This is a genomic window from Pseudoalteromonas sp. SG43-6 (genome assembly GCF_014164365.1).
GTDB lineage: Bacteria > Pseudomonadota > Gammaproteobacteria > Enterobacterales > Alteromonadaceae > Pseudoalteromonas > Pseudoalteromonas rhizosphaerae.
In genome coordinates, this window is record NZ_JACJEZ010000020.1 from 1 (window position 1) to 57,671 (window position 57,671).

Genomic DNA, 57,671 nt, shown 5'->3' on the forward strand with positions numbered 1-57,671 from the left:
TCAGCCGTAAAATAGCATGTAATTTACTCATAGATATAGGTCTTGTTGACATTATTGTTATCCTCATCAAATGATTTAGATAACGGTTTAACATACCTACAAAAATGATAAAACGTGAACTCGGTAACGAGTGGCATTAAGCTTTGATCGGCAAAATCATTAAGAACACAAAAGTGATCATTATCGAGTGATTTTCGTGATCAAAGCTTAATGAGAATAAGTGATCAAAGTTAATGCCATTGGGTGATCAAAGCTGGGGAGAATATGCAAGCGGCCTAGAGTATCACTAGTTGGTTCGGGCGTTTGGTAGTAGATCTTGATATTCCTAGTATGAATGAGCTAGATGAATTGCGTAGCGATCACCGCTTTAGACATCTGTTTATTAGTAACATCCGTAATAACCACGCGTTTGATCTTTCATTATTACAACAAATTGTTGGTCATGAAATTTCAAAAGGTGGGATAGCTGATAATTACATCATAAGAATGCTGGTTAGATTACACTGGGAAGTGTGGTGACGCTTCTTTCAAGCACTACTTAATTAAATTAGCAGTGCTTGAATGTTATTAAATATACTCAAAATGAATGAATTATTTTAACCAAAATTTGTGCCAAATAGCCACGCGCTAGGATCTTTATCATAAAGCTCTAAAATAATACTCTCTTTAATATAAGATTTTTCATCATCAGACAATACATTGTACTTTTTATCTATATCTATAATTTCGTCTAGAGATGATTGCCCTATATTTATAAAGTATTGCAGTCCACTGTCATTTATTGTTTCAATCGCTATCTTAAAGATCATAGACTTTTGTCTAGGATCCATCTCACTGAAAATGCAACCATCATGAGCCATGAAATTAAGTAACTCAGGTCTTAATTGATACAATAAAAAGTCATAGCAAAATATTTTCACTTCATTAATACCTTGAGAGCCATCTCTAGGTATCTCAATATCAATATTAAATAGGTACTTAGCATCAACAGTTTCGGTTAACTGTAAAGAACCCCCATGATTGGTGTAAAATTTCTTTACTATAGTCCTAAATTTATTTTCAACTTTCTCCAAGTAGTCTTGGTTTTGATTTCGGTATTGAAGAGCTCTAGCTTGTAAGTTTGCATTATCCAAATCTAATTGAGTTTTATCGGCTTTAAAGCTATTTAATATTTCTCGATACTTATCTAAGTCTCTGACTTCGCTTTCTATAGTTCTGATACGTTCACTAATAGAGTTGTATTCTTCTAGCGCCCCTTTAGAGTCCAAATCTTTTAAAATCAAGTCTCTTTTTCGCTCGAAATCAGCTAAATCTTTTTCTAACTCCTTAAGTTGAATTGTTAAATCAGATATTTCACTATTGATTCTTTTTGTTCTGGAGCGGACTAAGTTAGTATGGAACTCATTTGCTTGATCCAGTCTTACGGATACTTTTTCATCGAAAAATAGGTTGGCTTCATCATAAATTCTTTTTACTTTGTTCAAGTCAACGTCAATTAAGTTAGACTCTTCGAGGCTACTCTTCTTTCTTGCTATACTTTTTGTAATATCAAAAATATCATTACGAGCTTTATTTGATAAATTAGTTAGGAAGTCGGCTTCTTTTTTAAATTTGTCGTAGTTTTCAGCAATAATAAAATCATTTTTTTCTTGAATTAATTGCTGAAGTTCATCTTTTAGGTCTTTCACATTTGAATCATCTAACAGCTCTTCATAGCTTTCTACGACACTCCTAGCTTTTTCAAGTTTGTTTATCTTTTCTTTTATTTCAGCCTTTTCAATAACTAGTTCTGTATTTATCCCTAGTAAAGCTAAGTTAGCATACATTTGGTAGTAATCTTGAAGGGGTCGCCCTTGTTGGCTCAAAGCATCGGAGTAATAGGTACTACCGTACCGTCTAGAAAAACAATTTAGTATTTGTTTAAAACTTACATTTGAGTCAAAACTATTTCCGATAAATATACGTCGAAGCTCACTTGGGTAGTGAGTTTGAGTTATTTTGTCTTCATTAACGATAAAGTGAGTTTCAGCAAAGTTTTTTTCTATTTTATATGTTTTATTTTCATGTACTAAGTCTAGAAAAAAAGTACCAAAGGATGAAAGGAAGTCTAGTATCTTCTTATCCTTTGGCTTGTTTCTATCAAGGCGAGAGCCCAGCATTAAATGTATTAAGTGAAGTGAAAAGCTTTTGCCAATACCATTATAAGTTTTTTTATCAGCATCGCTAAGTTGAAAGCCTGCGAGAATGTTGAGGCCACTTTTGAAATTTAATGTCTTGAACTTTGGATTATCAGAGCTTAGCTTTAATAGTTTCATTTTCCATTTCTACTTTTCCAAGAATGTACAAAAAGTTGATACAAGAGATTACAGTTTCTACGCTAACCGATTTAGGGTAGCTCTTTTGTAGTTCATAATGGATACTATCAACACATAAATTATTTTTACTAAGCAATTCAACTATAAATGAAGAAATGCAAAAGAGTGAGTCTACAGGCCTTATTGATTTATTTGGTAATATCATTACTTCTTCATTCCAACATCGCAAACTTCAAAAAAGTGAGCTATTAATATCCATGAAACTGCCATGCTATTAAAGTCGCTTATAATCATCTTAGACTCTAGCTGATGATGAAGGCTATTAATTACTTTATTAAAATTGATATCAAATTTCTTTGAAAGTAAATGCAAGTCAGCAACTTTAAGTTTAACTAAATCACCCATAGGTACTTTAGCTCTTAGACTTTGGATTAAAATATCTCTGTATAGTTCATCAACAACAAACTCTTTTAGTTCTTCGGCTAACGCCCCATCATCAATAAAGCTAACCAGGGTAGTATATTCTAAGCTTTTATTTATTTCTGAAGAAATTGATTGTCTAATACTATTCACTTTAAATTTATCATCGGTTTCTATAGTGCCCCAATCATCGTCATGGGAAGGTAGTGGTTTCGTTGACTTTTCTTTGAGTAGCTTCTTATAAACGAGGTCTAACACTATTTTGTCAGTATATTTTACTTGATTTTTTTTAAAGTATTTATCACATAAATCAATCAGTTTTTTGCTTTCTAGTGCTTCGATATCTCTAATTATATCTCTATAATCTTTTAAAGTATCTTTGAGGTTTATATTGTATCCATTTTCAATCTGGTTAGTTGTTTCGGCATTGGGCATTGCTTTATCTAACAAGTAATAAATTGAAATTTTGTAACCAGCGTATTGTCTATTTTTACAAGCGTTTAATGTATGAAGGATTTTATCTTTTGTTCTTGTAGTTGTTATTTGAACAATTTCTTTCGATGAATGCTCAATAAGATCAATGAAAGGGGCGTTAAAGTCACCGAGATTTGCATTTACAAAGTTTCTATCGTAAATGAAATTAAAAATGTCTCTAAAGTAGTTTTCCCCATGTATGTTTAGTGAAAGATCATTGATTGCCTGATGATGCTCAATATCTAAACGCATAATAGCAAATACCCTACTTATCACATCGAAAGCAGCCTTTCTATCATTAAGCATATTTAAATCCCTCTAAACATAATTCTTAATACAAACTGTACTATAGTGCTAATGCGATGATACACCACAGGTTAAAAATTTTCACCTTTTATAGAGATGCTCAAGTCTAACGTTAGTTGATTTTCTGCGTAGGGCTAAGTCTTGTTACTATTAATCGCTTTAAACACTGAGTAGCTAACGGCTAATACTAGGCAGATGGTGGCGGGGATAAAGAGGGCATTAAATTTATAAAACTGGAATGCATAAGCACCTAACGTGCCACCGCAAATGAATCCTGAGATTATCAGTAAAAACAACAGTGCTTTGCGTTTATCAAAGGGTTCGCCTCTTAATTTAGCGCCAAGCATTAGCCCTAGATCAGTAAAGATACCGGTAACATGGGTGGTGCGAATAACTGCGCCGCTGTAAGTGGTGGCTAACGCGTTTTGTAAGCCGCAGGCTGCGGATGCTAAATAGTGCCCGTTTACAGAGTCATTCGATAAAAAATACACTGAGCTTGCTAACAGAGTGGCTTCAAATAACAGCAAGCTACTGTAGTTATGGCCGAGTTTTAATGCACCACTTTGCAAAAAAGCGCCGGAGATCGCTGCACCAACTAAAAAACTCAGTAGGATAAGAGCTAAGTGTAATACATCAGTAACGGGGGAGGTAACAATGCTTGTGCCAAGGAGTGTTGCAGTGCCTGATAGATGTGAAATTGATTGATGTTTGAACCCTAGTAACCCTATCGAATTAACAAGCCCAGCAACAAGCGCAAGTAAAAACGATCCATATTCTACCCAACGAGGCAATTTTGAAATCACGGCTAACAGTTAATTTAATAAAATCTGTTTGGTAACCTATCAGTTCGTTATTTATTAAACAATAGCTAGCTAAGTTTTCAATGCATAGTGTGTGCTGGATCAGCAATATTTAGGTAGCGGTTGTGGATTGGTTGCTTACCAGTGCTAAAAATTCCTGTTCGGGTAATGGCTTTGCAAACAAATAGCCTTGGCCATAATCACACCCTATATCAAGTAATAATTGCTGCTGCTCTGGTGTTTCAATGCCTTCGGCAATCACTTTTAAACCAAATTGATGTGCCATAGTGATAATTGCTTTGCATAACGCCAGATCTTGATTGTCGGCTTGAATGTTATCAACAAAACATTTATCAATTTTTAAATAATCTGCGTCCATTTGTTGCAAGTAGGCAAGCGATGAATAGCCGGTGCCAAAGTCATCTAAAGCGAGTTCCATACCGGATTTTACCAGCGCTTTCAGGCGTTGTTGGGTGAGTTGCTCTGGTGCGATCATTAACCCTTCGGTGATCTCGCTAACAATTGCACTCGGTGGTAAATTGGCGGCTTTTAGCAAGGCTGGCCACTGATCAATACCGCTATCAAGGCAACTAAATTGCACTGGCGAGACATTAATACTAAGTTGAAAGTTGGCATCAACCTGGGCTCGTAAAACCGTTAGCGTTTGTAATGCGCGAGTAAATACAAATTGTCCTAATGGGTTGATATATCTAGACTCTTCGGCCAAAGGTATAAACTCTGCGGGACTAATTACGCCGCGTGTAGGGTGGCGCCAGCGCAATAGTGCTTCTGCTTTATGAATGTGCCCAGAATCTAGGTTAACGATTGCTTGGTAATAAAGATCAAATTGTTTTTGTTCAATGCCATAGCGCATATTTTTGAGTAAATCCATACGCGCTTGTGCTTGCTCGCGTAAGTTGTGATTGAAAAACTCAAAACAGTTACGACCACTTTGTTTAGCTTTATACATGGCTTGGTCTGCGGCTTTTAATAACAGCTCTGAGCTATCGCCATCGATTGGTGCAATAGCGATGCCGATGCTGGTTGCTATGTGTAGTTCTTCGCCTTCGAGTATAAATGCTTTTGTCATGGCATTGAGGATATCGTTGGCTACTTTTTTAATGTGTTCTTCAGTGACTAGCTTGGCATGTACAATGACAAATTCGTCGCCACCAATACGTGCAATAAACTCAATATCAACAATTTCTTGTTGCAAACGAATTGCGATCAACTTAAGTAATTCGTCACCATAAAAATGGCCTAAGGTGTCATTTATGTCTTTGAAATGATCAAGATCAAGTAGCATGATCACCAATGGCTCATTAGGATTTAAGGCGTTGTTGAGGCGCTGATTTAAGCGCTCTTTAAGCTCAATTCGATTAGGTAGATTGGTTAAATGATCAAAGTGAGTTTGATGCCATATCAGATCTTCGGCTGCTTTCTTAGCGGTAATATCGGTAAAAATCGCGACTCTGCGCTGCGCTTCAGAATGCTCATTGTATACAGTATCGATAGTAAGCCACTCTGTGAATAACTCGCCATCTTTACGACGGTTAATTATTTCACCTTGCCAACGGCCAGTCTCTTGTAATTGCAGCCACATTTCTTGATAGAACACCTTACTGTGCTTGCCTGAAGCTAAGATAGCGGTGGTATTGCCCAGGATTTCATTTTTACTGTATTGGGTTACTTCACAAAAAGCCGGGTTAACATCTAAGATAATGCCGTTTGGATCGGTAATGGCCATTCCTTCACTGCTATTTGAGTAGACCAATGAGGCCAGATGAGACGCTTTTTCAGCGTTTTTTCGCTGGCTGATATCTTGCAATACAATAGTGTACTCGTTGCTATTATGCTTGGCACTGATCCGCGCTTCAAATACTTGCTCGACTTCGCTGTTATTGATTGTTAATTCAAATTGGCTAGTTTTATTTTTGCAGGGCAAATGCTGAAGTAACTGTTTACTTTTTTCTTCACCAAGTAGCTCGCGAAGGTGTAACTTTGAACGTGTATACACAGGTAAATTTAACTGTGAAATTTGCCCACCTAAGTTCAGTACATCACCGTGAACATTGATCCGAATGTAGGTATCAGGCAAAGCGTTTAATAAACTACTTAATTCGTCATGTTGGCGTTTGACACTCGCTTCTGCCGTCAGACGTGTTTGCGCCATCGCTTTAAAATGTTGATAGAGAGTATTCAGCTCTGGGCTATTTAAAGAAAACTGTTTTGGTAATAACCCTTGCGCAAGCTCTTTAATCGTCAGAGTGAGTTGTGCTATGGGCGTTAATACGTTGCGCTTTAATTGGTTATGAGCAAATATAGACAGGCCAATAATCATCAATGTAAATGCAGCTAATGTGATAAAAAATAGTTGGTTGGCAGCTTGAATTGCGTTATTAAATGGCATGACAACATAGACATTTAGGCTATTTTTAGTTTCATCGGTATACATGGTTTTACTGTGTAAAATGTGATTAATACCTTGCAATTCAATTGTGCTATTGAGCATAGGTAGTTCAGAGCTAAATCCATAGGCGTTAATATTTTCGCCAAACAGCGATGGATCGTTAGGGTAATTTGCAATAATGCGACCGTTGTTGTCGGTTATAACAGCAATGGCATCTTCGGGTAAGTGAGAGTTGGCAAGTATCTGGCTCCACCAATCTAATGTGACAACCGTTACTACTGCCCCATATACTTGTTGCTGCTGATCAATAAGTGGATAAGCAAAATTGAAACTGAGGGAATTGATACTGCGATCTTTTTGAAAATAGCCAATGGCAAAGCTTTTAGTTGCCACAGCATTTTTAAAGTATTCACGATCGGCAATATTAATATTTTCTTTGCGTCCTTGCGATAAACACACCGCGTCGCCTTGCATGTTGACGATACCAATATTTGCAATTTCAGGTTGAAGTTTTTGTATTTTAGCTAAGTAATAAGGGCAGCCGGTTTGTAGTGGCGCGGCAAAATCTTTTAAGTCAGCAAGTTGAGTGGTAAATGTCTTAATTTTTTTGAGTAGCTCAGTCTGCTGCTCAACAAGCTGTTCGGCAACCGTTAATGCCTGCAGCCGACTTTCTTGGCGTGCGGTTTCTTTGGCATGCCAAAGGCTAAATAAGATCACCAAAATGCCGGGTAAACTCAGTAATATAAATAACCGATAAAGTCGATGTTGTAACGATGAGGAAAAAATAACAATACTCTTCATACTGGGCTTTGGCATAAAATTGTAGCCAATTAAGTTGAAAATAACCATATATAATATAAGGTTAATTGCGGTTTATCTAATAAAGACCAAAGTAATAGCTCTGAAGAGTAAGATTGTGCTGAGCAAAGCTCAGTATCTATGAGGATTTATAGCAAACGTAACAACCAGCTAAATTGACTTAGCTTTATTTTATTGGCTGAATTTTGGCTATGACCATTTAGCGCTTGATAGCCTGCACCTGCCGTAAAGGCACTGGCAATACCGACATTCGATACTGCAAAGCGTTTAAGTCGGTAGTTGAAAGCTTGATGATGTTGCTGTTTTAACGCATTGATGCTATTCATTTTTTGACTTAAGTGACGAACTTTATGATTTGGTTTCTTAATAAAATAATCAATTAGCATTATTCACCCCTATTTATATTGAGTAATTGTTTAATGCTGTGCGCAGTTTTATCAAAGCCAATTTTGCTGCTGATATAACCAATGTTTTTCCACAGCCACATTAAACAAAGCAATTGTAAGCCAATTAGACATACAGCACTGAGCCATATTGATTGACTAAAGGCAAAAACCGCAAAGCCAAGTGTGATCAGCAAACCGGCCCACAACAATACTAAACCACCGGCAAAACTTACCAGCAAAATAATAGTCAATGCCAAAGAGCGAGTTGATAGTCGCCACTCGGCACTCGCTAATTCTTTGCAAATACCAGCCTGTTGGCGATAGTCTTGATAAAGTTGCTCACCATATTGAGATAATTTAGCAAGATGATCTTGCCACTGATCAGCACTTTGCGGTGCAGGATCAGCGGCTTGATGCTGTTTATCTTTAGGATCGGTATGTGGTTGCATAATTGCTTACTTGCTACGGCGAAATAGTGCTGTCACTAGCATACCAGCAGCAAACGCAAGACCAGCTGTAGCAAGCGGGTTTTCAGAGGCTAATTGACGAGTTTTACCACTGTATTCAGACAGTTTTTCACGCGCAATTTTTTGCTTTTCAGTGAGTGTTTCAGCTGAACTTGAAGCACCATGACGAATACTTTGTTCTGCTGTTGCAGCCTTTGAAGACAGCGAATCAACAGCAAGATGAGCCGCTGAGGTTGCTTTGTCTGTTAATGGTGATTCAGTGTGAGCAGCAATATCATCAACTTTTTTACTGGTTTTTGCAGCTGAATTTGAACTTGATGTTGAAGTAGTCATAGTAATCGTTCCTTAAATATAAAACTAGATTGTGTAATACTTGTTGCAGCCTTCGTACCACTTCTACGATCTTATTTAAATTCTTAAAAATCAATGGTTTGTTTTTTATCTTGTGAATCACTTTGTTTGAAATAACAGCGTTTAAAGTAACTATTGCAAAAAGATCGCGTAAATTTTACAAGATCTATTAAGCAGCAATTCGCTACTAATATTTTGTAACTGTTCATTGATTATTCATTAATCATTTAAGTCTATTTATTTTGTTTTATCTCAGAATAAAATATTTTTTTTGATGTTATCCACTTTTTCCCACGTAATTCAGTAGCTTCGCGCTAGGCCTTATTTTTTCTGGCTTTAACACACCATTATAGGTTTCTGCTGACTTGACAAAATAGCTTGTCAAGCCCTAAACTGGAGCACTGTGGTAAAAAGTGGTATTTAGTGGATCAAATTGGATCAAATTAATCAAAACAGATTAATTACAAACTTTTAAAGTAGGCTTTTTATGTTCCGTGGTGCGAGTTCACTGAGTTTGGATGACAAAGGACGATTTGCGGTACCGACTAAGTACCGAGACTCGCTGTTGTCTGAAGATCAGGGGACGGTGATCTGTACTGTCGCACTGAACGAGCCTTGCTTGTGGTTGTATCCACTGGCGCAATGGCAGGATATAGAAGATCGCTTAGCTAAAATTTCCAATATGAATCCACGCGCTCGACGCATGCAACGGATGTTGTTAGGTAATGCAACAGAATACCAATTAGATAAAAATGGCCGAATATTGCTGGCACCGTCGTTACGGTCTCATGCTGATTTAGGCAAAAAAATCATGTTGGTCGGTTTGATGAATAAATTTGAGATCTGGGATGAAGAACGTTGGCATGAACAAATGCGCCAAGATACCGAAATTGAACGACTCGGTGAGTTTGAATCAACCCCAGACTTAGATAATTTTTCGCTCTGATCACACAATAAAAAGGCAAACAATAGCTAATGACAGCGCAATTTGAACATATTTCCGTACTAATGGACGAAACCATCGAAGGTCTAGCAATTAAGCCAGACGGTATTTATATGGATGGTACATTTGGCCGAGGCGGACATTCTGGACAAATCTTGGCGCGCCTTGGTGAACATGGTCGATTACAGGCCATTGATCAAGATCCACAAGCGATCAAGTCTGCCGAAAAGTTTGCCGACGATAGCCGTTTTGCCATTGCCCATACTCGCTTTTCTAACCTATACGAAGTAGCAGAGCAAAACGATCTATTAGGAAAAGTAGATGGTATTTTATTAGATATCGGTGTGTCATCACCACAACTAGACGATGCTGAACGTGGTTTTAGTTTTATGAAAGATGGCCCGCTTGATATGCGTATGGATCCTACTAGCGGCCGCAGTGCTGCGCAGTGGTTAGCCGAAGCTGAGCTGGAAGACATTGTTCATGTGATCAAAACTTATGGTGAAGAAAAGTTTGGTCGTCGTATTGCACATAAAGTACTTGAAGTGCGCGCTCATACGCCGATTACAACAACTAAGCAACTTGCTGATTTAGTTGACGAAGCAGTGCCAGTAAAGGATAAGTTCAAACACCCTGCGACGCGTACTTTCCAAGCTATTCGTATTTATATCAACAGTGAATTGGAAGAGATTCAAACGGCATTACAAGCTGCGTTGGGTGTATTAAAGCCCGGTGGCCGATTAGTGGTGATTTCGTTTCATTCACTAGAAGACCGTATTGTTAAACAGTTTATTAAAAAACAGAGTAAGGGAGCGGCGTTACCCAGAGGTCTGCCTTTAACTGATGCACAAATAAATCAAAATCTGACGTTAAAAGCAGTGGGTAAAGCTATTAAGCCAAGCCAAGCTGAAGTTGACCGTAACCCACGTTCACGCAGTTCAGTACTTAGGGTGGCACAGAGATTGGGATGAAGCCAAAAGCGAATCATCGACAACCCAATTTATTTTTAGAAATAATCAAAGGCCTAGGAGCAAACAAGTTAACCTCGGCCTTACTGGTTGTGATATTCGCATCTAGTTTGAGTGTGGTGCAGGTCACTCACTTTGCTCGCCAAGAGCTGATTGAACAAGATCAGCTGTTACAACAGCGAGATGAACTCGATTTAGAATGGCGTTATCTATTAGTTGAAGAAGAGTTTTATTCGCAACATGCGCGCATTGAAGAAATTGCTATTGAGCAACTGCAAATGAAACGGTCCACAAGCCAAGACGAACAGGTGATAGTACTGCCATGAGAAGTAGAGGAAAAAAACCAGTAAATAGTTTGATCACATGGCGTTTTATGCTGGTGTGCTCTGTGGTGCTGCTGGTTTTTGTGACTTTAGTATCTCGTGCTGCTTATTTGCAAGTTATCGAGCCTGATAAAGCCCGTTCAGAAAGTAATAAACGTACCGTGCGCGTGGAAAAGTTGCATGTGCAACGCGGGATGATTTTTGACCGTAATGGCAAAGAACTTGCTGTTAGTGTGCCCGTTGTAAGTGTATATGCGGATCCTAAAGCATTACATAAATCACTGCGTGCTAAAGTGCTCAAACAGGCGCGCAAAAATGGCGAAGATGAGAATGCCCTTGCAGAAAATACCGCGCTACTTGAACAACGTATTGCGCTGTACTACAAAAATGATTTACGTTGGCGTGAGCTTGCCGATGTACTGCGTATTGAAGCGAAAAAAATTAATGGTCGCTTGCGGGATGATGCCAGTCGCCGCTTTGTTTATCTAAAACGCCAAGTAACCCCTGCCGTTGCCAATTATATTGGCGATTTACGTCTGCCTGGTATTCATTTATTAGATGAATCAAAACGCTATTACCCTGCCGGAGAAGTCACCGCACATGTGCTTGGTTTTACCAATATTGATGGTAAAGGTATCGAAGGCATAGAGAAGCTTTACGAAAACGCATTAACTGGCGTTGAAGGTCGTCGCACAATTCGTAAAGATGCACAGGGGCGTGAAGTTGAAGTGCTTGATGAACGTGAACGGATTGAACCCGAAAACATCCAGCTTAGTATTGATCAGCGTATTCAAGCGATAGCCTATAAAGCGGTTAAATCAGCCGTGCTGACCTACAAAGCAACGTCTGGCTCTGCGATGGTGGTCGATGTGAGAACTGGTGAAGTGTTAGCGATGGTTAACAGCCCGTCTTTTAATCCAAATAATTTAAATGATGCAGCGCCGCATAAACGCCGTAACCGAGCGATCACGGATTTGTTCGAACCAGGTTCAACCGTTAAGCCTCTAGCCATATTAGCTGGGTTAGACTACGGCTCAATCCAACCGGATGATAAAATTGATACTTACCCAGGCTGGATGCGCATCGGTGGTACGTTAGTTACAGACTCGCGTAACCATGGTGAAATGACCTTACGTGAGATTTTAAAGTACTCCAGTAACATGGGTGTGACAAAAATAACGCAAGATGTACCGAAGGATTACTTTGTTGGCTTGTTCCAAAAAGTTGGCTTTGGTTCTGATACAGGCACCGGCATGGTTGGTGAAAGTAGTGGCTTGTTTTATCCGAATCGACGTTGGTCTGACCATGAAATTGCAGCACTTTCTTTTGGCTATAACGTTGCTGTAAGCACCGCACAAATGGCGCGTTTTTATGCCATGTTAGGTGCCGGCGGGATCAATAGACCATTGACCATCCTCAAGCAAGATTCAATCCCTGAAGGCGAGCGTATTTTTCAACAAAAAGATGTTGAAGCGGTTGTGCATATGATGGAAAGCGTTTTTGAAGAAGGTGGTACAGCGAGCCGCATAAAAGTTGATGGTTATCGTGCTGCGGGTAAAACGGGTACCTCTAAAAAAGCCGCTGCAGGTGGTTATGGTGATGAGTATGTTGGTTACTTTACAGGTATAGCACCTGCGAGTAATCCACGTTTAGCTGTTGTTGTAATGATCAATGAGCCCGGTGGAGATGTTTATTATGGCGGTGCAACTGCAGGACCAGTGTTTGCAGAAATAATCTCCAATGCGTTAAGAATTTTAAACGTGGCACCAGACAAAGGCTCGGTTGCCTACGTGAAGGGCATAGATGATGATGCGTGATTTAAAAATAATTTTACAACAAATAGAAGTAGCAGCAACAAGCTTACTAGTAAAGCACTTGCGTTTGGATAGTCGAGATGTCACCCCTGGGGATGTCTTTGTAGCAATTAAAGGTCATCAATTAGATGGCGGACAATTTATTGATAAAGCGATTGCAAATGGTGCAGTTGCAGTGATTGCTGATCGTTTATGTGAGTTTGAATGTGATTTTGAACCGCTTTATTTAATTTCCGATTTGAATAAGAAATTGCCCGCATTAGCGAGTCATTTTTATCAACAACCAAGTAAACAATTAGATGTGGTGGGTGTTACTGGCACCAATGGTAAATCAACTACCACTGCGATGATTGCTCATTTAGCTAAGTTTTGCGACACCCAATCAGCGATTATCGGTACGCTTGGGTATGGGCAACCAGAAAGTTTAACTGAGTTAATCAATACCACACCGTCTTGTGTTGATTTACAAAGAATATTAGCGCAACTTGCCACTGACAATAACAAACTGGTGGCGATGGAAGTGTCATCACATGGTTTGGTACAGCAGCGTGTTGCGAAAACGCACTTTAAAGCTGCTGTGTTTACCAATTTATCGCGCGATCATTTAGATTACCACGGTGATATGGCCAGTTATGCCGATGCAAAGTTAATGCTAATGCGAGATTTTGACGCGCAGCTGGTGGTACTAAATCAAGATGATAACCAAGTAGAGCAATGGTTAGAACAATACGATTTTAATAACTTAGTGTGTTATGGCCATAAAAACTTGCAGCCAAAAGGTGCTAAGTTTGTATACTTCACTGATGTTTCTTACCATAAAACCGGTATATCGGCACAGTTGACGACAAGTTGGGGTGATATTGCTATTACCTGTCCGCTGTTTGGCGAATTTAATTTATATAATTTAGCGGCTGCAATCGCAACTTTACTTGGTTTAGGTTACCCATTAGATCAACTGGCAGCGGGTTGTGCAAGCTTGCAACCAGTTGCTGGACGCATGCAAGCATTTAGCGCGCCAAACCAACCAACCTGTATTGTTGATTATGCTCACACGCCAGATGCGTTAGCTTTAGCATTGCAAGCATTGCAACAACATGTGCCCGGTGGCGTAAGTTGTGTATTTGGTTGCGGTGGAGACCGTGATAAAGGCAAGCGACCAATGATGGCCCAAGCGGCTGAGCAAAATGCTGATAAAGTAATTATTACCAGTGATAACCCGCGTAGCGAAGATCCATGGCAGATCATTAAAGATGTTGCTGCTGGTTTAAGCCAGCCTGACCGTGCGCACTTAGAAGCTGACCGTGCTCATGCTATTGCCTTTGCAATAGATAACGCAAATGCCAATGACGTAGTGCTTATTGCAGGTAAAGGCCATGAAGATTATCAAATAATTGGTACGCAACGGATAGATTTTTGCGATCGTAAATTTGTCCAGCAGCACTTACAACAAAAGCAAAAGCTAGACCCACAAGAACAACAAATAAGAGGATCGCAGTTATGATCCCAATGGATTTTGATTGGCTAGCAAATGTGCTAGCAACTGATTATCAAGGTGATAATCAAACAGTAAAAAATATTAATACAGATACTCGCACCGTATGCGAAGGAGAAGTATTTTTAGCGCTACAAGGCCCTAATTTTGATGGCCATCAGTTTTTACAACAAGCGAAAGACAAAGGCGCAATAGCCGCTATTGTTAGTCAAAAAGTTGCCGTTGATATTCCACAGTTTTTAGTTACGGATACGCGTATTGCGCTAGGCGAAATTGGTGCTGCGGTAATGGCCAGTGTGGCACCAAAAACTATCGCAATTACAGGCAGTGTCGGTAAAACCACAGTAAAAGAAATGTGCGCAGCTATTTTAGCTCCTCACGGTGAAGTACTGTCGACTAAAGGTAATTTTAATAATGACATTGGCGTGCCATTAACCTTGTTACGCCTAGAACCGCAGCACAAATATGCGGTGATTGAGCTTGGCGCTAACCATATTGGTGAAATTGCCTATACCACGGCGATGACTAAGCCAGATGTTGCCGTTGTTTGTAATGTGGCAGCTGCGCATATTGAGGGTTTTGGCTCTCTTGCGGGTGTGGCAACGGCTAAAAGTGAAATTTACGATGGTTTGAAAGAGCATGGCATTGCGCTAGTTAACTGTGACAGCGAATTTAGTGATGGTTGGCTTACTAAGTTACAAGGGCGCAATGTAAAACGTTTTTCAAGCACTGAAAAACTAGATATTTGGGCAGAAGAAGTCAGCCTCGATGAGCAAGCTCAGGCGTCTTTTTATATTTGTACCAAGCAGCATCGAGTACCCGTTAAGCTTGCATTGCCAGGTCGTCACAATGTTACAAACGCCCTTATAGCAGCTGCATTAACCTGTGAATTTGGCGTTAGTCTTGAGGCTGTGGCAACGGCACTCGCAACCATGGCTGAAGTAAAAGGCCGAGTAAACATTATTCAAGTCAATGAAACACTAACCGTGATTGATGACACTTATAATGCCAATGTGCAATCGGTTAAGGCTGCAATTGATTTATTACGCGACCTCCAAGGTCAGCGTATTTTAGCGTTAGGTGATATGGGAGAACTTGGTGAAGAAGCCGCGCTTTATCACCAACAAGTTGGCGCCTATGCCAAACAACAAGGTATTGATGAGTTGTATAGCTTAGGTGTACTGAGTCAATACGCCAGTGATGAATTTGCTAAACCACAGCGGCATTTTTCAAGCCGCGAGGAACTGTTGCAACAATTACAAGCACAGTTAACTGACTCAGCACAAAAAACCACCATAGTCGTGAAGGGATCGCGCAGTTCTCGCATGGAATTATTAGTACAAGATTTAGTTAACAGCCAGCAAACTGGCCGCAATGGAGTATCTCAATGTTAGTTTGGCTGGCCGAGTATTTAACACAATATTACAGTGCATTTAATGTGTTCTCGTATTTAACCGTTCGCGCTGTATTTGGTATTTTAACGGCACTATTAATTTCTTTATATTTTGGCCCTAAGTTGATCCGAGCATTGCAAAGAATGCAAATTGGTCAAGTGGTTCGTAACGATGGCCCGGAGTCGCATTTATCGAAAAAAGGCACCCCAACCATGGGAGGCTTGTTAATTTTAGCGTCTATTTTTACCAGTACTTTGCTGTGGGCTGATTTAGCGAATAAATATGTATGGGCTACCTTGTTTGTGATCGGCTCATTGGGAATTGTGGGCTTTGTTGATGATTACCGTAAAGTGATCCGCAAAGATCCAAAAGGGTTGATTGCGAAATGGAAGTATTTTTGGCAGTCAGTGATTGCCTTAGTGGTTGCCTGCGCATTATTTTTTACTGCTAATCATGCCAACGAAACATCATTAGTAGTGCCGTTTTTTAAAGATGTATTACCGCAGCTAGGTTTGTTTTACATAGTTATGACTTACTTTGTCGTGGTGGGGACGTCAAATGCTGTGAATCTGACCGATGGCTTGGATGGTTTGGCCATTGTACCGACTATTTTAGTGGCAGCAGCACTGGCTATTATTGCTTACTTAACAGGTAACGTGAATTTCTCTGCTTACTTGCATATTCCACATTTACCATTGGCCAGTGAGTTGGTTGTAGTATGTACCGCCATTGTTGGTGCCGGATTAGGCTTTTTATGGTTTAACACTTACCCAGCACAAGTATTTATGGGTGATGTTGGTTCATTAGCGCTTGGTGGAGCATTGGGTATTATTGCTGTATTAGTTCGCCAAGAGTTAATTTTAATCATTATGGGCGGTGTATTTGTGATGGAAGCACTGTCGGTTATCTTGCAAGTTGGCTCTTATAAATTACGTGGCCAACGGATTTTTAGAATGGCACCAATCCACCATCATTACGAGTTAAAAGGCTGGCCTGAGCCACGAGTTATCGTGCGTTTTTGGATAATTTCTATCGTGCTAGTGTTAGCTGGCCTAGTAACATTAAAGATCAGGTAAATGACGTATTTAAACGAGATGAAAAACAAACATATTACAGTGCTCGGACTCGGTGTAACCGGTCTGGGCATTGTGCGTTTTTTATTATCTCAAGGTTTAACGCCTAATGTAGTTGATAGTCGCCAATCACCGCCCGGTTGTGATTGGTTGCAACAACATGCGCCAAATTTAACGACGCAGTTTGGTGATTTAGCAACTGCACAGCTTGAAAGCGCCGATATGATCATCATCAGCCCTGGTTTAAGTTTAACACTTCCAGCAGTTGCACAAGCAATGCAAGCGGGTGTTGAAGTGATTGGTGATATTGAGTTATTTGCCCGTTTAACAGACAAGCCGGTGGTGGCTGTAACAGGCTCTAACGGTAAATCGACTGTCGTTACGTTGGCTTATGAAGTATTGAAAATGGCTGGTTATAAGGTCGGACTTGGCGGAAATATTGGTACTGCCGCACTGGATTTATTAGCTGATGATTTTGATGTTTACGTATTAGAGCTATCGAGTTTTCAGCTCGATACGATGCACAGCTTAAAGCCGGTTAGCGCTACGGTACTTAATGTGTCGGAAGATCATTTAGATCGTTACCCGAGCTACCAAGCCTATATTGATTCAAAACAAACGATTTATGCTAATGCCGCGCTGGCTGTAGTAAATAAGACTGACCCAGCAACGTATACACAAACAATGCCGCAATTAAGCTTTGGCTTAGAAAATGCGGATTATTGTTTAATGACGTATCAAGGTGACAGTTACTTTAGTTATCAAGGCAAAGCTCTATTGCCTGTTAGTAGCTTGGCCGTAGTTGGTCGTCATAATCAGCTAAATGCGTTAGCGGTTATGGCATTATTGAGCCCATTTGATATCAGTGCTAGTCAGTTTGCACAAGCTTTTAGCCAATTTACTGGCTTGGCGCATCGTTGTCAGTTTGTTGCCGAGCAAGCGGGGGTTAAATATTTTAATGACTCTAAAGCTACGAATGTCGGGGCCACCATTGCGGCGATAGAAAGTTTAGCCGATCAGGCCAAGCAACTAGTAGTGATTGCCGGAGGCGATGCCAAAGGCGCCGATCTCGATAGCTTAAAGCCGTATTTACAACAGCAAGTTAAAGCGCTTATTTGTTTTGGTAAAGATGCCAAAGCACTGGTTGCGTTGACTGACAAAGGCCACTTAACAGAAAATATGCAGCAAGCGGTGATGCTTGCCAAGCAACTTGCCACTGCGGGCGATATTGTGTTGCTTGCACCTGCATGTGCCAGTATCGATATGTATAACAATTATATGCAACGTGGTGAGCACTTTAGTCAATGCGTATTAGCGGAGGCAGTATGATTGCTTTAGCTAATATTCGTGACACCCTGACTCCTAAGCCTTCGGCGCAGTTATACGATGTGCCACTGTTATATTGTGTGATCATGCTAATTGGCTTGGGGTTTGTGATGGTGACGAGTGCGTCGATGCCGACCGCTGATCGCTTATTTAACAATCCCTATCATATTATTATTCGCCACAGCATGTTTTTGGCGATGGGCTTTGTGCTGTTTTGGATCACCTGTTGTGTACCAATGACTTGGTGGAAACGCTCGAATCCTTACTTATTACTGTTTGGCATGGCGCTACTGATAGTGGTGTTAATCGTTGGACGTGAAGTGAATGGCGCAAAACGTTGGATCCCAGTAGGTCCGGTGGGCTTTCAGGTTGCTGAAGCGGCTAAATTATTCTTTTTCAGTTATATCGCCGGTTACTTAGTGCGTAAACGTGAGGAAGTTCAAGAAAACATCAAAGGCTTTGCTAAGCCAATCGCGGTGTTTGCAGTTTACGCATTGTTGATTTTATTACAGCCCGATTTAGGCACTGTGGTGGTGATGTTTGTAACTACCGTAGGCTTATTGTTCTTAGCTGGGGCTAAGTTATGGCAGTTTTTTGCCTTGATATTAACAGGCGTAGGCTTAGTCGTATTGCTCATTATTGTTGAGCCATATCGGATGGCGCGGGTGGTCGGTTTTCTAGAGCCATGGGATGACCCATTTGGTAAAGGCTACCAGTTAGTACAATCGCTGATGGCATATAGCCAAGGTGGTTGGTTTGGCCAAGGTTTAGGTAATAGTGTGCAAAAATTGCAATATTTACCTGAAGCCCATAATGACTTTATTTTTGCGGTGATTGGCGAAGAGTTAGGTTTTATCGGTATCGTCAGTATTTTAATGGTGTTTGGTACTTTGGTGTTTAGAGCACTGTTAATTGGTCAGCAAGCACTTAAATGTGGCAAAGAATATGAAGGTTACTTTGCATTCGCAATAGGTATTTGGTTTGCATTTCAAACCATGGTTAATGTGGGGGCGAGTGCCGGTATTTTGCCAACCAAAGGTTTAACCTTGCCGTTTGTATCTTATGGTGGCTCAAGTTTACTTATCATGACTATTGCGGCAGGTATTTTATTGCGCGTGGATTTTGAAACCAAAATGGCCACTAAACAAGCAACATCCGGTGGAGGCAAGCGATGAATAAAAAATTAGTCGTTGTTGCTGGTGGTACTGGCGGGCATATTTTTCCCGGCATAGCTGTGGCTGATCACTTAAGGCAACAAGGTTGGCAAGTGAGTTGGATTGGCACTGCTGATCGAATGGAAGCGCAGGTTGTACCAAAGCATAATATTGAGATTGATTTTATTAATGTTAAAGGTGTACGTGGCAATGGCCTTGCACGTTTAGTAAAAGCCCCTTTTATGGTGATTAATGCCATATTACAAGCACGCAAAGTATTGAAAAAACAACAACCTGATGTTGTGTTAGCAATGGGCGGCTATGTTACTGGGCCGACTGGCATTGCCGCAAAAAGCTTAGGTATACCACTGGTGATCCATGAGCAAAATGCGGTTGCCGGTATGAGTAATAAGTACCTAGCCAAGTTTGCCAATAAAGTGTTGGCTGCATTTCCGCAAGCATTTGCCTCTGGATACAGTGACGTGGTTGGTAATCCGGTACGAGCCAGCGTAGCAAATGTGGCAATGCGGGAAGTATCAAGTCCGGTTAACGTGTTGGTCGTTGGTGGCTCGTTAGGTGCGCAGGTGCTAAACCAAACTTTGCCAGCAGCATTTAAACAGCTCAGTGAAGAGTTTCAGATCAATACATGGCATCAAACCGGTAAAGGTCATTTAGGCTCAGTAACACAGGCATATCAGCAGCAAGGTTTTAGTGCTGAACAAGCTAAGGTGGCTGAGTTTATTGATGATATGGATACCGCTTATAGCTGGGCAGATATTGTAATTTGCCGCGCGGGGGCGTTAACCGTAAGTGAGATTGCTGCTGCAGGAAAAATGGCCGTGTTTGTGCCGTTTCCGCATGCGGTTGACGATCATCAAACTGCGAATGCAAAATTTTTAGTTGATGGCAATGCGGCATTATTAATGCCACAGGGGCAGTTCAATCAACACAGTATTGTTGAACTATTACGCCCGTATTTAGCCAAACCAGCATTAATCAGTGAACTTGCAAGCAATGCTAAGCAATTGGCGACACTAGAAGCTACTGCCAATGTCGCATGGCATTGTATGGATGCCGCAGGTGTCCCCTTGTCAGCGCTGCAAGTAACAGAAAAAAGAGATAATTAAGTGAAACAAATGTCAACACACAAGAGCACTCGCCCGGCAATGCGCCGAATTAGCACTATCCACTTTATTGGTATTGGTGGCGCAGGAATGGGCGGTATTGCCGAAGTACTCGCATTTGAAGGATATCGTATTACTGGCTCTGATATTGCCCATAGTGCAATGACCGAACGTTTGATCCAAGCTGGCGCTGAAGTGTTTATTGGCCATCATCAAAGTAATGTTAAAGATGCCAATGTAGTGGTGGTTTCAAGTGCAATTGATGAAACTAACCCTGAGATAATTGCAGCTAAGGCGGCACGTATTCCGGTTGTGCGCCGTGCCGAGATGTTGGCCGAGCTAATGCGCTTTCGCCACGGTATTGCTATCGCTGGTACTCATGGTAAAACCACCACCACTAGTTTGATCGCGAGTATTTATGCTCAAGCAGGGCTGGATCCAACCTTTATTATTGGTGGTTTACTTAATAGTGCGGGTAGTAACGCAAAAGTCGGTAAAAGTGATTTTTTAATTGCTGAAGCTGATGAGAGTGATGCGTCATTCTTGCATTTGCAACCTATGGTATCGGTGATCACTAATATTGAAGAAGATCACATGGATACCTACGGCGGTAGCTTAGAAAAAATGAAAGACACTTATGTAGATTTCATTCATAACCTGCCTTTTTATGGCCTTGCTGTGGTGTGTATCGATTCAGAAGTGGCAGCTGAGCTTATTCCGCGATTTGGCCGTCCTGTGATCACTTATGGTGAATCGAGCGACGCCGATTACCGCATGACTGATTTTAGCCAAACGGCAAATACCAGTCAGTTTAAAGTGCGCACTAAGCAAGGTGATGAATTAACTGTGCATTTAAATATGCCAGGTAAACATAATGCATTGAACGCCACTGCAGCGATTGCTGTTGCAAAAGATCAACAAATAGCTGATCACGCGATTTTAGAAGCATTGCAACAGTTTGAAGGTATCGGACGTCGTTTTCAGCATTATGGCGATTTTGAAAACGAACGTGGCAAAGTAATGCTGGTGGATGATTATGGTCATCACCCTTCAGAAGTTGCAGCGACTATAGCGGCAATTCGCCAAGGCTGGCCTGATAAACGCTTAGTAATGATTTATCAACCACATCGCTTTACTCGTACTCGTGATTTATATGAAGACTTTGTAAAAGTGTTAGCCGATGTTGATCAGTTATTATTGCTTGATGTATACGGCGCTGGTGAAGAGCCAATTATTGGCGCAGACAGTAAAAGTTTATGTCGCAGCTTACGTCAACGCGGTAAAGAACCACTGCATGTTGCAAGTAGCTCTGAACTAGCTGGAGTATTAGCTGATACGTTACAAGATAATGATTTAGTTATAACCCAAGGTGCTGGTAATATTGGTCAATTAGTAAAAACACTCGCGGCGACATCGCTGTCGATTGAGCAACTTAAGCAGGTAAAGGTATGACGCAATTAAACACACAGTTTGGCAAAGTGGCAGTGTTGTTTGGTGGACACTCAGCTGAGCGCGAAGTATCACTAAAATCAGGCCAAGCGGTATTGAACGCATTACAAAATGCGGGCATTGATGCCATTGGCTTTGATCCAAAAGAGCAACCGTTATGGCAATTAAAAGAACTCGGCATTGAACGAGTATTTATCGCCCTGCATGGTCGCGGTGGTGAAGACGGTACTATTCAAGGTGCACTTGAGTTTATGGGGTTGCCATACACTGGCAGTAACGTATTAGGCTCAGCATTGGCGATGGATAAAATACGTTGTAAGCATTTATTTAAATCTGCGGGCTTGAGCACTGCGCCTTATGCGGTGGTGGATAGCAAGCGTGGTTTTGATGCGACAGCGATAATGAATGAACTGAAAAAAGTGATGGTAAAACCGTCGCACGAAGGTTCTAGCATTGGTATGGCGCAAGCAAATAATGCGCAAGAGCTTGAAGCTGCTTTAGCTGAAGCGTTTAAGTTTGACAGCCAAGTACTGGTTGAGCAGTGGATAACAGGGCGCGAATTTACAATCACTGTACTAGGCGATGAGGTACAGCCAGTAATTGAAATGACCACCCCAAATGGTTTTTATGATTACCAAGCAAAGTATCAGTCAAATACCACGCAATATCATTGCCCAGCAGGCTTATCAGCTAGCGATACCACGCATTTACAAGCAATGGCTTTAGCGGCATTTGAGCTAGTGGGTGCCAGTGGTTGGGGTCGTGTTGATGCAATGCAAGATGCAGACGGTAACTTTTATTTGTTAGAAGTAAACACAGTACCAGGAATGACTGAAAAATCGTTAGTGCCAATGGCTGCTAAAGCAAATGGTGCAAGCTTTGAGCAATTAGTTGTTCGCATTTTGGAGCAAACGCTTTAATATGCATCCCTTTTTGGAAAAAGCGCAACAATTAAAACAGCAACTAAATTGGTCGCTAATTTTAGGTGTGAGCTTTTTTTTAATCGTGGTTTTCAGTTTGGTGCAAATCACCAGCGGCGTTAGACAGTGGTTGGTAGAAAATAAAGATGCGCAAATAAAGCATTTAGCGGTGTTGGGGAAACCTCAATACACAGATGAAAAAGCGATTATTAGCGCGATTAAAAAAGCCGACTTATCGAGTTTTTTTGATTTAGACGTGAAAAACATACAACGTCTAGTGCAAGACTTACCTTGGGTGGCTACTGCATCGGTACGTAAGCAGTGGCCAGATACATTACAAGTGTATGTGGTAGAGCATCAGGCTGTCGCAGTGTGGAACAGTGATTTATTACTTAACCAAAGCGGTGAAGTGTTTCAAGCTAGCAGTGCGAAGCTCAGTGACGAGCTGCCACAACTTTATGGCCCTGAGGGCAGTGAATTTGAAGCATGGGGAGCTTTCAAGCAGTTTGATGAAATGCTTAAGGTTAATAATTTAAAGTTAACCAGCCTGGCATTGTCAGAGCGATTTTCATGGCAGTTATGGCTCGATAACGGTATTCGCCTTAAATTAGGGCGTAAAGAAAAAGCTAAACGGGTACAACGGTTTATAGATGTTTACCCGCGGATGGAAAAACGTGCAGATGCACAAGTAGATGTAGTGGATTTACGGTATGATACCGGCCTTGCGGTGAGCTGGAAGCTCCTGGAAGAAGCGCAATTACAAAATAAGAGTAAGGCATGACTAAGTCAGCAGAAAGAAACCTAGTGATTGGATTAGACGTTGGCACCTCAAAAGTGGTGGCCACGGTTGGTGAAATCACCGCAGATAACAAACTCAGCATTGTTGGGGTTGGCAGCCAAGTGTCCCATGGTATGGATAAAGGCGGCGTAAACGACCTTAACTTGGTGTCGGAGTCTATTCGTCGTGCAATCGATGAAGCTGAACTTATGGCTGATTGCCGTATTAGCTCCGTGTATTTGGGGATCTCAGGTAAACATATTCAGTGCCAAAACGAAAGTGGTGTTGTGGCAATTAATAATACTGAAGTGACTGATGAAGACATTGAAAATGTTATTCATATTGCGCGCTCTGTGCCTATTTCAGCCGAACGTAAAATGCTGCATGCACTGCCGCAAGAATATAGTATTGATATGCAAGAAGGGATTAAAAACCCGCGTGGTATGAGTGGTGTACGAATGGAAGCCCGTGCTCACATCATAACTTGCTCAAATGATATGGCGAAAAATATTGAAAAATGTGTTGAGCGTTGTGGTCTTGAAGTTGACCAACTGATTTTCACCGCATTAGCGTCGTGTTATTCGGTATTAACCGATGACGAAAAAGAGCTTGGTGTTGCGGTACTTGATATCGGTGGCGGTACGATGGATATCACTATTTATATCAATGGTGCGTTGCGCCACTCTGCAGTTATTCCTGTAGCGGGCAACCAAGTTACTGGCGATATTGCAAAAATATTTCGTACACCGATATCCCATGCTGAATCACTCAAGGTACAATATGCCTGCGCAAGTAGCCAAATGGCCAGCAGCGAAGAAACTATTGAAGTGCCTAGTGTAGGCGGGCGACCAGCGCGGTTAATGTCGCGTCATACCTTATCTGAGGTGGTTGAGCCACGTTTTAGAGAATTATTTGAATTAGCGATGGAAGAAATTCATCGTTCAGGATTAGCAGACCAAATTGCAGCAGGACTCGTCATTACTGGCGGTAGTGCTAAAATGGCTGGCGCGATGGAAGTGGCTGAAGACATTTTCCAGATGCCAGTGAGAATAGGCAAACCTATAGGGATAGTTGGTTTGACAGATTATGTAGATGACCCTTCATATGCAACGGCGGTTGGCTTATTACAATATGGCCGCACAATGCAATCGATGAATGCACAAAAATCGAAACCTGAAGGCGATAATAATTGGTGGAACCGCATAACGAAGTGGTTTCAAGGCGAGTTTTAATACTCAAGTCGGAGAGTAAACATGTTTGATATAATGGAACAACACAGCGAAGAAGCTGTTATAAAAGTAATAGGCGTGGGCGGCGGCGGCGGTAACGCTGTTGAGCACATGGTTAAGCAACAAATTGAAGGCGTGCGTTTTATTGCCGCTAATACGGATGCTCAGGCATTACGTAACTCATCAGCAGATATTACTGTGCAACTAGGTACTCAGATCACGTCTGGGCTAGGTGCGGGTGCAAACCCTGATGTAGGTCGTAAATCAGCAGAAGAAGACGCCGATACTATTCGTGCCAGCCTTGAAGGTGCTGATATGGTATTTATCGCAGCGGGTATGGGCGGTGGTACTGGCACAGGTGCTGCGCCTGTGGTTGCCAAAATTGCTAAAGAGTTAGGTATTTTAACGGTTGCTGTAGTGACACGTCCGTTTGACTTTGAAGGTAAAAAGCGCGCAGCAGCGGCTGAACAAGGTATTAACGAATTGTCAGAAATTGTAGATTCACTTATTACAATTCCTAACAATAAATTGCTTAAAGTTTTAGGTAAAGGGACTACACTGTTAGACGCATTCGCTAAAGCAAATGATGTATTATTTGGTGCCGTGCAAGGTATTGCGGAACTAATTACTCGTTCTGGTTTGATTAACGTGGATTTCGCCGACGTACGTACAGTAATGTCAGCCATGGGTACTGCGATGATGGGCACAGCGTCTGCATCGGGTCCTGATCGTGCGCAAGAAGCTGCAGAGGCTGCAATCTCAAGCCCACTACTTGAAGACGTTGATTTAACTGGCGCGAAAGGCATCCTAGTTAACATCACTGCAGGTATGGATATCGCAATTGAAGAGTTTGAAATTGTTGGTAATCACGTTAAAGCATTAGCATCTGAAAATGCGACTGTGGTGGTTGGTGCGGTTATTGACCCTGAAATGACTGATGAACTACGTGTAACTGTAGTCGCTACAGGTTTAGGCGGCGATCGTCGTCCACAGTTTGGTATTGTCGATAACGGCTTTAAAAAAGCGTCAGGTTCTGATGTTAGCAGTTCAACAAACCAAACTAGCAGTATGTATGTACCAAGCTTTGCAAGCCAAGGTAGTGGCGATGAAATGACTGCTGCTCCAGCGATTGAAAAGCATGAATCGAGCAAGACAACGCAAAGCAATAGTGGTTTATCTAAAACTAATGATAGCGGTAAAAAGTCTGATAAATCAGAAGGTGGCGATTATTTCGACATCCCTGCATTTTTAAGAAAACAAGCAGATTAAGCAAAAAGGTAATTGTTTTTGTTTAAAAAGCGAACGAATTTGGCAGCTGGTCGTATATGTGATATAATCGGCGGTCTAACTGTAACTATAAGTGAGCGAAGCTATGATTAAACAGCGTACCATTGCAGAGATAGTCAAAGCCATAGGAATTGGACTTCACAAAGGTGAGAAGGTCACTATTACTCTCCGACCTGCGAGCGCAAATACTGGGATAGTATTTCGTCGTGTCGACCTTGATCCGGTTGTTGATTTTGAAACAACACCTGAAGCCGTTGGCGATACGCAATTATGTACCTGTTTAACCAATAAAGATGGCGTTCGCTTATCTACGACTGAGCACCTTATTGCTGCGGTAGCGGCAATGGGTATCGATAATTTGATCGTTGAATTAGATAGCTCAGAAGTACCAATAATGGATGGTAGTGCATTACCATTCATTTATTTGTTACAAAAAGGCGGCATTGCAGAGCAGAATGCGGCTAAGCGCTTTATTCGTATTAAAGAAAAAGTACGTATTGAAGAAGGTGATAAATGGGCCGAGATTGAACCATATGATGGTTTTCATATCGACTTTGAAATTGCTTTCGATCATCCGGCAATCAATGAAAGCCGCCAACGTATCGGTTTAGATATTACTACGCAAAGCTTTACAGAAGAAATCAGCCGTGCACGTACTTTTGGCTTTATGAAAGACATTGAATATATGCATGCTAATAACCTAGCTTTAGGTGGCAGCATGGATAACGCCGTGGTATTGGATGAGTTTAAAGTACTTAATCCTAACGGCCTGCGTTATAGCGATGAGTTTGTTAAGCATAAGATTCTAGACTGTGTTGGTGACATGTTTATGACAGGCCACAACATTTTAGGAAAAATTACAGCTTATAAATCAGGCCATGACCTGAACAATAAGTTACTTCGTAAAATTATGGCGACTGAGTCAGCATGGGAATGGGCAACATTTGATACCCCAGTATACATGCCAGCACCAGGTTTAGAAGTAGCCACAGCTTAATCGCAAACGCTTAAAACAGTTATAAAAAATGACGCTATCTAGCGTCATTTTTTGTTTAAATAATGCAGTTTAGTTTTTTAATGTTATACCAATCGTGTTAAGTTACTGACCATTTATAGCGACAGATAAATGGAGTGATAACAAGGCGTAAATTTTGACATGTAGTTGTTCTACTTAAAAAAATTATAACGCAGTTAGCGCTTTATTTAGCTCGCTAGAATGGTTAAATATTTAAGTCGATTGGTATTAAGCCTTTTTACAATCCTAACAACTGTTGTAACTGTACCAGCTCAGTCACTTGGTATGTTGGTTCAATGCCTTCTGGCAGAACTGTGTTGGGATGCTGTAGCCAGCAGGTATCAATCCCGGCATTTTGGCCACCTAAGATATCACTGCTTGCGGTATCACCGACCATTAAGATCTGTTCTTTTGGTGGATTACCTAACAGTTCAAAAGTGTGATAAAAAATTTCTGCGGCTGGTTTTGCAATTCCCACTTGCTCAGAGATAACTAAACAATCAAACATCTCTTTTAATCCGGTATGCTCTAAGCGACGTGCTTGCAGCTGGGTAAAACCATTAGTGATAATGCCTAATTTAGCATGCGGTTTTAGTTTATTTAGCAGTTCAATAGCGCCAGGTAATGGTTCGCAGATCTCAGCCATGGCAGTTAAAAAATCATCATTAAGCTGTTGAGCTGGAACATTGAGCTTATTAGCCCACTCACTAAATCGAGTGACTTGTAGGTGAGTAGCGGAAATAGTATTGTTTTGATACTCAAGCCACAACGGTTTATTTGTTGCTTGATAATGACTGTAATCAGCGTCATTAAAATCTACGCCATAAACTGCAAACATTCTTTTTAAGCCTGCATAGGCATTAAAGCTAAATAAGGTTTCGTCGGCATCAAATAAAACATGGGTGTACTTCATTAAACTTCCTTAGAGTAAAGCGCGGGATGAAGAAAAGGCGCCATAGCGAGTGTCAGCGCTTGCGTATAGGTACTTTCGCGGGTGGCATGATGATTAGTTAATAAACCAATAGCACCGCCTTGCTGTTTGATATTGGTAGTATTAAATGCGTTATCCATTACATCGCCAAGTTCTTTGCCTTGCAATAACGCATTATACAGGCTTGGGGGTAAAGGAAGGTTACTACTACGACCGATAGCACGTTGTTGGTTATCAGCAACGACTACAAATGCAAAGGTAGCGGGGCCGTAGCTAAATTGCTCAGCACCACCTTCCATTGCAACATAAAAATCAGCTTGGTAATGCTGTTGGCAATACAAGACACGATTTTGTGCGCCTATTCGTGTTTCATCTTCACCTATTGGCTGATCAGGTACTTGTGAAGGTGCATCAACTCCTTGACAATCAATCGTCATATTAGGGTAATAGAGAGAGAAAATACTGCGGGCAGCATTTATTTTTACCGGATTTTTGGAACCGACGAGAATGCGTAATGGCTCTGTCATGCTGACATCTCCTTTTATGATGAAGTCAGCAGTTTACATAAGCTATATATTTCAGCAAGCGTATTTCTTAAATAGGCAAATCAACGGGGGCTAATTCGGCAAGCGCACGCTTTTTAAGGATAATATCTTTGATAAGTGGGGTTAATACTAACTCCATAGCGAGTCCCATTTTTCCACCAGGGACCACTAAGGTGTTGATCCTCGACATAAAGCTACCTTCGATCATACGTAGGTAATACGGAAAATCAACATCATCAATTCCTCTAAAACGAATAACTACAAAGCTTTCATCAAGGGACGGAATATCTTTTGCGCTAAATGGGTTTGAGGTGTCAACGGTTGGCACGCGCTGAAAGTTTATGTGAGTTCGTGAGAACTGTGGCGTAATGTGATTAATGTAATCATCCATACTGCGGACAATTGAGCCCATAACAGCTTCGCGAGAGTGACCACGTTCAGAGGTGTCGCGGATTAACTTTTGGATCCACTCAAGGTTAATGATAGGCACCATACCAATTAGTAAATCAACATGCTTAGCTACATCATGATCTTCATCGACAACACCGCCATGCAGTCCTTCGTAGAATAAAATATCGGTGCTACTTTCCAGTTCTTGCCACGGAGTAAAGGTACCTGGTAGTTGATTGTATGGCACGGCTTCGTCAAAGGTATGCAAATAACGACGTAATTTACCTGCTCCAGTATCGCCATAGGTGCTGAACAAACCTTCTAGGGCTGCAAAGTCATTAGCTTCACGACCAAAGTAACTAATGTGTTTACCTTCTTGCTGCGCTTCGCGAACTTTTTTATCCATCTCAGGACGAGTATAGCGATGAAAACTGTCGCCCTCTATAAATGCGGCCTCAATATTAAGACTACGAAATATATGCTTAATAGCACTTGTCGTGGTGGTAGTACCCGCACCAGATGAACCAGTGATCGCAATAATAGGATGTTTAGCTGACATAATTTTTCTCGTTTTAAGTAGCTCTGTAGTTATAAGGCGTAGTAAGGGGGTAGGTCAAGTGACATATCAATAACAGACTTGGGAATAACTATAAAATAGCGCTATTATAAGGGCGATAAAAATAATTAGAGAATGATATGAAATTGACTTTACCTTGGCTAAGTTTTGTTGCCACCCTTGCAGTTACCCCTAATAGCGTTTTAGCTGCGATGCCAAAAAGCGAAATTTTACTTGCTAAACTTAACACAGAATATGGGTTACAAGTAAGCCGTATCACTAATAATGATGTTTATAATAATCAGCCTTTACTTACCAAAGGTGGTATTTATTTTACCCAAGAAGTGCAAAGTGAAGGGCAAAGTCAAACAGATCTAGCTTTTTATGATTTTACCAATAAGCAAGTAACTAATTTAACAAATACTGCTGTGAGTGAATACTCGCCGACTTTAACACCTAATGGTAAGGCACTGTCAGCTATCGTAGTCGAGGCGGATGGTAAGCAAAAGTTATGGCAATATCCGTTTGACGATAATGTTAAACCAAGTCGTATTTTTGAGTGGATAGAGCCAGTTGGTTATCATGCCTGGGGCGCCAAAGATGATATGGTGATGTTTATTTTAGGCGAACCACATACTTTACAATATACTCAGGTTGCTGCAGCGAAGCCAAAAGTGGTTGCTGAGCATATTGGCCGTACGTTGACATTTAACCATGCATTAGCTGCCTATACATTTAGTTATAGCAAAGCGCAGCAGCACTGGTTAGCAAGTTATGATCCGCAAGAAAATACCGTCACTGACCTCTTTCGTTTACCGCAGACGGTACAAGATTACGCATTTAAAGACGCTAATACGGTCATTTATGCGGTCGATAATCGTGTTTACCAGCGCCAGCTAAATAGCCCTGAACAGGTCTCTCTATGGCTTGATTTAACGCCTTTCTGTGACACCAATATTACCCGTATTAGCTACTTAAATGATCAACTCGCTTTTGTATGCGTTAAATAACTATAATATAAAACTTTGCAGGTTCTTGGCTGTGCTGTAGTTTACAGCTAAGAGCTTAATGAAAATCAAGGATATCCATGTCAGCTAGTCCAGAGCAAATCAACGAGCAACTTATTGCATTAGAGTGCCGTAGTAATTTTAGAATTAAGAATATCACTGAATATATGTTACCTAAGTCCAAAGAAGCAATTTATCTGCATATAGAAGGTGGCCAAGCTAAGCTTGTGCTTCGTCCTGCACTGGAAGTCTTTAGTGATGATTTTAATAAAATAGCAGGCGTTAACCGCATTAGCGGTTTTTTTCATAGTAGTGAAATGACACGGTTTCCAACGCGTATTTTTAAAAGCACGAATCCAATCCATTATGGAATTGGTTTTAAAATGACCAGCGTTGAAGGAGCAAAAGAGTTTATTTCTCAGCTAGTAAAAATTATCAATGGATAAATAACGCTGTTGATAAAAAACGGCAAGCCAATGGCTTGCCGTACAAATTAACGTTTTAAGAAACTATTAACTGAAGCTAGTTCACGTTCTTTGAGTGCAATACAATTATTTACGCTTTCTTCAAGCTTGCTTAAGGTACGGGCATAACCTGGCTCATCAGCAATTTTGCTCATAAAGAAAGTTTGCGTTTTTGCTAAGCTGCTGGCGCTACAACCTGAGGTGGTAAAGTTAGGCAGGTTAGGTACGAAGAAAGGTGGCAAGTTTGCAACTACCTTATCGTAATTCGCGTATATCCATTCAATAAACAAAGCTTCACGGGCTTTCGTGTAAGCCTGTCCTGACATAATCGTACGCATGTCAGATGCAGTGACATCGTCAGTTAAGCTGTAATTTAATACCTTAGTTTGTAGCTCTGGCGTGCCAAAGTAACTCATAGCCGCTAGCATTTTTGTACGCACTTGCGGATCTTTGGTAGTTTTAAAGGTATTTATATACGCATCGAGTAGGTTTTTATCACCATGGAATGCGGCTAAGTTTAAGTAGATTGACGCAAGGTACGGATCAACTTTTTCTGGGTTATTTAAGTAAACACGGGCTTGTGCCTTGGCGGTATTGATCACACTTTGATCTTCACCATCAAAACCTAAACGTGCAACTACTTGAGTACGTAATTGCGAGATTGCAGCATCTTCATTTACTTTTGCAGTTAAACCATACTGTTTAGCTGCAGGCATGATGCTTTTACGAATAAATTCAGGCCACAGGTCTTGGTTGCTTTCATCTTCAAAGGTACGCTTTTGTGCGGCTAAATAACCCAAAGCGGTATTAGCAACGCGTGGGTGTTTATCGCTTACAAAAACTTCTAGTGTTTGCATTAAATGTGCAGCAGAAATAACACCAGCATCTAGTAATGCATCAGCGGCAGACAATAACGCTAAACGTTCTCGTACTGTCAATGACTGCGCGGCGTTATCAATCAATGCAGCAAATTGTTTGTCATCCATCACCCAGCGGTAATAACCTAAAGCGCCTTGATCAGGATAAATCCACTCAGGTTCAAATTCAAGTTCAACAGTTTGATTGGCTTTAGTTAGTAATATATTGGCAGTTTTAACTTTATCGCCAGCACCGTATTTTATTGCAACTGGCACATTCCAAAGCTGTGCAGGAGCATCAACGCCCGCGTTAGTAAAGCGGCTTTGATTAATGGTAATCGTTTTACCTTGCTGAGTTACTTTGATCAGTGGGAATGAAGATTGTTCGATAAACGATTTTAAAACCGCTGCCACATCTTTATTTGATGCTTTACCAAGGGCTTGCCATAAGTCGGCTGCTTCGGCGTTTTTATACGAGAACTCTTTTAAATAAGCGCGAATACCCTGCTGGAAAGCCTCTTCGCCAATCCAGTTTTCAACCATAGCTAATACCGAGCTGCCTTTGCTATAAGCTAAGCCTAGGCCGTCCATAATATCGGCTTCGGTTTTGATTGGTTTACGAATTGGCTTAGTACTTAAACGAGCATCTAACGCCATAACGTTATTTTGCGGCAGGTCTAAATGTGATTCAAATTCAGGGTTAAGCTGGGCTGTGATTTTAGCAGCCATCCAGCTTGCAAACGCTTCATTTAGCCATAAGTCATTCCACCATTTCATGGTTACTAAGTTACCGTACCACTGGTGAGCAAGTTCATGAGCGATGATAGATACATTACGTTGTTTTTTATTGCGAGTCGCTGTAGCCAAATCAAGCAGCAAAATATCTTCACGGTAGGTAACTAAGCCTGCGTTTTCCATGGCACCGAATGGAAACTCAGGAACAGCGACTGAATCTAGTTTTTTATAAACATAAGGAATACCAAAGTAGCCTTCAAGCGCGGCCAATACTTTTGGCATTGCTTGCTCGGCATATTCACCTAAGTGAATTTTACCTTGTGGCGTGATCACACGGCCTGGAATTGGCATGCCTTTGACTTCACGCTCCTCAAATGGACCGACAGCCATAGCCACTAAGTATGAAGGAATTGGCGGTGTTTTATCAAAAAAGTGAGTGGTCATATCGCCATTAACGGTCGTTTTTAACTCAGGTGTATTGGCATACACTTTTTGAGAGCTAGGTGCTGTAATCGTTAATTGGAATGGAATTTTATAACTTGGTTCATCAAATACAGGGAATGCGCGGCGGGCATCGCTCATTTCAAATTGGGTAAATAAATACGGCACACCCTGATCTAAGGTTTTATACAGGCCAACACTTTGGCGATTATAGGGGGCAGTGAAGTCGACTTTAAGCGTGTATTTACCTGGTTGAATTTGCTCATCGCAGCTAAATTTTACTTTACCTGTTTTTAGCATTTCAGCACTTAAGTCACAGTTTTCTGCCCCAAGCAGTTTGGCCATTTGCGTTGCGTAAGCAACACCATTAAGCTCGATATAGTTAGTTGGCTTAAGTACTTCAAGGGCGATTTCGGTCATGCCGCTAAAGGTTTCTTGAGCTGGATCAAGCGTTAAAGATACGTGTTGAGAACTTGGTTTTGCGAGCTTTTCTAGGACAAACTCATTAGCATGAGCTGAACTTACTGCAACGGCCACACTGAGTGTGAGTAGGCTTTTAATAAACATAGATATCCCTGATATTTTCTTGTTAGAGTTTTGTGCACAGTTATCCTAACAGTTTTTAAGCAGTGAGTAATGAGCTAGTTGGTAACAAAGTTTGTCAAATGGTGTGGCGCTGATTAAAGCGGTGCCAATCAATGTGCTGGTTGATCACGCGTATTTGTTGGCAGATCTGATTAAGGGTGGTTACATCGCTAAATTCAGTCAATTCATATTCATTAAAGCCAAGCAGATAATTAAAAGCATCTTTATTGCCTGCTTGAATTGCATAAATGCGGATTTGCTGCTCAAAATTGAGCCTGAGACTGCTGACAGCGGTTTTCATACCAAGTTGATCGATATTGGGAATATCACACTTTTGTAAGTAGCCGGCACGCTCTCCTTCACCAGAGAACCAAATGCGAACTTTCTCGCTATAGCGACCTGATTTAGATGGTAAGTCAAACAATAGGCGACTGTGTCCTTGTTGTTTAACTGCTGCGATATACTCGTTTAAGCCAGCATCAAAAAGTGCTTGATGGATAGGCACAATACGGGCTTTTATTTTACCGTGGGTATGGAAATGAAAACAAAGGATCTGTTGATGTTCAACAATATCGCACAGTTGTAAATGGCCAATTTCATCACTGTAAGCTCCACTGTAATAAGCGATTAAAGGGAGCCAAAAATGCCAGTGTTTCGGCTGTTCGCGAGGTAAGCGTTGATCACCATATATATAGCCATGGTAAAGCGTATGTAATTCCATAGCGGAAAAAGGGCGGCGACCAAGATGGGACTTCAACGTAATACCCTGAAAGTAAAGATTTGCGCTAGTTTATAGCAAATAAACCAGCGCAGTAAAGCAATGTTAAATAATGCTTATTCGCTTAGTGCGCGTGCTAATCCAACCGGCTCGATTTCAACACATACTTGGTCGTCATTCCAGTTTAGGCCAACCAGTGCGTCATCTTCTTTTAGATCTTCAACCCAGTCATCTAAAAATTCATCCAAGGTGATTTGCAGTGGGCTGTAATCGGCCCATTCTTCTTTACACTGGGCTTTTGCTGTTGCTTCACTTTCCCACAATAGTAGTACATCGGTGTTTTCAAATTGGTTAGAGTCACAAACCACAAAACCGCCATCTTCAGCACCTAGCGCCCAGATTTGTTCACTTTGACGTACTTTTTCAACAAAACTAACTAGTTCTGATTCAATTTCGATATCACTCATGTGTTTACCCTTAAATGTTAATTACGTGGATCGGTTTGCTGCACTGCCTGTTGCTGAGCAAATGAATAATAGAACTTCATTAACTCGGTATGTGCCGTTAGATCCGTTAACTCGCGGAAGCAAATCCAATCAAGTAAGCAGTATAAACTGATGCACAGGTATTCACAGCTTTTAAATCCTGCATCTGCAAAATGGTTATTTAAATAGCTTAATGTTTCAGCAATGCGTTCATTTTGTAGATTAAAAAATAATTTATCATCTTGCGTATCGAATCCTGAACGCTGACAAAGTAATAGCTCAACCAGCGAATCATTGCATGCATTAATGATTGTTAGTAGGTGCTCTTGTTGCCAATTCAGACGAGTTTGACTGTGTTGTTCGAGCAAAAAGCGGATGATGTTATTTGAATCAGCCAAGGTTTGCTGCTTAGTGATTAGTACTGGAATTTTTCGGGCTGGATTATTTTGTATCATTAGCTGACGATCAGTGTCTGAAAAAATATCTAAGTTGATAAACTCAAGACTGCATTGATTTAACAGTGCCCAAATACGAATGCGGCGTACAAATGGCGAAGTTGTTGAGCCTAATAGTTGCATGTGCTTTCCTTAGGATAAAAAGAAAGCCGCAGAGGCGGCTTTCTTTTAGGTTAGTAATAAAACCAACGTTATTCTGTACGACTAGTCACTTCAAGTAAGTGGTAGCCAAACTGAGTTTGCACAGGACCTTGTACTTGATTAATCGGTGCTGAAAAAACCACTTTATCAAATTCAGGAACCATCATACCAGGACCAAACTCACCTAATGCACCGCCATCCTGACCTGAAGGGCAGTTTGAATGTGCCTTAGCTAACTCAGCAAAATCTTCGCCTTGTTCAATCTTGGTTTTTAAATCTAAGCACTGCGCTTCGCTGTCTACTAATATGTGTCTTGCACTTGCCACTGTCATAAAATCTCCCGTTTCAAGGTGGTGTTTTTTCAATCAAATCTTACGTTATTCTAGTTCAATAATAACTACTTGTACCAGTATAAAATTAAATATCTGAAATTGCTTGTTCTATTGCTTTAACTAACTTGTCTGAATCTGGCTTGGTTTTGCTATTAAAACGTTCAACCTGTTTGCGATCTGCAGATACAAGGTATTTATAAAAGTTCCAATTTGGCGAACTCGTTTGGGCATTTAAATGCTTGAATATAGCATTGGCATCACTACCTCTGACTTCGCTGGTGGCAAACATCGGGAAGGTCACACCGTAATTTACAAAACAGACTTTAGCTGTGGCTTTTTCGTCATCTTCTTCTTGGAAAAAATCATCAGAAGGAAATCCCAGTATCACTAAACCTTGATCTTGGTATTTTTGATATAGCGCTTCAAGACCTTCAAACTGTGGCGTAAAACCGCAGTTGCTTGCCGTGTTGACGATCAATAAGGGTTTATTCTTGAATTGACATAAATTAATACTCTCTTTGGAGCGAAGTTTGCGCATAGTAACATTAGTGAAATCATCACATGACGTATCCTCAACCTGCTGTTGGCTTGTTTGCTCTGGCTGTGCATAAACACTACAACTGAGTATTGCGCAGCATAATAATAATTTTTTAAACATACCGATTCCTTAACTTGTTGTGGCTGATCACCCTGGATGGTAGTCTACCGTTTATTTTGCAGTAGTGTGACTTTAACTCATACGTTACTATGCAATGAAGTGATCAACAACCGCTAAAAACAAAATGACAATACGATTAGCAAATAGTAATGATTTAGCCGCCATAGTTGCAATTTATAATGAAACAATAGCAAGTAGAATGGTTACAGCCGACACTGAACAAGTAAGCATAGCAGACAAGCAAAGTTGGTTTAATAGCCATACCGAGCAGCGGCCTATTTACGTTTATGAGCAAGACTCGAAGGTGATAGCTTGGCTTAGTTATAAATCTTTTTATGGTCGTCCAGCCTATGATGGAACGGTAGAAATCAGTATCTATATTACCGCATTTGCACAAGGCCAAGGGCTTGGCAAACGCTTACTTACTTTTGCCCAAGAGCAAGCTAAGCCATTAAATATTAAAGTGCTACTAGCATTTATATTTAGTCATAATATACCGAGTATTAAATTGTTCGAGCGCTTTGGTTATCAACAATGGGGAAAGTTACCTAATGTGGCTATTATGGACGACAATCACTACAGCTTAACTATCTTAGGTAAGCATTTAGGGTAGATATACGACTAAAAATAATCCTTTAGATGGTGTTAATGCAGAAAACTTAGACTACGCTTTTATCATGTTAAGTTGATGAAAAGCGGAGTCAAAGCTGTGCGGAAAATATTGATCGTTGATAGCAATAGTATTTTAGCGATGCGGATAAAAGTATTGCTTGAATTGATTGGCTGTGAAGTTGAATTGATCCACTTTTCAATGCTACAGGAATGTACTGCGTTTAGTTCTTATGATTTAGTGACTATTGCACATGGTGTTCCAGTGGCTACCGCAAGTTTTTTAGTAACACAGGTCAGTCAAGAGCGCTTTTTACTGCTTGCACCTAAAGTTGAAAACAGCGAACAACTATCTTTATTTAGTGAGCTTAATCGACTGGCGCCAAATGCTCTGGTGATTTATCCCTTCTTCGCGAATAAAGAGATCAGCACCTTATTAGAGAGTGTGTTAGAGCTTGGCTCCGATAGTGTTTTAGTATTACCAACGGTATTGTTGGTTGACCATATTCCGCAGCGGCTTGAAAAAATAGCAAATAGTCTATTAGGTGCTCATATTAAAACGATTACAGCTAATAGCATTAGCTCTGCGATTAGCCAAACACAAGGACATGAAATTGATCTGCTATTGAGCGATTTTAGCTTGCCTGATGGATCTGGTTTAGAAGTATTTGCCGCCCTCAAAGTATTATATCCGCAATGTCGTTGTTTACTATTTACCTCAAAACCAAATCAAGTGTCGATGATTGAAGCTATTCGCCAAGGGGTGGAAGACGTACTAGTTAAACCAATTAATGAAAATATGTTACTGCAATCGGTGCATAAACTTTGGCAAACGGAGTTATTAAAACGTCATAACACTGAATTAGTTGAACGCCTACAAGATACCGTTGATGCACTTATTGAAAAAGATAGCTTGTTACGTGTCATTTATAAGCACACACCTGATGCGATTATGTTATTTGAGCGCAATGGTGAAGTGATTGAAGCAAACGATGCTTGCTCTAAACTATTTCGGTTATCGGCAAAAGCACTGAAAAGCAGCTCAGTATTTACTTTATTGGATGCAACGTCTGTTGAGCAAATCAAAGAAAAAATAGCGACGTTAAATAAAAATCGTCAATTTAGTTGTGACGTGTATCTGCCAATGGAAGGCGAAGATGCCATTCCATTAGTTGGTTCATTCAATGAGATAGATCATCATGGTGATATTGCACTTGCGGTTATTTTTAAAAACGTTACTCACCTTAAGCTCAAAGAGGAGCTATTACTCGAAGCAAAAGATATGCTTGAAGAGCAAGTACGTGCCCGAACATCACAGCTTGAAGACGCTAAAAATATCGCTGAGGCAGCAAATCACAGTAAATCAGAGTTTCTTGCTAACATGTCCCATGAATTACGCACTCCAATGCATTCAATATTAAGTTTTGCCCGCTTTGGTTTAGATAAACTCGGCAGAGATGATATTTCAGTTGAAAAGCTACAGAAATATTTATCTCGTATTGAGTGTAGTGGCGAGCGGCTGCTCTCATTACTTAATAATTTACTCGACTTATCTAAACTCGATGTTGGTAAATTCCCTTTTAATCCTCACCCACACAATCTTAATAATATTATTAAAACCAGTATTGATGATGTGTCAGGTACTGCTATGGAAAAAGATATTGAAGTGAAGTACTTACCACAAAAACCGCCTCTTATAATTGACTGTGATGAAGAGCAAGTAAATCAATTATTACGCAATATCCTCGGCAATGCGTTGAAGTTTAGTGATCCGCATAGCTGTATTGAAGTCGTTTTAATTAAGCAGCAAGAGCAGGCAATTATTGAAGTGATTGATAGTGGTATAGGGATCCCCGATGATGAGCTTGAACATGTGTTCTCAAAATTTGTACAAAGTAGTAAAACCAATAATGGTGCTGGCGGAACGGGGCTTGGCTTAGCTCTGTGTCGTGAATTTGTATCATTACATAAAGGTGTTATTTCTGCTCATAACAACAGCTCAGGAGGCACGACGATTCGTATAGCTCTGCCATTAGAAATAAAAATTTCTGCTACTCAAGAAGAAATTACTTAGCTTGACTGGTAAGAGTTTTTTTTATGACTAAACTATTAATATGAATTATGAAATGGATGATAATTATGCCTTTAACGAGAATATTAGCTGTTGATGACGAGCCTTTTAATTTAGAAATTATAGAAGAGATATTGTTGGATCTTGATTTTGAATTAAAGATGGTTAGCAGTGGTCCTGAGTGCCTCAGCACAGTGGAAGAGTTTGCGCCGCAAGTAATCTTACTCGACGTGAGTATGCCACAAATGAATGGTTATGAAGTATGTAGAAAACTAAAGGCCAATCCCAGAACTGCAAATATTATCGTGATGTTCGTATCAGCCAGAGGCACTGTCGAAGAGCGGATGGAAGGGTATGCAGTCGGTGCAGAAGATTATATTGTTAAGCCATTTGGACAGGACGAACTTAAATCGAAACTGAAAATTCTTAACCAAGTACTGATTGAAAAAGAATCGTTAGAACAGCAAGTTGAAGAAGCCACATCCACTGCATTTAATGCCATGGCTAACAGTAGTGAAATGGGGCAAATAGTTAATTATATTGAGAGCATTGGTATGATTAACAATACTAAAGCGCTGGGTGAAGCCTTAGTTCATTGTTTAAGATCGTTTGATTTACAAAGTAATGTTGAGTTTAGAGCTAATATTGATGCTCCTGACCACTTTGCCCTAAATGGAACGTGTTCGCCGATTGTAATTGAATTGTTTGATATGCTCAAAAATAAGGGGCGGCTACATGAATTTTCCCATCGTATCTTAGTTAATTATGAATTAATTAGTTTATTGATTTTAAATATGCCAGATCACGATCCTGATAAGCATGGCCGGATCCGAGATCATGTGTGCTTTATTGTCAGTGTCACGGAGCAACAGCTACGCGCAATCATGACCCGTGAAGCTTTACAGTCGCAGCAAACAAAGCTAAATGATGCAATTACTATGGTTAATAGCAAGTTTCATGGCTTAATTGAGCTGTTAAATGAAAACCGTCAGAGTAATGAAGCGGTGTTCAAGCGTTTACAAGAAGAGTTAGAAGAGCGGATCCCATCAATGGGGCTAGACGAAGATCAAGAAGTGTTTATTTATCAGAAGGTAGATCAAGCAATTCAAAAATCAGTTGCCCGTGAAGAGTCTGTACAGGGGGTGAAAGCAGCTTTTCATGAAATTGAGCAAGACCTGTCTATCTTATTGAAAAAGTAACAGTAAATAATCAAGGGGTGTGAAGCTACGCATCTCTTGGTAAGCCCTTTTCTACGATACGTATCAAACGGGCGGTTTTTCTTAGCAACTTATCTTGTTTTGAGTGTTGTTGCTTAAGCGCCCACTCTATATGTTCTTTTACCAACTCGGTTGATTGATCATAGCTGGCACTGAGTGCGTCAACGATCGATTGGCTAAATTGCGCATTACCTAAACCTACAGCAATATTTCGTAGCCAGCGCTGATGACCAATTCGACGGATCGGACTGCCTTCGGTATTTTTTAAAAAGGTGGCTTCATCCCAACTAAATAAATCAAGTAAATCTTTATCTTTTAGTTGTGTTCGTGGGTGAAAGTCGGCTTCATCGGTAATTTGCCCGTAGCGGTTCCATGGGCAAACTAATTGGCAATCATCACAGCCGTAAACGCGATTACCTAATAGTGAGCGATATTGCTCAGGGATTGGTCCTTGCAGCTCAATAGTAAGATAAGAAATACACTTGCGTGCATCCACCACGTAAGGCTCTACAATTGCGCCGGTAGGGCATAAAGTAATGCAGGCAACGCACTTTCCACATCCCTCAAACTCATTGGGCTTATCAATTGGTAAAGGGATATCAACAAATAACTCACCCAAAAAGAACCAAGAACCGGCTTCTTTATTGATTAGCAAGCTGTGTTTTCCACGCCAGCCTAAACCTGCTTTTTCAGCAAGTTGACGTTCTAATACTGGTGCTGAATCAACAAATGGCCGATAACCTAATTGAGCGATTTGCAGCTCAATTTTTTGACCTAATTTTTTTAATCGATTACGCATCAGTTTATGATAATCACGCCCTAACGCATAACGACTAATATACGCTTTATCGGTATTTTTGAGGGTTTTAGCAAAGCTTGCATCAGGGGGCAGGTAATTCATTTTTACAGATATAACCCGCACAGTACCTGGGACTAGCTCCGCAGGGCGAGCGCGTTTCATACCATGAGCGGCCATATATTCCATATCGCCGTGATAGCCTAAATCAAGCCAGCGCTGTAATTGTGCTTCGTGTTTGCTTAGATCAATGTCAGTGATGCCAACTTCAGCAAAGCCAAGTTCTTTACCCCACTGTTTTATATCAAGGGCTAACTGCGTGTGATCGGATATTGAGCTACTCACATGGGTACATCATTAAGAAAAAATAACGACGCAATTTAACATATTTACAGCACAGTTAAAACGCTTGCGCTTAGACAAAACGCTTTAACTGCTGCAGAGTTTGCTCACTTAGTTGTTGTGATAATTGACAATCACCTAGCGCTACATCAATTTGTGCTTTTGCTTGGCTGCCTAACGCAACGATTTGTTCAACTGATTGATGAGTTTGATTTTGTGTCTGTTCGAGTAAGTGCACAGCGCTTACAATTTGCTGTAATTGTTGTTGATTGTGTTCAAATTCAACAAGCCGATCGGTAAATCCATGGGATGTATTACTAATGGTTGTTTCTGCATTATGTGAATAACTGACAAGTTGCTCAGATTCTTTATTTGTTTGATTTACTAAAGAATCCATTTGGTTGATGAAATCGCTGATCTGGCGAGTTGCATCACTTACTTTAACCGATAAAGTTCTTACTTCATCTGCTACAACCGCAAAACCACGACCTGCTTCACCCGCACGAGCGGCTTCTATTGCAGCATTGAGCGCCAACAAATTAGTTTGATCTGAAAACTCTTCAACCATTTTCAGGATGCTACGAATATTCTCGCTGTTTTGTTTTAAGCCAGAAATCGTTTCTGAAAAACTGCTCAATACATGACTAATCGATTTAACTTGAGTGACTAGTTTTGTGAGTTCTTGTGCAGAGTGTGTAACAAAGTTTAAATGCTCTGCGTTTACTTGATGAACATCATCGGTATTGGTAACGATACTTTGCAGACTATCAGTTATTTGATTACTGGCTGCGGTTATTGTTTGGCTAAAATCAATTTGTTGTTCGCTTAGCTGCGCCGTATGTTGCATTGACTCAGTCACTTGATTATTACTTTGTGCGCTGGCCTGCGAACTTTGGTAAGTGGTAGCGAGCAATTGGCTTAGATGATCAGTAAAGGTATTGTACTGTTGGCTGATCTCACGAAATTCATCATAGGTAAAGTGGGGGAGTTTAGCTGCTAAGTTTGCATCTTGGCGGTTAATTTTTATTAATGTATCGCGCATTGCCGTAACTGGGCGCACGATCAGAAAGCGCATGTAAAAGAGTGTAAAGGCAAAGCCGGCAATAATAATCACCGTGAGTAACCAAAATAGGCTAGTGTCTGCGTCTTGCGTAGTTAGACTTTTATATAACCAAATCAAAGTAATAGCTTGGAAAATAAATACAAAGCTAAGGTTGCCAACAATCTTTCGGGTTAAAGTAAAAAAGAAGCTTTGTTCTATAAAATTATAAATACGCATATACCCACTCATCAATTGCCCGCTCGGCTGTAGTATTGTTTTACTCAGTATCGTTCAAATTCACTTTAATTCAAGAATATAGGATGAACGGCAGCTATTTTTGATAACTACAGTGAGTTTAAAATCATTTTCGTGTTGCATGGATAATTAGTAAAAATTCCGTCGACACCAAAACTCAGCATTAACTCAATATCTTCTTGTTTATCAACCGTGTACGCATAAACTTGTAAGCCGCGTTGTTTGGCATCCGCGACAAACTCATGGTTAATAAAGTTTTTATCAACATGAATACTAAACGCCTGTAAGCGCTGGGCAAATTCGGCATAGTTGATAGGAATGGAGCCCGTTAACGCGCCAATTTTTAGCCAAGGTAGTTTCTGTTTAAGCCACATTAATTGATGATGATCAAATGAAGAGACTAACAGCATATCCTGAGATAGTTTGTTATTAACGATATTTAACTCAATCAGCTCAACAAATTTATCCAACGAGAAAGTGTGTTTTAACTCAAGGTTTAAGAGCACTTTATTGGCTGTCCAATCAATAGTTTGCTGTAGGGTTGGGACAAATTCGCCATTGCCGGCATCAAAACATTGAATTTGCTCTCGGGTAAGTTTATTTATTTTGCCGCGGCCGCTGGTGGTGCGATCTAGCCAAGTATCATGGATGATCATGTAATCATCCAAACAGCTTTGTACATCGACTTCAATACCATCGACTTCAATTTCGACTGCTGCGGTTATCGCACTCTGGGTATTTTCTGGATAAGTGCCACTGGCGCCCCGATGAGCAAAAACTTTTATCATAATGTGTGTTTCCGAGTAACTGACCATGTTTCGTAAAATGCTGCACTAATCACTAAAGCACCGCCAAGCAGGGTCTGTAGTGAAGGTTGTTCATGCAACAGCAAAAAAGCTAAAAATGTGCCATATAAAGGCTGTAAACAAGAAATAAGTCCCGCTGTTGATGCTGATAAATACTGTAAACTTGCCGCAAATAAAGAGTGCGGAGTTGCAGTAAAAATTACGCCAGCGACGAGCAATAACCCTAGATCTTGGTTCGATATATTAATCACTGGTACTTCAATAAAAGCACATAATAACAAGCTAGCCACTAATGTTTGATAAAACATAGTTTGTGGCCCACCGTAGTGGCTAAAGTATCGCTTATGAACAATATTTCTAAACGCGAAAAAAAATGCTGAAATAACACCGGTTACCACGCCTAAGGTGACATCATTACCCATATCTGCATTTGGTGTCAGTAAATAGATCCCTGTTATTACTACACTTGCGCTGAGCAAATCGTTTACTTTGGGCTTACTACCATTAAAGAATGGTTCAATAAATACGGTGATCACAGGGTAAGTAAAAAATGCAATCATGCCAACCGCAATCCCAGCCATTTGCATACCAGCAAAGTAGGTGACCCAATGTATACCTACAGCAGCCCCTAACAACAAAGCAATTAAGTAATCTTTAGCACCGCTGAGTTTAATTGCTTTTTTTTGCCATAACAGCAATATCATAATAGCCAGACCCGCGATGGCTGCGCGGTACACTGTGATATCTAATGCGTTGAGATTTATTAATTTGGCAAATAGTGCTGTGCCACCAAAAAGTAATACCGCAATATGTAAATAAATTAAACTTTGTTGTTGGGGTTGCATGTAAATTCGCTCTGCTATTTTTTACTATCTTATCACTGCTCATAATAAGGTGAAATTTTTAAAACATGACAAATGTCAGCAAAGTTGATGACATTTTACACTCTTATTTTTTTTAGCGGCTGGCATAGTTATCACATTCAACTGGAGGTAATTATGAATGCTTTAATTTTAATCAGTTTATATATCAGCGATTTTTTTGAAATATATAGTTTTAGTATTACTTACGCCGGTTACTTTATGCTGTTATGTGTTTTTGTGTTATTTAGTAAAAACATAATTATAAATAAAACGATACACTTGGGGTATTAGTATGAGTTCACTTGACACGGTTGCTGAGCAAATCGATAAAGGGTTTTGGAAGTATGGACATTTAATTTTTACTGGCTTTTATTTGTTGCCAATTATGATTAACTTTGCAAATTTAACCGCAAACAACATTTTTATGTCCTTAGCTTTATATATTGCTTTTATTATGCTCTATGTAAAAGCAATAAATTGCCAAGATACCGATACTACTAAGTTAGTTATTGCTATGTTGTTAGTTTGTTTTAGTGCTACTTTTTATACCTCAGGCACACCGACATTATTTGGTTTCGTTGCCTATATTGTCGGTTATGCATATAGTAAACTGCAACGAATTTTTTCAGCGTTAGTGGTCATTTTAACTGTTCTATTAAGTGCATATATTGGCGATATTGCAAAAGTAGAATACTTTCTCGCTATATCTTTAATTTTATGTGCGGCCTTATTTAGCTACGGTATAGCTGCAAAAAGAGAGCAGCAATATAAAATCCGCGAGCAAGAAAACGCCACGCAATTAGAGCAATTAGCAGCAATTGCTGAACGCGAGCGTATTGCTCGCGATTTACATGATATTTTAGGTCACTCTCTTTCATCAATTGCTTTAAAAGCAGAGCTTGCTAATAAATTAAATCAAGGTGAGCGTTACACACAAGCAAATACTGAAATTGCCCAAGTTGCAGAGCTTGCAAGGCAGCTATTGAGTGATGTGAGAAGTGCTGTCAGTGATTTAAAACAGCTCAATCTTGCGAGTCAAATTTCCCAATTGAAACAAAGGCTAACCGAACAAGGTTTTGAGGCGGATTTTAACGTCAAGTTAAATGTGTTACCTGCAAAAGTAGAAGGTATCGCAAGTCTTATTATTAAGGAAGCTGTTACTAACTTACTACGCCATAGCAGCACCAAGAAATGCATCGTTAGCATAGCGCAAAATCAGCAGCAGTTAATAATCAATGTGATTGATCATGCACCATGTAGCTCAATAAAACCTGGAAATGGCTTAAATGGCATTAAAGAACGAGCAGAGCAGCTAGATGGTAAGGCTACATTTACCTGTGAGGATAACTTTAGTTTAAATGTAATGCTGCCTTTAACAGCGAAGGGGTTCTAATGATCAAGGTGTATTTAGTAGAAGATCAGGGGCTTGTGCGCGACGCAATCGCAGCATTATTAAGTCTAGATTTTAATATTGAGGTAATTGGTCAAGCAAGTAACGGGCAAGATGCATTAACAGCCATAAACATGCTAGACAGTAACTCTCTTCCTGATATTATTTTAACCGATATCGAAATGCCTAGCATGAACGGCATCGAACTCAGTGAGCAAATTGCATCAAAATACCCTGCTATAAAAATAGTTATTATGACCACCTTTTCGCGAGCGGGTTACATTAGGCGTTCTTTAAGTGCTGGCGTTAAGGGCTTTATTTTAAAAGAAGCCCCGAGCGATGAATTAATTAGCGCGCTTAAAAAAGTAATGCACGGGCAAAAGGTTATTGATCCTGAGCTTGCTATTAACGCATTAGATGATACTGATCCGCTGACAGATAAAGAACGAAAAGCATTACAACTCGCAAGTGAAGGGTTGAAAACAGCCGATATTGCCGCAAGGTTATACTTAAGCGAGGGCACGGTACGTAATTACTTATCAGACGCTATTGCTAAATTAAATGCCATAAACCGAGTAGATGCAGCGCGTATAGCCAAACAAAAAGGTTGGTTATAACGCCGTAATAAGCTGTTTAAAGCAAGTAAAAGCGCTTTCTTAAAAGTTTCATAGCTTTTGCCTGTCTCATTGATCGGTTATGGGTTAAAATAACATCATAACCAATTAACAAGATAGTGAATGTCAAACCAAGATCCTAATCTCAGTCGAGAACAAGAAAAGTACGAAAACCCTGTCCCAAGTCGTGAGTTTATACTTACTCATATAAAAGACCGTGCCAAGCCTGCTAATTTTCATCAATTATGTGAGGAGTTAGCGGTAAACGATGATGAGCGTCAAATTGCTTTTAAGCGTCGTTTACGTGCCATGGAGCGTGATGGTCAACTGTTCTTTAATAAATTTAAATGCTACGCCTTAATTGATGAAGCTGGGCTTGTTAAAGGCAAAGTAATCGGTCACCGTGACGGGTTTGGCTTTTTAGAAGTCGAAGGCGAAAGTAAAGACTGGTTTATTGCCAAGCATCAAATGAGTTCGGTGCTGCATGGCGACATAGTACTGGCTAAAGGCACCAAACGAGGCTCCGGCGGCAAGTGCGATGCGCGTATTATTAAAGTGCTGGCTGGCGAGCGAGCACCGATTGTTGGTCGCTATTTTGTTGAGCATGGCATAGCAGTGGTGGTGGCGGAAGATCCACGTATCACCCAAGATATTATTATTTTGCCGGGCAGTGAAAACGGCGCACGTCACAACCAAATGGTGCAAGTGCAAATTACCCAAAACCCTAACCGTAATATGAATGCGGTAGGGAAAATCATTGATGTACTGGGTGAGCATTTAGCCCCAGGTATGGAAATTGAAGTGGCACTGCGTAATCACGATATCCCGCATGTATGGCCAGAAGCGGTTGAAAAGCAGGTTGAACACTTAGGTGAGTTTGTCGAAGAAGTTGACAAGCAAAATCGAGTTGATTTACGTGATTTACCATTGGTTACGATTGATGGTGAAGATGCTCGCGATTTTGATGATGCTGTGTATTGTGAGCCTGTTGAATCGGGTGGTTGGCGGTTATGGGTGGCGATTGCTGATGTATCCCATTATGTCGCAATGAATACCCCACTTAACGCCGAGGCAATCGAACGTGGTAACTCAGTGTATTTCCCTGAGCAAGTTATTCCTATGCTGCCAAAAGTATTGTCCAATGGCTTGTGTTCATTAAATCCAAAAGTTGACCGTTTATGTATGGTCGCAGAAATGCTGGTATCGGCTGAAGGTAAACTATCAGGCTATCGTTTTTACGAAGCGGTGATGAATTCGCATGCGCGCTTAACCTACACCAAAGTAAACGCTATTTTACAAGGTGATGAGAAGTTACGTACTGAATACGCACCGGTCGTGCCACATTTAACTGATTTACAGCAAATGTATATGGCATTAAAAGCTGCCCGCCAAGAGCGCGGAGCGATTGAGTTTGAAACCCTTGAAACACGCTTTGTATTTAACGCTCAGCGTAAGATTGAATCAATAGTGCCGGTGCTGCGTAATGACGCCCACAAGCTGATTGAAGAATGTATGATTTTAGCCAATGTGTCTGCGGCTAAAATGCTTGAAAAACACGAAGCCAGCGCGCTTTATCGTGTTCATGCTGAACCAGATGGAGAAAAACTGGCTAACTTTAGACAGTTTTTATCAGAGTTGGGTATTGAATCAACACTCAGTGATGAGCCAACACCAAAAGAAATTACCCATGTGTTAGCCAAGCTTGGCGACCGCCCTGATGCTGAACTTATCCAAACTATGCTACTGCGTTCGATGAAGCAGGCAGTATATCAAGCTGAAAACATCGGTCACTTTGGTTTGTCATTAGGTGAATATGCACATTTCACCTCGCCAATTCGTCGTTACCCAGATTTAGTCGTACATCGTGCGATTAAAGGCATTTTGAAAGCCCAAGGTATGGTTACGTCGGGTGCGTATGTTTATAGTGACGAAGAAGTCGCGCAATTGGGCGAGCAGTGTTCAAATACGGAGCGTCGTGCAGATGACGCAACCCGTGAAGTAGCTGATTGGCTGAAATGTGAATACATGCAAGATCATGTGGGCGACGAATTTGAAGGAGTGATCTCATCGGTTACTAACTTTGGTTTGTTTATTCGCTTAGCTGATTTACAAATTGATGGCCTTATCCATGTCACTAATTTAGGCGATGAGTATTTTCAATATGATGGCGCTAAACATTGCTTGATTGGTGAGCATTCTCGTAAAGTTCATCGTTTAGGCGATAAAGTCACGGTTCAGGTTGCATCGGTAAGCTTAGATGAGCGTCGCATCAATTTAACGCTCAGTGGCGATGTTGCACAAGATAGATACGCCCGTCGTCGTGGTGATGCAAAAGGGCATCAGCCGGCAAGTGTTCGTTCGCAGCTAAAACGTGGCAAAATACCAGGTAAAAAAGCTGACGCGAAAGAGTCAGGTGAACTTAGCGGTCGTTCTGATCAGGGAAAACCAAAGCCAAAAAAAAACAGTGCCAGTAGAGGCAAAAAGAAGCCTGCAGGAAAATCAGCGGATGCTGGCACTACAACTACTGCAAAAAAACCAAAGAGAAAGGCCGTGAAAAAGCCGAAAAGACCCGGCAAAAATGCCCGTAAAAGTAAGAGTTCAGGAGCAAGTGATACGTGAGTAATGAATTGATTTTTGGCTTTCACTCTGTTGAAGCAATTTTCGCAAGTGAGCCTGAGCGTTTTATTGAGATTTATGCCCTAAAAGGACGTGATGATAAACGCTTATCTCCAATTATTGAAGAAGCGCGTAAATTTGGTATATCAGTGCAGTTTATGCAGCGCAAAGCTCTTGATAACAAATCAAAGGGTGAGCAGCATCAAGGTATTATTGCAAACGTTATAGCGGCGCCGACTTTCAATGAAAAAGATTTGGATGCAATCATTGCGCGTGAAGAAACGCCATTTTTACTGGTTCTCGATGGCATAACAGATCCGCATAATTTAGGTGCTTGCTTACGTAGTGCAGACGCTGCCGGTGTTCATGCCATTATTGTGCCAAAAGATAAATCAGCAAAACTAAATGGCACAGCACGTAAAGTTGCCTGTGGTGCAGCAGAGACAGTACCGCTGATCCAAGTCACCAATCTTGCCCGTACTTTACGTGAAATTAAAGATGCCGGTGTTTGGGTTGTTGGTACTGCTGGCGAAACCGATGTTCATGTATTTGATGCCAATCTAACTGGCCCTATGGCGATTGTTATGGGCGCTGAAGGTGAAGGTATGCGCCGCTTAACGCGTGAACATTGTGATGTGTTAGTTAAAATCCCAATGGCGGGCACTGTTTCTAGCTTAAACGTATCTGTAGCAACAGGTATTTGTTTATTTGAAGTACTGCGTCAGAGAAATACGACACAGCCATAAAAGAAAAGCTTTAAGCTTGTAGCCGTCAGTTTAGAGATAAAATTTGAAACCATGCTTGATTTAACAAGCATGGTTTTTCTTTTTGAGCTGATAGCTGATTTTCAACTTACCACTTAAAGCTAAAAAACCTACTTGCTTAATTTTCCGACTAAGCGTAAAATGCGCGCTCATTTCGGCCTATTTAATATTAATTCCTTGCCTTAAACCGACCGGCTGAAACGGTAGAAGGCTCTATTAACCGTAAGGAATATCCATGCGTCATTACGAAATCGTATTCATGGTTCACCCAGATCAGAGTGAGCAAGTTTCTGGTATGATCGAACGTTATACTGGTTCTATCACTGAAGCTGGTGGTGTTATCCACCGTCTTGAAGACTGGGGCCGCCGTCAATTGGCATACCCAATCAACAAGCTTCATAAAGCTCATTATGTTCTTATGAACGTTGAAGCACCTACTGAAGTAATCAGCGAGCTAGAAACTACTTTCCGCTACAACGATGCAGTGCTTCGTAACTTAGTTATGCGTACTAAAGACGCTGTAACTGAAGCATCTCCTCTTGTAAGAGAAGAGAAGAAAGAAGCACCAGCTGCTTAATTGTTTTGAGTCCAAGCATGGCGCTTGATCAGCGAGAATTTTAAGGTAAACCATATGGTCAGTCCTTTTATGAATCAGCTGGTTATTTCTGGGGTTGTTTGTAAAACACCTAAGATTAGCCAAAGCCCTGCTGGTATCCCGCATTGTATTTTTGTTGTAGAACATAAATCAATGCAAGTTGAAGCAGACCTTAACCGTAATAGTTATGTCAGGCTTCAAGTGGTTGCCAGCGGTAAGCAAATGCAACAACAGACTCAACATTTGCACGTTGGGCAGGCATTGCAAGTGAGCGGTTTTTTAAATCGTCACGAAGGTCGTAACGGCCTTAGCCAATTGGTTTTGCATGCTCAGCATATAGAAAGAATTATTTGAGGAATTTATCTCATGGCACGTTATTTCAGACGTCGTAAGTTCTGCCGCTTTAAAGCGGAAGGCGTACAACAAATCGATTATAAAGATCTAGCTACTCTTAGAAACTATGTTACAGAAAGTGGCAAAATCGTACCTAGCCGTATTACAGGTACTAGCGCTAAATACCAGCGCCAGCTAGCAACTGCTATCAAGCGTGCTCGCTACTTAGCCCTTCTTCCATACACTGACTTACATAAGTAAGCAGCGGATTAACACGTTTTTAAAAGGTGTAGAAACATGCAAGTTATTCTACTAGATAAGATCGCTAACCTAGGTGGCCTAGGTGACCAGGTTGTAGTTAAATCTGGCTTCGCACGTAACTTCCTTTTCCCACAAGGTAAGGCAGTTCCTGCAACTAAAGCTAACGTTGAAACTTTTGACGCACGTCGTGCTGAGCTTGAAGCGAAAATCGCTGACCAGCTTGTTGCTGCACAAGCACGCGCTGATAAGCTTGAAGCATTAGCTGAAGTTACATTAGTATCTAAAGCCGGTGACGAAGGTAAGTTATTCGGTTCTATCGGTACTCGCGACATCGCTGACGCTATCTCAGCTGTTGGTGTTGAAGTTGCTAAGTCAGAAGTTCGTTTACCTCTAGGTACTATCCGTGAGACTGGCGAATTTGACGTATCAATCGCAGTTCATTCAGAAGTAACGGCTACTATCAAAGTAATCGTAATCGCTGAAGCTTAATTTTTAATTAAGCGAAAAAAGCCGTGCTGAAAAGCACGGCTTTTTTGTTTATTATTATCATCCATATCACTAGTTAGCATATCATTTTCAACATAAATATTGATTAAAGTCCCTTTTTTAGGTTTTTTATCTGGTATTGTTTGATCTAAAGTAAAAACTAATTATTTATACCTATTAAAATGTAGCGACATTGTAATTAGATTACAGATTGTTGACAGTGACAGCGCTGTCAATGTATATTGTTTGTGCACTGAGCATAGTGTTAAGGATGTAAAAATTGAAAGAGCAGATGATGAGAAGTACGAAGCTTTTTTCTGGTTTCACATTAATCGAGTTATTAATAGTCGTAGCTATTCTAGGTATTTTATACAGTGTAGCTATGCCTTCATATATTGAGCATATGGAGCGTAGTCGCCGTGCCGATATTCAACAAGTTATGTTGCAACATGGTGCAGTATTAGAGCGTATTTATTCACGTAATGGTGGTTATCCAAACGCTTTTGATACGGCAACAAATACAGATTTTTATACTTTTACTTATAAAGCGCTAAACCGTGTTAGTGGTGCTGCAGCGGATGCTAATTTTAAAAGTCGTGCATTTACATTAACTGCAACCCCAAAAATCGGTTCTGCCCAATCAGGAGATCGCTGTGGTGCATTAGTGATTAAGCATGATGGCACACAATCAGCTGATGCTAATAGTTGCTGGGAGTAACAATGACTAGAACAGCCGGTTTTACATTAGTGGAGTTGATGATTGTGGTTGGGATCGTTGCGATTATGGCGGTATTAGCGTTTCCTTCTTTTAGCCAGCAAATCATGCAAGATCGGGTTATTACCACCGCAAATCAGCTCAATAGTGTGTATAAATATGCGCGCAGTGAGGCGGTAAAACGTGATCGTGAGATTAAACTAGTGGTAAGTGGCGATAAATGGCAGGTAACAGCAGCTGTTGATGGTGTTGATACAGTATTAAAAGAATTCGTCATCCAACATCATGGTGTAACGGTTGGTTTAGTTGATCGTACCGTGTGGTCAAGTGGCGAAATATCTGCGGCGAGCGAAATTTTAATTAAAGATGACAATGATAAAACAGTAGATTATTACTTGTGCATTTTAAAAAGTGGCCAAAATTGGTTAGCTGAAAAATCAGTAGCATGTGCATAATGATTAAACAAAGTGGCTTTTCATTATTAGAAGTGATGCTGTCGGTTGTTATCGCCGGTATTGCTTTACTTGGGTTGGCAGCAGCTCAGCTCAAATCGCTACAATATGCTACCAACAGTTTTAATTACACTGTATCGCTGGTGCAAGGGCAAAATACGTTAGAGCGTATTTGGCCTCGCTTGTGTGAGTTACAAACGACGAATCCGGCTTTATTCACGGATGCTAACTTTCGTGCCTCTTTAGACCCGCAAATCGATGATTATCAGCTGAGCTTACCTGCGGCGTATGCGCATGATATGCAAATCACAGTTTCATGGGCTGATGAGCGGATCAAGCAACAAGACCCTGCTCAATTAGAAAATCAAATTACCTTAAATGCTAGTTACCCTGAGCTACCAGTTGGGTGTATTTGATGATGGCAATTTATCGTCCGCGAGGTTATACCCTTGTAGAACTGATGGTGGCTCTAGCCGCTGGTTCATTCCTACTAGCTGGAGTTAGCCTTTCATACTCAGCTATTAAAGGCACTATTTCAGTTAGTAAAGAGCTTGAAAATGCGCAAGAAGTAATACGTTACACAAGTAAGGTTTTTACGCGTAGCATTAAACAAACACCAAGCGCACCTTTGGTTGCAGCAGATGGCTCGGCAATTACTGTTACTCAGCCAGCTGGGGTTATCACCTGTAATGGCAGTGTATCAACAGCTGATATAAATGAAGTTTATAGCCTAGTAGGCAATAATTTAATGTGTACATTAGGAGCAGCTCCAGCAGAGCGGTTATTGACGGGAGTCGCCCAGTTGAGTTTTGCAATTGATAATAACATTGTCACTATTCATGTTGGCCCAGAGAATTTACCTGCGCAATTTGGAGACACTATTGCCATTGATATTGCGGTCTCTAATGTTATTTTAAACAATGCTTTTGGTGGTGTGTAATGGCTAAAAAACAAAGTGGTTTTACGCTTGTAACAGTACTTATCCTCACCAGTATGGCGAGTATTGTGGTACTTAATTCATTGCGTGAAAATATTATTCAAGAGCGTATGAGTGGCAATTTTCAAAAGAAAATAAATAGCCGTTTACTCGCTGAAAAAGGTGTTTTCGAAGAAGCTAAGTTATTACAGCAAGCTTTTTCAGATGATAAAACCTTAGATATCGATGGCTTGATCGCAGCGACAGGCACAGCATCAGGCCGCGGCTTAATTGGCGAAGATGCAACTTATAATGCCAGTATTAGTAAAAATGCTGCTGGAGAGCTGGAAATCATCAGCTTGGGTGAGCGTTATGGTGGTGATGCACAAAGTAATTTAGTCGCACGGTTTGGATTTACGCCAGGTAAAGGAGGCTCTGTTTTTAAGAACGCAATTGTGGGCTGTGAAGGGGTGTCACTCAGTGCCAGTGGTCGAATTGATAGCTATGACTCAAGTAAAGGGGATTACGATCCTGACAAGGCTGAGGCTGGCGCTGTCATAGGCACGGTTTATAAAGATAAGGATGTTACATTATCAGGTGCTTCAACTATTTGGGGAAGTGTTCATGCGACTGGCAGTATTACTTTTTCCGGCTCATCTCCAATCACAGGCACATTGCGTGCAAATAACCATATTACAATCGATTCGAACTTTACAGTATCGACTGATCCTGTTTTACCCGATGGTTTTCCACTTGATACAGCTGTAGGCGGAGATGTTTTATCGGCGGGAGGGGTTACCTGGAGGCAAGGAAAAATATTAGGCGTAGTTCGAGCAAATAAAGATCTTAACTTCCCTAATAACAGTGCGAGTACTGTGCTAGAAAATAGAAATAATGACGGCTTAGACGTTTTATATGGCGGCAAATTAAACGCAAAAGATTTAGCACCACACCTTGAACAAGGTGGTATTCCTTATTCAGATCCACGTTATAATGTATCACCAAATGTTGAGTTGGTACCTTTTCAAGATCCTGATAATTTTACAGCAGGGCAAACACAGTGCGATTCAATAAATATAACAACGGTTGTTGATGGTCTGGTTGATCCTAGCGGCGAAAATATTATTGTGAAACACGGTAGTTCAACACTAGTCTCTGATAAGCCAGAAACACGTGTTATCTACGAGTTAACGCCTGAGATAGCTCAGTCTAAGATTGAAAATCAAGGTGATTATGTATGGGAAAAGTGGTTAGGCGCACGTCCTGCGACACTTAATTATACGTTAAACACAATTGAGAACGTTGTTGATGTAAAAGTATTAAAAGCAGGTAACTTCTCATTAAATAATGGCATTTTAAAAGTCGCGGGTGGTGATGTAACCTTGATAGTAAATGGTCACTTCATGATGGAAGGCGCTTCAGAGATCCATATAGCACAAGGCAGCAGCTTAAGCCTTTATGTCAACGGTAAAGTAAAATTGAAAGCGTCTCCAGGGTCGATCACAATGAAGCATGGGTTAACCAAAACTGGTAAACCGGTATTCAGTATTTATTCCAGCAATGAACAAGCCAATGGTATTGATATTGATGCTGATGCTAATTTGTATGCAGCCATCTATGCGCCAAAGACTGATGTTAAAGTCGTCGCTAATGGTGGTTTCAGTGGCTCAATTCGGGGCAAAACGGTTTCAGCGTCTGGCAAAGGTGGTATTCACCATGATTCAAATCTAGCAAATATAAGTAGTGGTGGGGGCAGCGCGTTTGACGGCAAATTAGTTTTCCTTGGCTGGTCATATAAAGTACCGGAAAAAACCACTGAAGGGCCCGAAGAAGATCCCCCAGAAGCAACGTTATAAAACCACTTGATAAAACGGCTAGCTGATAAGTTAGCCGTTTTTTGTTAAAAATAATTTCATGTCATTTAAACCTTTTCACTTACATCTCACGTCTAACTATTCAAGAAACTTAAAATTCTGAAAGATCGTATTTCCTGAGTGCTTAGGTATACTCATTTCATAATAATAATCATAAAGGGACAACATCAACGATGTTGATAGATGCAAAACATGCTTTTACACAGCTAAGCGAAGATGCACTTATTACCCGTGTAAAAAGCGGTGATCAAAATGCTTATGCTGCACTTTATGAATTACATGTAAAGCGGGTTTATGGATTGTGCTTACGGTTACTCGCAGATCGCGAACATGCCGAAGATGCAACTCAAGAAGTATTTGTGCAGCTGTGGCATAAAATCGCTAGCTTTGAAGGGCAGTCACAGTTTTCAACTTGGCTGCACAGTGTCACCAGTAATATTGCGATTAGCTATTTACGTAAACATAAGAATTGGTTGCAAAAAGTAGTGAGCTTCGAGCAAAGCGGTATGGATGAACAAAGCGCAACAGATTGCCAAGGTCTAAATGGACTCGACAAGTTAGTATTACGACTACCTGAGCGAGCTCGTATGGTATTTGTGCTGCACGCCATTGAAGGTTATCGCCATGAAGAGATTGCCACTATGTTAGGAATGGCAGTGGGTTCTAGTAAGTCGCAATTTCATCGCGCCCGTCAGTTATTAAAAGAGTGGTATGAAAATGAGTAAGCCTAATTTTGAAACATTTTTAGCTGAGTCAATCAATAACACTGAGTTAGAGATCTCACCACAAAAAGATTTATGGCCAGGTATCGAAAAAGCATTAACGCATGCTCCTCAGGCGCAAGGTAAAGCTGCGCTGTGGCCTAAATTAGCGGGTGTGGCAGCATGCTCAGTGGCGGCTTTATTAACCGTGCAGTTGCTGTTTTCCGGCTCTGAGCCTGCGACAAGTGTGGTGATGAGTGACTATTTTACCCAGCAAAAACAAACCTTGTTGGTGCAATATCAAAATCAGCCTGCATTGACAGATAACTGGCAACAGCAATTAACAGAATTAGAGGACGCTGAGCGGGCAATAAAGCAAGCCCTCGACAATGAGCCTGAGAATCCAGCGTTATTAAAAATGCTCGCACAGGTTTATCAGCAGCAATTAGATCTAATCAATAAGGTGCATGCACCGAAGTGGCAACAAATTTAGGAGTATCAACCATGAAAACATTACTATTAGCACTAACTTTATTGCCGTTTTTCGCCTCTGCTGGTGAGAAAATCAATGAACAAATTGAGGTGCCCGCTAATAAGCGTATTTTTATAGATAACCAACGCGGTGATGTACGTATTGAGGGCTGGGATAAATCACAATTACAGATCACCGGTGAGCTTGATGATAAAGCACAAGGGTATCGTTTAGAAGTGGCAGGAGATCGTATCGAATTTATCGTTAAAATGCCGCGTAACAATAATAACGGTTGGAATAGTGGCGATGGTTCTCAATTAGTTATTTATATGCCAAATAGCAGCGAACTTGAATTTACCGGTGTTAACGCCACTATCAGTGCTAAAAATTTGATCGCCGGGGCTGATATTGATGTCGTTAATGGTGATATTAACTTACAAAACATCAGTGGCAATATTACTGTGGATACCGTTAATGGTGATGTCAGTGCGATAGGCTTAAAAGGTGATATACGCTATGAAACCGTAAACGGCGAAATTAATGACAAAGACTCACAAGGCACGCTGCGCTTTACTGCTGTCAATGGTGATATTAAATCCAAAACAGCAGCTCAAGAAGTTCGCTTAGAGAATGTTAATGGCGATATCGACTTTGCTTTTCAGGCATTAAAAAGCTTACGTATTAGCACGGTAAATGGTGAGAGTGAAATACATATTAATGAGTTACTAAAAGGTGCGCAAATTACTTATGAATCTGTTAGTGGCGATGCCGATTTTTACTTCCCGACGGATGTTTCTGCGCGGTTTGAAATTGAAGCGCATGCCAATGGTAAAATTATTAATGAGTTGAGTGACGATAAAGTTAAAAAAGCGAAATATGGGCCATCAAGTGAATTGGAGTTTGCGGTTAATGGTGGTGATGCTGATATTGAAATAGACACTATCAGTGGGCGCATAGAATTACGTAAGCAAAAGTAATCTCCCGTAGCAAAGTAGGAAAAGAAATCCTGCTTTGCTCTTTGCACAACGTAGCCAAGTAGATAGAATAGAGGCCATTCATTGTTAGTATTGCGAAGTTATGGCTAAACCAGATAAACAAGTCGACACTCTTAAAGTTCCTCCTCATTCCATTGAAGCAGAGCAAT

General features: G+C 40.7%; 60 protein-coding genes (1 of these 60 running past the window's edge). 39 read left to right on the forward strand and 21 right to left on the reverse strand.

Annotated features, from left to right (window positions below):
- The first annotated feature begins 303 nt into the window (after window positions 1–303).
- Window positions 304–519: a hypothetical protein gene (locus tag H5201_RS10130; RefSeq protein ID WP_182784508.1), complete on the forward strand. Its 216-nt coding sequence runs from the start codon at window positions 304–306 to the stop codon at window positions 517–519.
- A 77-nt stretch (window positions 520–596) separates the two neighbouring features.
- Here the strand turns inward: H5201_RS10130 and H5201_RS10135 are convergent, their stop codons facing one another.
- The 8 genes from H5201_RS10135 to H5201_RS10165 form a co-directional block, all read right to left on the reverse strand.
- The gene (locus H5201_RS10135; RefSeq protein WP_182784511.1) at window positions 597–2,315 is read right to left on the reverse strand and encodes a DUF2326 domain-containing protein; all 1,719 of its coding nucleotides are present in this window, start codon (window positions 2,313–2,315) and stop codon (window positions 597–599) included.
- Entirely contained in the window at window positions 2,290–2,520 is a 231-nt protein-coding gene (locus H5201_RS23555; RefSeq protein WP_404936355.1) for an ABC-three component system middle component 6, read from the reverse strand. Before H5201_RS23555 ends, H5201_RS10135 begins: the two co-directional genes overlap by 26 nt.
- Window positions 2,520–3,515 carry an SMEK domain-containing protein gene (locus H5201_RS10140; RefSeq protein WP_182784513.1) on the reverse strand — a complete coding sequence of 332 codons (996 nt, stop codon included), beginning with the start codon at window positions 3,513–3,515 and terminating at the stop codon, window positions 2,520–2,522. The genes H5201_RS23555 and H5201_RS10140 overlap by 1 nt, the downstream gene beginning before the upstream one ends.
- Before the next feature lie 134 nt (window positions 3,516–3,649).
- The gene (locus H5201_RS10145; protein WP_182784514.1) at window positions 3,650–4,318 is read right to left on the reverse strand and encodes a YoaK family protein; all 669 of its coding nucleotides are present in this window, start codon (window positions 4,316–4,318) and stop codon (window positions 3,650–3,652) included.
- A 109-nt stretch (window positions 4,319–4,427) separates the two neighbouring features.
- Window positions 4,428–7,541 (reverse strand): EAL domain-containing protein, encoded by a 3,114-nt coding sequence (locus H5201_RS10150; RefSeq protein ID WP_259399682.1) that lies wholly within the window; start codon window positions 7,539–7,541, stop codon window positions 4,428–4,430.
- Window positions 7,542–7,672: 131 nt separating this feature from the next.
- The gene (locus H5201_RS10155; protein ID WP_182718046.1) at window positions 7,673–7,930 is read right to left on the reverse strand and encodes a hypothetical protein; all 258 of its coding nucleotides are present in this window, start codon (window positions 7,928–7,930) and stop codon (window positions 7,673–7,675) included.
- Window positions 7,930–8,379: a hypothetical protein gene (locus H5201_RS10160; RefSeq protein WP_145236851.1), complete on the reverse strand. Its 450-nt coding sequence runs from the start codon at window positions 8,377–8,379 to the stop codon at window positions 7,930–7,932. The genes H5201_RS10155 and H5201_RS10160 overlap by 1 nt, the downstream gene beginning before the upstream one ends.
- Window positions 8,380–8,385: 6 nt before the next feature.
- A complete protein-coding gene (locus tag H5201_RS10165; protein ID WP_182718047.1) occupies window positions 8,386–8,730 on the reverse strand; it encodes a DUF883 domain-containing protein in 345 nt (114 codons plus the stop codon).
- A 505-nt stretch (window positions 8,731–9,235) separates the two neighbouring features.
- On the opposite strand from H5201_RS10165, the gene mraZ reads away from it, so the two are divergent.
- The 16 genes from mraZ to lpxC all read left to right on the forward strand — a co-directional run bounded on the left by mraZ (window position 9,236) and on the right by lpxC (window position 27,019).
- Window positions 9,236–9,694, forward strand: a complete 459-nt coding sequence (mraZ, locus tag H5201_RS10170) for a division/cell wall cluster transcriptional repressor MraZ (protein ID WP_145236856.1) — start codon at window positions 9,236–9,238, stop codon at window positions 9,692–9,694.
- Window positions 9,695–9,723: 29 nt separating this feature from the next.
- The gene (gene rsmH / locus H5201_RS10175; protein ID WP_145236860.1) at window positions 9,724–10,662 is read left to right on the forward strand and encodes a 16S rRNA (cytosine(1402)-N(4))-methyltransferase RsmH; all 939 of its coding nucleotides are present in this window, start codon (window positions 9,724–9,726) and stop codon (window positions 10,660–10,662) included.
- Complete coding sequence (gene ftsL / locus H5201_RS10180; protein WP_145236863.1) at window positions 10,659–10,985, forward strand: cell division protein FtsL; 327 nt, start codon at window positions 10,659–10,661, stop codon at window positions 10,983–10,985. The genes rsmH and ftsL overlap by 4 nt, the downstream gene beginning before the upstream one ends.
- Window positions 10,982–12,799 (forward strand): penicillin-binding transpeptidase domain-containing protein, encoded by a 1,818-nt coding sequence (locus H5201_RS10185; RefSeq protein WP_182784516.1) that lies wholly within the window; start codon window positions 10,982–10,984, stop codon window positions 12,797–12,799. The genes ftsL and H5201_RS10185 overlap by 4 nt, the downstream gene beginning before the upstream one ends.
- A complete protein-coding gene (gene murE / locus H5201_RS10190) occupies window positions 12,792–14,297 on the forward strand; it encodes a UDP-N-acetylmuramoyl-L-alanyl-D-glutamate--2,6-diaminopimelate ligase (RefSeq protein WP_182718105.1) in 1,506 nt (501 codons plus the stop codon). The genes H5201_RS10185 and murE overlap by 8 nt, the downstream gene beginning before the upstream one ends.
- A complete protein-coding gene (gene murF, locus H5201_RS10195; protein WP_182718048.1) occupies window positions 14,294–15,682 on the forward strand; it encodes a UDP-N-acetylmuramoyl-tripeptide--D-alanyl-D-alanine ligase in 1,389 nt (462 codons plus the stop codon). Before murE ends, murF begins: the two co-directional genes overlap by 4 nt.
- Window positions 15,676–16,758 (forward strand): phospho-N-acetylmuramoyl-pentapeptide-transferase, encoded by a 1,083-nt coding sequence (gene mraY, locus H5201_RS10200; RefSeq protein WP_145236872.1) that lies wholly within the window; start codon window positions 15,676–15,678, stop codon window positions 16,756–16,758. Before murF ends, mraY begins: the two co-directional genes overlap by 7 nt.
- Entirely contained in the window at window positions 16,759–18,084 is a 1,326-nt protein-coding gene (gene murD / locus H5201_RS10205; RefSeq protein ID WP_182718049.1) for a UDP-N-acetylmuramoyl-L-alanine--D-glutamate ligase, read from the forward strand.
- A complete protein-coding gene (ftsW, locus tag H5201_RS10210; protein ID WP_182718050.1) occupies window positions 18,081–19,256 on the forward strand; it encodes a cell division protein FtsW in 1,176 nt (391 codons plus the stop codon). The genes murD and ftsW overlap by 4 nt, the downstream gene beginning before the upstream one ends.
- On the forward strand, window positions 19,253–20,362 hold the full coding sequence (gene murG / locus H5201_RS10215) for an undecaprenyldiphospho-muramoylpentapeptide beta-N-acetylglucosaminyltransferase (protein WP_182718051.1): 1,110 nt from the start codon (window positions 19,253–19,255) through the stop codon (window positions 20,360–20,362). Before ftsW ends, murG begins: the two co-directional genes overlap by 4 nt.
- A 9-nt stretch (window positions 20,363–20,371) precedes the next feature.
- Window positions 20,372–21,811, forward strand: coding sequence for a UDP-N-acetylmuramate--L-alanine ligase (gene murC, locus H5201_RS10220; RefSeq protein ID WP_259397186.1), 1,440 nt, complete (start codon window positions 20,372–20,374; stop codon window positions 21,809–21,811).
- Window positions 21,808–22,728, forward strand: coding sequence for a D-alanine--D-alanine ligase (locus H5201_RS10225; protein ID WP_182784518.1), 921 nt, complete (start codon window positions 21,808–21,810; stop codon window positions 22,726–22,728). Before murC ends, H5201_RS10225 begins: the two co-directional genes overlap by 4 nt.
- A 1-nt stretch (window position 22,729) precedes the next feature.
- The gene (locus tag H5201_RS10230; RefSeq protein WP_145236891.1) at window positions 22,730–23,509 is read left to right on the forward strand and encodes a cell division protein FtsQ/DivIB; all 780 of its coding nucleotides are present in this window, start codon (window positions 22,730–22,732) and stop codon (window positions 23,507–23,509) included.
- The gene (gene ftsA / locus H5201_RS10235) at window positions 23,506–24,738 is read left to right on the forward strand and encodes a cell division protein FtsA (RefSeq protein WP_145236894.1); all 1,233 of its coding nucleotides are present in this window, start codon (window positions 23,506–23,508) and stop codon (window positions 24,736–24,738) included. The genes H5201_RS10230 and ftsA overlap by 4 nt, the downstream gene beginning before the upstream one ends.
- 21 nt (window positions 24,739–24,759) lie before the next feature.
- A complete protein-coding gene (gene ftsZ / locus H5201_RS10240) occupies window positions 24,760–26,004 on the forward strand; it encodes a cell division protein FtsZ (RefSeq protein WP_149980617.1) in 1,245 nt (414 codons plus the stop codon).
- Window positions 26,005–26,107: 103 nt separating this feature from the next.
- A complete protein-coding gene (gene lpxC, locus H5201_RS10245; RefSeq protein WP_149980618.1) occupies window positions 26,108–27,019 on the forward strand; it encodes a UDP-3-O-acyl-N-acetylglucosamine deacetylase in 912 nt (303 codons plus the stop codon).
- 256 nt (window positions 27,020–27,275) lie between these two features.
- Here the strand turns inward: lpxC and yjjG are convergent, their stop codons facing one another.
- The 3 genes from yjjG to H5201_RS10260 form a co-directional block, all read right to left on the reverse strand.
- The gene (yjjG, locus tag H5201_RS10250) at window positions 27,276–27,950 is read right to left on the reverse strand and encodes a pyrimidine 5'-nucleotidase (protein WP_145236903.1); all 675 of its coding nucleotides are present in this window, start codon (window positions 27,948–27,950) and stop codon (window positions 27,276–27,278) included.
- Window positions 27,950–28,495: an inosine/xanthosine triphosphatase gene (gene yjjX / locus H5201_RS10255; RefSeq protein WP_145236907.1), complete on the reverse strand. Its 546-nt coding sequence runs from the start codon at window positions 28,493–28,495 to the stop codon at window positions 27,950–27,952. Before yjjX ends, yjjG begins: the two co-directional genes overlap by 1 nt.
- Before the next feature lie 67 nt (window positions 28,496–28,562).
- Entirely contained in the window at window positions 28,563–29,462 is a 900-nt protein-coding gene (locus tag H5201_RS10260; protein WP_145236910.1) for a phosphoribulokinase, read from the reverse strand.
- A 137-nt stretch (window positions 29,463–29,599) separates the two neighbouring features.
- Here H5201_RS10260 and H5201_RS10265 point away from each other — a divergent pair, with 137 nt between their 5' ends.
- Together H5201_RS10265 and H5201_RS10270 are read left to right on the forward strand one after the other, a co-directional pair.
- Complete coding sequence (locus H5201_RS10265) at window positions 29,600–30,469, forward strand: hypothetical protein (protein WP_182739693.1); 870 nt, start codon at window positions 29,600–29,602, stop codon at window positions 30,467–30,469.
- A 77-nt stretch (window positions 30,470–30,546) separates the two neighbouring features.
- Window positions 30,547–30,912, forward strand: coding sequence for a hypothetical protein (locus H5201_RS10270; RefSeq protein WP_145236916.1), 366 nt, complete (start codon window positions 30,547–30,549; stop codon window positions 30,910–30,912).
- A gap of 47 nt (window positions 30,913–30,959) precedes the next feature.
- Here the strand turns inward: H5201_RS10270 and H5201_RS10275 are convergent, their stop codons facing one another.
- The 6 genes from H5201_RS10275 to H5201_RS10300 all read right to left on the reverse strand — a co-directional run bounded on the left by H5201_RS10275 (window position 30,960) and on the right by H5201_RS10300 (window position 36,337).
- Entirely contained in the window at window positions 30,960–33,530 is a 2,571-nt protein-coding gene (locus H5201_RS10275; protein ID WP_182767579.1) for a M1 family metallopeptidase, read from the reverse strand.
- Window positions 33,531–33,624: 94 nt separating this feature from the next.
- A complete protein-coding gene (locus H5201_RS10280; protein WP_182761899.1) occupies window positions 33,625–34,305 on the reverse strand; it encodes a hypothetical protein in 681 nt (226 codons plus the stop codon).
- A gap of 77 nt (window positions 34,306–34,382) precedes the next feature.
- The gene (locus H5201_RS10285) at window positions 34,383–34,733 is read right to left on the reverse strand and encodes a DUF2750 domain-containing protein (protein WP_145236925.1); all 351 of its coding nucleotides are present in this window, start codon (window positions 34,731–34,733) and stop codon (window positions 34,383–34,385) included.
- Window positions 34,734–34,750: 17 nt separating this feature from the next.
- Window positions 34,751–35,329: a glutathione S-transferase family protein gene (locus H5201_RS10290; RefSeq protein WP_182718058.1), complete on the reverse strand. Its 579-nt coding sequence runs from the start codon at window positions 35,327–35,329 to the stop codon at window positions 34,751–34,753.
- Window positions 35,330–35,397: 68 nt separating this feature from the next.
- The gene (locus tag H5201_RS10295; protein ID WP_145236931.1) at window positions 35,398–35,679 is read right to left on the reverse strand and encodes a peptidylprolyl isomerase; all 282 of its coding nucleotides are present in this window, start codon (window positions 35,677–35,679) and stop codon (window positions 35,398–35,400) included.
- 85 nt (window positions 35,680–35,764) lie between these two features.
- The gene (locus H5201_RS10300; protein ID WP_145236935.1) at window positions 35,765–36,337 is read right to left on the reverse strand and encodes a glutathione peroxidase; all 573 of its coding nucleotides are present in this window, start codon (window positions 36,335–36,337) and stop codon (window positions 35,765–35,767) included.
- Window positions 36,338–36,461: 124 nt separating this feature from the next.
- On the opposite strand from H5201_RS10300, the gene H5201_RS10305 reads away from it, so the two are divergent.
- From H5201_RS10305 to H5201_RS10315, 3 genes are all read left to right on the forward strand, one after another.
- Window positions 36,462–36,950, forward strand: coding sequence for a GNAT family N-acetyltransferase (locus H5201_RS10305; protein WP_149980625.1), 489 nt, complete (start codon window positions 36,462–36,464; stop codon window positions 36,948–36,950).
- 75 nt (window positions 36,951–37,025) lie between these two features.
- Window positions 37,026–39,020 carry an ATP-binding protein gene (locus tag H5201_RS10310; RefSeq protein WP_182784520.1) on the forward strand — a complete coding sequence of 665 codons (1,995 nt, stop codon included), beginning with the start codon at window positions 37,026–37,028 and terminating at the stop codon, window positions 39,018–39,020.
- 65 nt (window positions 39,021–39,085) lie between these two features.
- Window positions 39,086–40,216: a PleD family two-component system response regulator gene (locus H5201_RS10315; protein ID WP_145236944.1), complete on the forward strand. Its 1,131-nt coding sequence runs from the start codon at window positions 39,086–39,088 to the stop codon at window positions 40,214–40,216.
- Between the two features lie 25 nt (window positions 40,217–40,241).
- Here the strand turns inward: H5201_RS10315 and queG are convergent, their stop codons facing one another.
- From queG to H5201_RS10335, 4 genes are all read right to left on the reverse strand, one after another.
- The gene (gene queG, locus H5201_RS10320; protein WP_182718059.1) at window positions 40,242–41,375 is read right to left on the reverse strand and encodes a tRNA epoxyqueuosine(34) reductase QueG; all 1,134 of its coding nucleotides are present in this window, start codon (window positions 41,373–41,375) and stop codon (window positions 40,242–40,244) included.
- 70 nt (window positions 41,376–41,445) lie between these two features.
- Window positions 41,446–42,663 (reverse strand): methyl-accepting chemotaxis protein, encoded by a 1,218-nt coding sequence (locus H5201_RS10325; RefSeq protein ID WP_149980629.1) that lies wholly within the window; start codon window positions 42,661–42,663, stop codon window positions 41,446–41,448.
- Window positions 42,664–42,758: 95 nt separating this feature from the next.
- On the reverse strand, window positions 42,759–43,457 hold the full coding sequence (locus H5201_RS10330) for a glycerophosphodiester phosphodiesterase family protein (RefSeq protein WP_145236954.1): 699 nt from the start codon (window positions 43,455–43,457) through the stop codon (window positions 42,759–42,761).
- The gene (locus tag H5201_RS10335) at window positions 43,454–44,320 is read right to left on the reverse strand and encodes a DMT family transporter (protein WP_149980630.1); all 867 of its coding nucleotides are present in this window, start codon (window positions 44,318–44,320) and stop codon (window positions 43,454–43,456) included. Before H5201_RS10335 ends, H5201_RS10330 begins: the two co-directional genes overlap by 4 nt.
- 310 nt (window positions 44,321–44,630) lie before the next feature.
- On the opposite strand from H5201_RS10335, the gene H5201_RS10340 reads away from it, so the two are divergent.
- The 17 genes from H5201_RS10340 to dnaB all read left to right on the forward strand — a co-directional run.
- Window positions 44,631–45,731 carry a sensor histidine kinase gene (locus tag H5201_RS10340; protein WP_182739697.1) on the forward strand — a complete coding sequence of 367 codons (1,101 nt, stop codon included), beginning with the start codon at window positions 44,631–44,633 and terminating at the stop codon, window positions 45,729–45,731.
- Window positions 45,731–46,345 (forward strand): DNA-binding response regulator, encoded by a 615-nt coding sequence (locus tag H5201_RS10345; protein ID WP_182718062.1) that lies wholly within the window; start codon window positions 45,731–45,733, stop codon window positions 46,343–46,345. The genes H5201_RS10340 and H5201_RS10345 overlap by 1 nt, the downstream gene beginning before the upstream one ends.
- A gap of 120 nt (window positions 46,346–46,465) precedes the next feature.
- A complete protein-coding gene (gene rnr, locus H5201_RS10350) occupies window positions 46,466–48,961 on the forward strand; it encodes a ribonuclease R (protein WP_182784522.1) in 2,496 nt (831 codons plus the stop codon).
- Window positions 48,958–49,704 carry a 23S rRNA (guanosine(2251)-2'-O)-methyltransferase RlmB gene (rlmB, locus tag H5201_RS10355; RefSeq protein WP_145236971.1) on the forward strand — a complete coding sequence of 249 codons (747 nt, stop codon included), beginning with the start codon at window positions 48,958–48,960 and terminating at the stop codon, window positions 49,702–49,704. The genes rnr and rlmB overlap by 4 nt, the downstream gene beginning before the upstream one ends.
- A 253-nt stretch (window positions 49,705–49,957) precedes the next feature.
- Window positions 49,958–50,299 (forward strand): 30S ribosomal protein S6, encoded by a 342-nt coding sequence (gene rpsF / locus H5201_RS10360; protein WP_145236974.1) that lies wholly within the window; start codon window positions 49,958–49,960, stop codon window positions 50,297–50,299.
- A gap of 54 nt (window positions 50,300–50,353) precedes the next feature.
- Window positions 50,354–50,671: a primosomal replication protein N gene (gene priB / locus H5201_RS10365; protein WP_182718064.1), complete on the forward strand. Its 318-nt coding sequence runs from the start codon at window positions 50,354–50,356 to the stop codon at window positions 50,669–50,671.
- A 12-nt stretch (window positions 50,672–50,683) separates the two neighbouring features.
- Window positions 50,684–50,911, forward strand: coding sequence for a 30S ribosomal protein S18 (gene rpsR / locus H5201_RS10370; RefSeq protein ID WP_002962753.1), 228 nt, complete (start codon window positions 50,684–50,686; stop codon window positions 50,909–50,911).
- A 36-nt stretch (window positions 50,912–50,947) separates the two neighbouring features.
- A complete protein-coding gene (gene rplI, locus H5201_RS10375; RefSeq protein ID WP_145236982.1) occupies window positions 50,948–51,400 on the forward strand; it encodes a 50S ribosomal protein L9 in 453 nt (150 codons plus the stop codon).
- 277 nt (window positions 51,401–51,677) lie between these two features.
- Window positions 51,678–52,115 (forward strand): type IV pilin protein, encoded by a 438-nt coding sequence (locus H5201_RS10380; RefSeq protein ID WP_310736937.1) that lies wholly within the window; start codon window positions 51,678–51,680, stop codon window positions 52,113–52,115.
- A gap of 2 nt (window positions 52,116–52,117) precedes the next feature.
- A complete protein-coding gene (locus H5201_RS10385) occupies window positions 52,118–52,567 on the forward strand; it encodes a GspH/FimT family pseudopilin (RefSeq protein WP_145236992.1) in 450 nt (149 codons plus the stop codon).
- Window positions 52,567–52,980: a prepilin-type N-terminal cleavage/methylation domain-containing protein gene (locus H5201_RS10390; RefSeq protein WP_145236995.1), complete on the forward strand. Its 414-nt coding sequence runs from the start codon at window positions 52,567–52,569 to the stop codon at window positions 52,978–52,980. The genes H5201_RS10385 and H5201_RS10390 overlap by 1 nt, the downstream gene beginning before the upstream one ends.
- Window positions 52,980–53,504 carry a PilW family protein gene (locus H5201_RS10395; RefSeq protein WP_182784524.1) on the forward strand — a complete coding sequence of 175 codons (525 nt, stop codon included), beginning with the start codon at window positions 52,980–52,982 and terminating at the stop codon, window positions 53,502–53,504. Before H5201_RS10390 ends, H5201_RS10395 begins: the two co-directional genes overlap by 1 nt.
- The gene (locus H5201_RS10400) at window positions 53,504–55,336 is read left to right on the forward strand and encodes a hypothetical protein (protein WP_182784526.1); all 1,833 of its coding nucleotides are present in this window, start codon (window positions 53,504–53,506) and stop codon (window positions 55,334–55,336) included. The genes H5201_RS10395 and H5201_RS10400 overlap by 1 nt, the downstream gene beginning before the upstream one ends.
- A 191-nt stretch (window positions 55,337–55,527) precedes the next feature.
- Entirely contained in the window at window positions 55,528–56,079 is a 552-nt protein-coding gene (locus H5201_RS10405) for an RNA polymerase sigma factor (RefSeq protein WP_182718069.1), read from the forward strand.
- Window positions 56,066–56,548, forward strand: coding sequence for a hypothetical protein (locus H5201_RS10410; protein WP_182718070.1), 483 nt, complete (start codon window positions 56,066–56,068; stop codon window positions 56,546–56,548). The genes H5201_RS10405 and H5201_RS10410 overlap by 14 nt, the downstream gene beginning before the upstream one ends.
- Before the next feature lie 11 nt (window positions 56,549–56,559).
- Complete coding sequence (locus tag H5201_RS10415) at window positions 56,560–57,504, forward strand: DUF4097 family beta strand repeat-containing protein (protein WP_182718071.1); 945 nt, start codon at window positions 56,560–56,562, stop codon at window positions 57,502–57,504.
- Window positions 57,505–57,604: 100 nt separating this feature from the next.
- Window positions 57,605–57,671: the beginning of a replicative DNA helicase gene (gene dnaB, locus H5201_RS10420; protein WP_145237015.1), read on the forward strand. Its footprint extends 1,313 nt past the window's final position; the window shows 67 of its 1,380 coding nt (coding positions 1–67); it begins with the start codon at window positions 57,605–57,607; the stop codon falls past the right edge of the window.

Coding starts and splice junctions, on each gene's coding strand:
- murC (WP_259397186.1), top strand. CDS start 20,372: ATGTCAACACACAAGAGCACTCGCCCGGCAATGCGCCGAATTAGCACT.
- H5201_RS10275 (WP_182767579.1), bottom strand. CDS start 33,530: ATGTTTATTAAAAGCCTACTCACACTCAGTGTGGCCGTTGCAGTAAGT.
- rplI (WP_145236982.1), top strand. CDS start 50,948: ATGCAAGTTATTCTACTAGATAAGATCGCTAACCTAGGTGGCCTAGGT.
- H5201_RS10285 (WP_145236925.1), bottom strand. CDS start 34,733: ATGAGTGATATCGAAATTGAATCAGAACTAGTTAGTTTTGTTGAAAAA.
- ftsW (WP_182718050.1), top strand. CDS start 18,081: ATGATTGCTTTAGCTAATATTCGTGACACCCTGACTCCTAAGCCTTCG.
- mraZ (WP_145236856.1), top strand. CDS start 9,236: ATGTTCCGTGGTGCGAGTTCACTGAGTTTGGATGACAAAGGACGATTT.
- ftsZ (WP_149980617.1), top strand. CDS start 24,760: ATGTTTGATATAATGGAACAACACAGCGAAGAAGCTGTTATAAAAGTA.
- H5201_RS10300 (WP_145236935.1), bottom strand. CDS start 36,337: ATGTTTAAAAAATTATTATTATGCTGCGCAATACTCAGTTGTAGTGTT.
- H5201_RS10330 (WP_145236954.1), bottom strand. CDS start 43,457: ATGATAAAAGTTTTTGCTCATCGGGGCGCCAGTGGCACTTATCCAGAA.
- murG (WP_182718051.1), top strand. CDS start 19,253: ATGAATAAAAAATTAGTCGTTGTTGCTGGTGGTACTGGCGGGCATATT.
- H5201_RS10385 (WP_145236992.1), top strand. CDS start 52,118: ATGACTAGAACAGCCGGTTTTACATTAGTGGAGTTGATGATTGTGGTT.
- murE (WP_182718105.1), top strand. CDS start 12,792: ATGCGTGATTTAAAAATAATTTTACAACAAATAGAAGTAGCAGCAACA.
- H5201_RS10345 (WP_182718062.1), top strand. CDS start 45,731: ATGATCAAGGTGTATTTAGTAGAAGATCAGGGGCTTGTGCGCGACGCA.
- rnr (WP_182784522.1), top strand. CDS start 46,466: ATGTCAAACCAAGATCCTAATCTCAGTCGAGAACAAGAAAAGTACGAA.
- H5201_RS23555 (WP_404936355.1), bottom strand. CDS start 2,520: ATGATATTACCAAATAAATCAATAAGGCCTGTAGACTCACTCTTTTGC.
- rsmH (WP_145236860.1), top strand. CDS start 9,724: ATGACAGCGCAATTTGAACATATTTCCGTACTAATGGACGAAACCATC.
- H5201_RS10325 (WP_149980629.1), bottom strand. CDS start 42,663: ATGAGTGGGTATATGCGTATTTATAATTTTATAGAACAAAGCTTCTTT.
- H5201_RS10315 (WP_145236944.1), top strand. CDS start 39,086: ATGCCTTTAACGAGAATATTAGCTGTTGATGACGAGCCTTTTAATTTA.
- yjjG (WP_145236903.1), bottom strand. CDS start 27,950: ATGAAGTACACCCATGTTTTATTTGATGCCGACGAAACCTTATTTAGC.
- H5201_RS10310 (WP_182784520.1), top strand. CDS start 37,026: ATGAAAAGCGGAGTCAAAGCTGTGCGGAAAATATTGATCGTTGATAGC.
- H5201_RS10395 (WP_182784524.1), top strand. CDS start 52,980: ATGATGGCAATTTATCGTCCGCGAGGTTATACCCTTGTAGAACTGATG.
- H5201_RS10400 (WP_182784526.1), top strand. CDS start 53,504: ATGGCTAAAAAACAAAGTGGTTTTACGCTTGTAACAGTACTTATCCTC.
- H5201_RS10290 (WP_182718058.1), bottom strand. CDS start 35,329: ATGCAACTATTAGGCTCAACAACTTCGCCATTTGTACGCCGCATTCGT.
- rpsR (WP_002962753.1), top strand. CDS start 50,684: ATGGCACGTTATTTCAGACGTCGTAAGTTCTGCCGCTTTAAAGCGGAA.
- H5201_RS10260 (WP_145236910.1), bottom strand. CDS start 29,462: ATGTCAGCTAAACATCCTATTATTGCGATCACTGGTTCATCTGGTGCG.
- H5201_RS10150 (WP_259399682.1), bottom strand. CDS start 7,541: ATGCCAAAGCCCAGTATGAAGAGTATTGTTATTTTTTCCTCATCGTTA.
- H5201_RS10305 (WP_149980625.1), top strand. CDS start 36,462: ATGACAATACGATTAGCAAATAGTAATGATTTAGCCGCCATAGTTGCA.
- H5201_RS10265 (WP_182739693.1), top strand. CDS start 29,600: ATGAAATTGACTTTACCTTGGCTAAGTTTTGTTGCCACCCTTGCAGTT.
- ftsA (WP_145236894.1), top strand. CDS start 23,506: ATGACTAAGTCAGCAGAAAGAAACCTAGTGATTGGATTAGACGTTGGC.
- H5201_RS10340 (WP_182739697.1), top strand. CDS start 44,631: ATGAGTTCACTTGACACGGTTGCTGAGCAAATCGATAAAGGGTTTTGG.
- rpsF (WP_145236974.1), top strand. CDS start 49,958: ATGCGTCATTACGAAATCGTATTCATGGTTCACCCAGATCAGAGTGAG.
- H5201_RS10335 (WP_149980630.1), bottom strand. CDS start 44,320: ATGCAACCCCAACAACAAAGTTTAATTTATTTACATATTGCGGTATTA.
- lpxC (WP_149980618.1), top strand. CDS start 26,108: ATGATTAAACAGCGTACCATTGCAGAGATAGTCAAAGCCATAGGAATT.
- mraY (WP_145236872.1), top strand. CDS start 15,676: ATGTTAGTTTGGCTGGCCGAGTATTTAACACAATATTACAGTGCATTT.
- H5201_RS10390 (WP_145236995.1), top strand. CDS start 52,567: ATGATTAAACAAAGTGGCTTTTCATTATTAGAAGTGATGCTGTCGGTT.
- H5201_RS10295 (WP_145236931.1), bottom strand. CDS start 35,679: ATGACAGTGGCAAGTGCAAGACACATATTAGTAGACAGCGAAGCGCAG.
- H5201_RS10415 (WP_182718071.1), top strand. CDS start 56,560: ATGAAAACATTACTATTAGCACTAACTTTATTGCCGTTTTTCGCCTCT.
- H5201_RS10155 (WP_182718046.1), bottom strand. CDS start 7,930: ATGCTAATTGATTATTTTATTAAGAAACCAAATCATAAAGTTCGTCAC.
- H5201_RS10230 (WP_145236891.1), top strand. CDS start 22,730: ATGCATCCCTTTTTGGAAAAAGCGCAACAATTAAAACAGCAACTAAAT.
- H5201_RS10410 (WP_182718070.1), top strand. CDS start 56,066: ATGAAAATGAGTAAGCCTAATTTTGAAACATTTTTAGCTGAGTCAATC.
- H5201_RS10225 (WP_182784518.1), top strand. CDS start 21,808: ATGACGCAATTAAACACACAGTTTGGCAAAGTGGCAGTGTTGTTTGGT.
- murD (WP_182718049.1), top strand. CDS start 16,759: ATGACGTATTTAAACGAGATGAAAAACAAACATATTACAGTGCTCGGA.
- H5201_RS10405 (WP_182718069.1), top strand. CDS start 55,528: ATGTTGATAGATGCAAAACATGCTTTTACACAGCTAAGCGAAGATGCA.
- H5201_RS10140 (WP_182784513.1), bottom strand. CDS start 3,515: ATGCTTAATGATAGAAAGGCTGCTTTCGATGTGATAAGTAGGGTATTT.
- H5201_RS10135 (WP_182784511.1), bottom strand. CDS start 2,315: ATGAAACTATTAAAGCTAAGCTCTGATAATCCAAAGTTCAAGACATTA.
- H5201_RS10270 (WP_145236916.1), top strand. CDS start 30,547: ATGTCAGCTAGTCCAGAGCAAATCAACGAGCAACTTATTGCATTAGAG.
- ftsL (WP_145236863.1), top strand. CDS start 10,659: ATGAAGCCAAAAGCGAATCATCGACAACCCAATTTATTTTTAGAAATA.
- H5201_RS10185 (WP_182784516.1), top strand. CDS start 10,982: ATGAGAAGTAGAGGAAAAAAACCAGTAAATAGTTTGATCACATGGCGT.
- H5201_RS10160 (WP_145236851.1), bottom strand. CDS start 8,379: ATGCAACCACATACCGATCCTAAAGATAAACAGCATCAAGCCGCTGAT.
- yjjX (WP_145236907.1), bottom strand. CDS start 28,495: ATGACAGAGCCATTACGCATTCTCGTCGGTTCCAAAAATCCGGTAAAA.
- H5201_RS10165 (WP_182718047.1), bottom strand. CDS start 8,730: ATGACTACTTCAACATCAAGTTCAAATTCAGCTGCAAAAACCAGTAAA.
- murF (WP_182718048.1), top strand. CDS start 14,294: ATGATCCCAATGGATTTTGATTGGCTAGCAAATGTGCTAGCAACTGAT.
- priB (WP_182718064.1), top strand. CDS start 50,354: ATGGTCAGTCCTTTTATGAATCAGCTGGTTATTTCTGGGGTTGTTTGT.